The following is a 43,601-nucleotide window of genomic DNA, read 5'->3' as shown; positions in this document are numbered from 1 at the left end:
TCCGTTCCTGGATCAGGCCCTGATGCGCCCGGGCCAGCACCTTGACCCCGGCCGCGAGCGGCGAGTCGGGCTCGGTGACGCGGAGCTGGTGGCGCCGGGTCCGGACCATGTCGGCCAGCGTGTGCGCGTCGGTCTTGTCGTCCTTGGCGCCCGAGATCGAGATCACCTCACGATGCCTGGCGGCCTGTTTCGGGTTCACCGCGAACACCTGATAACCGGCCGCGATCAACGCCTGAACCCACGGTCCCCGGTCGGTCTCGATCCCGATCACGACCTGGCCCGGGCCGTCGTCGTCACCCAGGAACTCCGCGACCAGCTCGTGGAGTTTCACCATCCCCGCGATGCCCTCACCGACCCGCTTACGGGCCAGCACCCGGCCCTGGTCGTCCTCGACCTCGAGGTCATGGTGGTCCTCGGCCCAGTCATCACCAACGAACAACACGATGCAGTTCTCCCGTCGTCTTGCACTCGATGAGCATCAGCAGCCCCGCAGGAGACAACGGCGCCCTAATGGATCAGTGCTCACACCACCAACCAGCAGCAGTGGGCACGACATCCCATCAGCCGTTCACGCCTCCCAACCCACCAGCAAGGGCACGCTCTGTCGCCAGGGCTCAAACGGCCCAGGAAGTACCAGTGCTCACCTGCCAGCAGCTACAGGCACCGAGTCTGCCAAAGACCCGATAACACCCATCAGGTAGATGTCGCTCGCGACGCCACCCTCCACGCCCACCGCGGCGGTGGAGGCGCGGAGCGTACGCAGTACTTTCTGTCCTTCCGTACCCTGCTCGCCCGCACTCAGCGATTGCCAGTTGCCCAAGCTGCGGCCGGCCAGGGCCCGAGCCTGCCACCCAGGAGCGCGCTCGGGCCCAGCTTTCTTGTACTGCGTTGTCGCACAGCGGCTGACCGTCGGCGGGCGACAATCCCTAGCTTCCATTCGCCCCCTCCGCCGGAACCGGTCCTGCAGTCTCAGGGCGAATGAAAACAGAAGGTGGCTGGGACAGGCGGTCCGCCAACCATCGCCACCCCGGCGCCCCCGGCTGTACCGAACGACAGGTAGATGTCGCTCGCGACGTCAGCCACCACGCTCACTGCGGCGGTTGAGGCGCAGGGAGCACGCAGTACCTCCCGCCGTTCCGTACGCCGGGGCCGCCACCTGGGCCTGCCCTGCACATGGCAGCGCAGGTGCGGCGTAGGAGACCCGCGTGGGTGGCGGAGTCCTCAGCGCTTGGTGGCTAGGAGTACTGCGGCGTCGGGGGCGACCATTACCTCTACGGTGGTGAAGCGTCTGTCCTGGAGCCATTCCTGGCGCAACGTGTCGACGCGGCCCTCGTACATCGGGGGCCAGACCATGGACGGGGTGAAGTCGTCCAGCACTACGAAGCCGCCGGGCTCGACTGCTTCGGCGATGACGTCGCGGGCGGAGAGTTTCGCCTCGCGGGCGTCGACGAACAGCAGGGAGAACGGGCCGCGCTCGATCAGGGCTGTCCAGTCCGCCGCGAGTACCTCGATCCGGCCGTCGTCCGCGAACAGGTCGGCGACCACCTTGGCCAGTTGGGGGTCGCTCTCGGCCGTGACGATCTTCGTGCCGTCGGTGGCGCCGTGGCGCAGCCAGGCCGAGCCGACGCCGCAACCAGTGCCGACCTCGCCGAGAGTTCCGGTGCGGGAGGCCGCCAGGGTGGCGAGCAGCCGGCCGGTCTCGTTCCGGGTCGCGCTGACGAATCCGCGCCGGCCGGACAGGCTGAGTGCCGCGGAAACCAGCGGCGGTAGTTCAGGGGGAGCGCTCACCGGTTGAGAGTTGCACAGCATCGGGCCAGCGGTGTCACTGGCATCTCACATGCCGGGACATGCTGACCGCATGGTGGCGAATTAGTCGGACGCCAGAGTATCTTCGTCCCCATCATGCAGTTCGCGGTACGCCTTATTTGCTGCCGCGCCGGGATTCGCTAAGGCCGACCCCCCGGCGCGGGTTCCGGCGTACCTCCCGCCCGGTAGCGCCACCGTCGGCCGTTTCTCGACAGCGAGTTCAACGGGAGAGCAGCATGTACGAAATGTATCCGGCCACCTGGAAGGTCGTCGACGGACGCGAGCGCAAGGCCGCCCGCCGTCGCCGCCCCGCCCCGCGTCAGGCCGACAACCAGCCAGTCCAAGAGGCCATGAATCGCCGCGACAACGGGGGAGAACCCAAGAAGTGAGCACGCGACAGCACTCCACGAAGACGACCTTCACGCTCGCGGTGGTCGGTGGCGACGGGATCGGACCCGAGGTCACGGTGGAGGCCCTGAAGGTTCTCGACGCCGTCAGCGCGAACTACGGCGTCACCTTCGAGCGCACGGAGTACGACCTGGGCGCCAAGCGCTGGCACGCCACCGGCGAGACGCTGCCGGACGCCGAGCTCGAGGAGATCCGCAAGCACGACGCGATCCTGCTCGGCGCGGTCGGTGACCCGACCGTCCCGTCCGGCGTGCTCGAGCGCGGTCTGCTGCTGAAGCTCCGCTTCGCGCTGGACCACTACGTGAACCTCCGCCCGTCGAAGGTCTACCCGTCGGTCGGCTCGCCGCTGGCGAACCCGGGCGAGGTCGACTTCGTCGTCGTCCGCGAGGGCACCGAGGGCCCGTACGTCGGCAACGGCGGCGCGCTCCGGGTCGGCACCCCCGCCGAGATCGCCACCGAGGTCTCCGTCAACACCGCGTACGGCGTGGAGCGGGTCGTGCGCGACGCGTTCGCCCGCGCGCAGGCGCGGCCCCGTAAGAAGCTGACGCTCGTCCACAAGAACAACGTGCTCGTGTACGCCGGTCACCTGTGGAAGCGGACCGTGGACGCGATCGCGCCGGAGTTCCCGGACATCACCGTGGACTACCTGCACGTGGACGCGGCGACGATCTTCATGGTCACCGACCCGGCCCGGTTCGACGTGATCGTCACGGACAACCTGTTCGGCGACATCATCACCGACCTGGCCGCCGCGATCAGCGGTGGCATCGGGCTGGCCGCGAGCGGCAACATCAACCCGGACCGGACCGCGCCGAGCATGTTCGAGCCGGTGCACGGCTCCGCCCCGGACATCGCCGGCCAGCAGAAGGCGGACCCGACGGCGGCGATCCTGTCCACCGCGCTGCTCTGCGACCACCTCGGGCTGACGGAGGCCGCGGCCGCGATCGAGGCCGCGGTGACGGCCGACATCGAGGAGCGCACCGGTCACGCGCGGACCACCGCGGAGATCGGTGATGCGATCGCCAAGCGCGCCGCCGGCTGAAAGTGGAGGCTCGCATGACCACTTCGGCACGAGGTACGGTGCGGCTATGAGCGCCGATCTGCAGTTCACCGTTGAGCCAAACACCCAACCGGCCAGCGACGACCAGCGCGCCCAGATCCTGGCGAACCCGGGATTCGGGCAGTACTTCTCCGACCACATGGCGATCGCCACCTGGAACAAGGAGAACGGCTGGCACGACGCGAGGATCACCGCCTTCGGACCGCTGGAGTTGTCTCCCGCGACCTCGGTGTTCCACTACGCCCAGACGATCTTCGAGGGGATGAAGGCCTACCGCCACCCCGACGACTCGATCCACATGTTCCGCCCGGAGGCGAACGCGGCCCGGTTCGTCCGGTCCGCCCGACGGCTCGCGCTGCCGGAACTTCCCGAGGACGCGTTCCTGGACTCGCTGCGCAAGCTGGTCGAGATCGACAAGGCCTGGGTCCCCGGGGGTGGCGAGACCTCCCTCTACCTGCGGCCCTTCATGTTCGGCTCCGACCCCTTCCTCGGCGTCCGCCCGTCGGCGCAGGTGACGTACTGCGCGATCACGTCGCCGGCCGGCTCGTACTTCGCCAAGGGCGTCAAGCCGGTACGGATCTGGCTGAGCGAGGAGTACACCCGCGCAGCGCCAGGTGGCACCGGAGCGGCGAAGACAGGCGGCAACTACGCCTCGTCACTGGTCGCCCAGGCCGAGGCCACCGAGCAGGGCTGTGACCAGGTCGCCTTCCTCGACGCGGTCGAGAAGAAGTGGATCGAAGAGCTCGGCGGGATGAACCTGTACTTCGTGCTCGACGACAACTCGGTCGTCACGCCCGAGCTGTCCGGCACGATCCTCGAGGGCATCACCCGCGATTCGATCCTGAAGCTCGTCACCGATCTCGGCTACACCGTGACCGAGCGGAAGATCTCGATCGACGAGTGGCGCGACGGTGCCGCCTCCGGCAAGATCCGCGAGGTGTTCGCCTGCGGCACGGCCGCGGTGATCACCCCGGTCGCCTCGCTGAAGTGGAACGGTGGCGAGGTGCAGGTGGCCGACGGCAACGGTGGCCCCGTCACCAGCGCCGTCCGCACGGCTCTGCTCGACGTCCAGTACGGGCGCGCCGCCGATCCGCACAACTGGATGACCAAGATCTGCTGAACCCTCGGACAACAACCGGTCGCGCTCGGAGAAACCTTGTGTTCTCCGGGCGCGACCGCGTTGCGGGGCCGGATTCAGGGCTGGATTTCACAGGATGTTCTCAGGTGCGCTCGGCGTGTGCGGGCAGCTGGGTTGGATAGGGTCGAGGCACCGTTTCCGACTCGAGGGCGAGGGCATGAGCAGCTTCCCGGAGGATGTCGAGGCTTACTACGCGGAGCTCGCGGAGAGGCGCGACTGGCCGGCCGAGGCCCGGCGTGCGATCCGGTCGACGGTGGAGCTGATCAGGGAGCTCGACCGGGGGACCGCGCCCCGGACGTTCGGCGCGCTCGCCGACGACGCCGGCACCGACTGGCTGTACGAGGCGGTCTGGCACGAGCGGGAGTGGGTGGTGGTCCGCCAGCTCGGCGCGGCCGAGGACGGCACGATCACCCGGTACTGGTGGCAGCGCCTCGAGGACGACGAGGGCATGCTCACCGACCAGGCGCTGGACCGGGACGAGTGGGGTCTGCGCCCGCTGAGCCGGGAGGACTTCTACACCGCCTGGGACGACCCGGGCTGGTCGCTGACCGCCTGAATCAGGGGCAAATCCTGGACTCTGACGGGCGCGGCAGTACTGGTCGGCGTACCGGATGTTCGCGTTTCGAGACATTTCGCCACCCCGTGGACTTCCTGTGGCAGACTGCGAAATGTCATGAAGAACTACCGGGTCATCATTAGCTAGGCGCGCTCAGCAAGCACCACCTGAGCGCGCAGACCTCTCGCACCTTGCGGGAGGTTTTTTGTTTGCCCGACCTGGACCAGACCACTGCCAGACCAGCGCCAGACCAGCCCCCACCGGAAGGCGATCCTGTGAGTACATCCGACGAGTTCCACGTCTACGACACGACTCTGCGCGACGGCGCGCAGCAGGAGGGTCTGGCGCTGTCCGTGGCCGACAAGATCGCCATCGCGCAGCACCTGGACGACTTGGGCGTCGGCTTCATCGAGGGCGGCTGGCCGGGGGCGGTGCCGAAGGACACCGAGTTCTTCGCGCGGGCGCGGACCGAACTGCACCTGCGGCACGCGACCTTCACGGCCTTCGGTGCGACCCGCAAGCCCGAGACGACGGCCGCCGACGACCAGCAGGTGGCCGCGCTGCGCGACTCCGGCGCCGCGGTCGTCACGTTGGTTGCCAAGAGCCACGACGCGCACGTCGAACGGGCCTTGCGCACCACGCTCGACGAGAACCTGTTGATGGTCGCCGACACCGTCCAGCACCTGCGCGAGCACGGCCAGCGGGTCTTCCTCGACACCGAGCACTTCTTCGACGGCTACCGGGCCAACCGCGCTTATGCCCTGGAGGTAGTTCGTGTCGCCGCGGAGGCAGGCGCCGATGTCGTGGCGCTCTGCGACACCAACGGCGGCACCCTGCCGAGGGAACTGCAGGAGATCGTCCGCGACGTCCTCGAGACGACCGGCGCCCGGCTCGGCATCCACGCCCACAACGACGGCGGCTGCGCGGTGGCCAACTCGATCGCCGCGGTCGAGGCCGGTTGCACGCACGTCCAGGGCACCATCAACGGGTACGGCGAACGCACCGGCAACGCGGATCTCCTCGCGGTGGTCGCCAACCTCGAGCTCAAACGCGGGATGGACCTCCTCCCGCCCGGCAAGCTCGCCGAGTCGTTCCGGATCGCCCACGCGATCGCCGAAGTGACGAACGTGCCGCCGTCGACCCGGCAGCCGTACGTCGGTGTGTCCGCTTTCGCCCACAAGGCGGGACTGCACGCCAGCGCGATCAAGGTGGATCCCGACCTCTACCAGCACACGGATCCGGCCCTGGTGGGCAACGACATGCGCATGCTCGTCTCGGAGATGGCCGGCCGGGCGAGCGTCGAGCTGAAGGGCCGCGAGCTCGGCTTCGACCTCGGCAACGACCGCGACCTGGTCAGCCGGGTCACCGACCGGGTCAAGGAGATGGAGTCGCGCGGCTACACCTTCGAGGCCGCGGACGCGTCGTTCGAGCTGCTGCTGACCGAGGAGGTCACCGGCAGCCGGGCGAGCTTCTTCGACGTCGAGTCCTGGCGCGTGATCACCGAGTCCCGGGCCGACGGCGAGGCGGTGTCGGAGTCCACGGTGAAGCTGGTCGCGGGCGGCGAGCGCGAGATCGTCACCGGCGAGGGCAACGGCCCGGTGAACGCACTCGACCACGCACTGCGGACCGCGATCGAGCGGGCCTACCCGGTGGTGAACAAGTTCGAACTGGTCGACTACAAGGTCCGGATCCTCGACCAGGGCCATGGCACGGATGCGGTAATCAGAGTCCTGATCGAGACCGCCGACGGCGAAGGATCCTGGTTCACCGTCGGGGTCGGCCACAACATCGTCGAAGCCTCGTGGGAGGCACTGGTCGACGGGTTCACCTACGGTCTGCTCCGCCACAAGGAGGTCGCCCGATGACCGCGCTGGCAACCCTCGCACCCCGGACCGCGGACGCCGCGCCCGCGTACGTCGTACCGGAGCGGGTGCTCACCGTCTTCACCGCGCAGGTGGTCGAGACCCGCGGACTACTGGCCCGGATCGCGGTCCAGCTGAATCCATACGACGTGCGCGAGCTGAAGCTGTGCCTCGAGACGTGCACGCTCCGGGTCGTCGTCGAGGGCGCGGGCTTCGACGCCGGCCGCGTCGCCGCCCGCCTCGACAAGATCGTCGGCGTCCTCGAGGTCAGCTACAGCTGAGCCCGCTCGAGGTCCAGCGCCAGAGCAGCAGTCCAGCTGAAGTCGCGAGCGCCGCGAGCCTCACCCGTGTAGGGATCCACGTACTCGGCGAAGTCGGTCGCGGCGGCCAACTCCAGTACGTCGGTGCGCAGCGCGTCGGCGAGTTCCGCCTGGCCGAGGCCGACCAGGCCGCGGTGGATCAGCCAGGCGGTGTTGAACCAGCTCGGCCCACGCCAGTACCGCCCGGGCTCGAACGCGGGACCCGTCAGGTCGTAGCTCGGCACCATCCGCACCTCACCGAGCCGGAACCGCGGGCCGCGTGCGGTGGTCAGCAGTTCCGTTGCCACCGGCAATTTGTCGATCAGCAACGGGATCAGGCCTGCGACGGTGTCGGCGGCAACCAGTTCGCCGTCGGCCAGGTCTCGCGACCGGAAGATGCCGTCGGCAAACAGTTCCTTGACCAGGGCCGCGGTCAGCTCGGCGGCCGCCTGGAGATGCGGAGCCGGGTCAAGCGAGAGGGCCTTGGCGACCGACGCCAGCGCGTGCTCGGAGGCAATCAGTAGTGCGTTGAAGCACGGGTCTTCCAGCGCGAAGGCGAACGGCGTGGCCGCGTCGTCGTACCGGTGGTCCCGGTAGGTTGCCGCGAGTTGCACGTAACGCCCGTAGTCCAGATCGGTCGGGCGGTCGGCATCCTCGGCGTGGTCGGTGTCGCGTCGGGTGAACGACCCGGCCGGAGCCGGCTCGACCCTTGCCAGGGCCTTGTCCCAGGCCGGGCTGTTGTCCATCCCGGACTCCCAGGGATGCACGATCGCGACCAGCCCGCGGCCGCCGAGGTCCCGGTGCTCGCGGAGATAGGCATGCCAGGCAACGAGCTTCGGGTATGCCCCGGCCAGGAAGTTCCGGCGTACGGACTCCTGCTCGTCGGCCTGGTGGGCGAGCCAGACGGCGAGCGCGTGCACTGGTGGCTGCACGATCCCGGACGTCTCGACGCCGCTGGGCGTGCTCGCCTGCCAGAAGTCGGGGCCCGGGAAGTAGGCGTCGCGGGGGACCGAGGGGGAGAAGTTGATGTGCGGGATCCGGCCGTCGGCCCACTGCGACTCGAACAGCGACTCCAGCTCGACCTGCGCCCGCTGCGGTGACAGGTGACGCAGGCCGATCGCGATGAACGCGGAGTCCCAGCTCCACTGGTGCGGGTACAGCGAGTGCGACGGCACAGTCGAGCGCCCGGTCCAGTTGCCGAACAGAACCCGGGCCGCGGCCGAGGGATCGGCCTCCTCGATCGTCATGTGGGCAACTGTGCTCTAGTGTCCCAGCAGTTGGAAGAACCTCGTCACGTCGGCGGCGAACAGGTCGGGGACCTCGACGGCGGCGAAATGGCCGCCGTGCTCGAACTCGGTCCACTGCGCCACCTGGAACGAGTGCTCGACGTGCGGCCGGATCGCCAAGGTGATGTCGTGCGGCAGCACCGCCACTGCGAGCGGCGCCGCGCAGACCGGAGGTGTGGTCCCGGCCGACTCCTTGGTCAGCCGGGCGGACGACCCCGCAGTACCGGTCAGCCAGTAGAGCGTGACGTTGGTCAGCAGGTGGTCGATCGGGATCTCCGAGGCCGGGTCGGTCCACTCGGTGAACTTCTCCGCGATCCACGCGAGCTGGCCGATGGGGGAGTCGGTCAGCGCGTACGAGATGGTCTGCGGCCGGGTCGCCTGCAACGCCTGGTACGCCGGGCGGTTCGCCATCATCGCCTTGATCCGGTCGACCCGCCGGGTGTCCTCCTCGTCGAGGTCGAACTCGACCCCCTTCGGCGGAGGCAGCGGCAGGTAGGTGACGTGGACGCCGACCACCTGGTCCGGGGCGACGTTCGCCAGTGCCCGGGCGATCCCAGATCCAAAGTCGCCACCCTGAGCGCCGTACCGGTCGTAGCCGAGGCGGTTCATCAGCTCGGCCCAGGCCCGGGCGACGCGGTGGATGTCCCAGCCCTGGTCGTGCGTCGGCCCGGAGAACCCGAAGCCGGGGATCGACGGGATGACCAGGTGAAAGTTCTCAGCGAGCGGCCGGATCACGCCGAGGAACTCGAGGAACGAGCCCGGCCAGCCGTGCGTGAGGATCAGCGGCAGCGCCTCGGGGTTGGCCGAGCGGACGTGCACGAAGTGGATCCGCTGCCCGTCGATCTCGGTCGTGTACTGCGGGAGTTCGTTCAGCCGGGCTTCCTGCTTGCGCCAGTCGTACGCCGTGCGCCAGTGCTCGGTGAGTTCCTTCATCCGCGCGAGCGGGATGCCGTAGTCCCAGCCGGCGTCGGGGAGCTCGTCGGGCCACCGGGTCCTGGCCAGGCGGTCGGCCAGGTCGTCGAGGTCGGCCTGCGGGATGGCGATGGTGAACGGCTCGATCATGGTTGTCTCCTTTGTTGGTGCGACCAACGATAGCTCATGATCGTTGGTCGCACCAACAGAACTTCAGGAGATCAGTCCCAGGTGAACTTCAGGAGCTCAGTCCCAGCTGAGGCTGCCGCCCGACTGGTACTCGATCACGCGGGTCTCGAAGAAGTTCTTCTCCTTCTTCAGGTCCATCACCTCGGACATCCAGCCGAAGGGGTTGCGGGTCTCGCCGAAGATCGGGGCGAGGCCGATCTGCTCCGCCCGGCGGTCGGTGATGAAGTGCATGTACTGCTCGCACAGGTCGGCGGTCAGGCCGAGCATGCCGTTCGGCATCGTCGCGCGGCCGTAGGCGACCTCCAGCTCGCACGCCTCGGTGAGCATCTGCCGCACCTCGGCCTGGAACTGCGCGGTCCACAGGTGCGGGTTCTCCTGCTTGATCTGGTTGACGCAGTCGATGCCGAAGTTCAGGTGGATCGACTCGTCGCGCAGGATGTACTGGTACTGCTCGGCGATCCCGACCATCTTGTTGCGCCGGCCGAGCGACAGGATCTGCGCGAAGCCGGTGTAGAACCACATCCCCTCGAAGACCACGTAGAACGCGATCAGGTCGCGCAGGAAGTCCGTGTCCGCCTCCGGGGTGCCGGTCCTGAAGTCGGGATCCTCCAGGTGCTGGGTGTACTTCAGCGCCCAGGCGTCCTTGTCCGCGATCGACGGCACCTCGCGGTACATGTTGAACAGCTCGCCCTCGTCCAGGCCGAGCGAAGTACAGATGTACTGGAAGGTGTGCGTGTGCACGGCCTCCTCGAACGCCTGGCGGAGCAGGTACTGCCGGCACTCGGGGTTGGTGAGTTGCCGGTAGACCGCGAGCACGATGTTGTTCGCGACCAGGGACTCGGCGGTGGCGAAGAAGCCGAGGTTGCGCTTCAGCATCAGCCGCTCGTCCTCGGTCAGCCCGTCGCGGGACTTCCAGAGGGAGATGTCGGCCTGCATTGGCACCTCGGTCGGCATCCAGTGGTTGTTGCAGCCGGCCAGGTACTTGTCCCAGGCCCACTGGTACTTCAGCGGGAGCAACTGGTTCACGTCCGCGCGGGCGTTGATCATCGCCTTGTCGGCGACCTCGACCCGCGATGCTCCGATGGCGATCTCGCCCAGTCCGGTGGTGGTCACTGGCAGGCCTCGCAGTCAGGATCGTCGATCGAGCAGACAGCACCGGTGGGTTCTGGGAGGGCTGCCGAAAGGGTTGCTGGCGCAGTGGGTTCAGGCAGGGCTACTGGAACGGCGTTGAGACGGCCGTCGGTTCCCTGCAGCGTGGACTTCTCTACGTGAGTCGCTGACTGGGAACGCAGGTAATAGGTCGTCTTCAGGCCATGCCGCCAGGCCGACCGGTAGAGCTCGTCGAGCGCCTTGCCGGAGGGTGCGGACATGTACAGGTTGAGCGACTGGGCCTTGTCGAGCCACTTCTGCCGGCGCGACGCAGCCTTCACCAACCACAGCGGGTCCAGCTCGAACGCGGTCGCGTAGAGCTCCTGCAGGTCGGCCGGCACCCGGTCGATCTGGGACAGGATCCCGTCGTGGTACTTGAGGTCCGACACCATCACCTGGTCCCACAGGCCGCGTGCCTTGAGGTCGGCGACGAGGTACGGGTTGGCGACGGTGAACTCGCCGGACATGTTCGACTTCACGAACAGGTTCCGGTAGATCGGCTCGATCGACTGGCTGACCCCGCAGATGTTGGAGATCGTCGCGGTCGGCGCGATCGCCAGCACGTTGGAGTTCCGCATCCCGTCGCGCTGCACCTTTGCCCGCAGGGCATCCCAGTCGAGTGTGCGACTGGTGTCGACGGTGAGGTCGCCGTTGCGCGCCTCGCGGAGCAGCTCGAGCGAGTCGATCGGGAGAATTCCCTGGCTCCACAGCGATCCGTCGTACGTCTGGTAGCTGCCACGCTCGGCGGCCAGGTCGCTCGACGCCTCGATCGCGTGGTAGCTGATCTGTTCCATCGAGCTGTCGGCGAAGGCGACGGCCGCGTCGGAGGAGTAGGGGATGCGCAGTGAGAAGAGCGCGTCGGCGAATCCCATCAGGCCGAGGCCGACCGGGCGGTGCCGCTGGTTCGCGCGCTCGGACTCGGGTGTGGTGTAGAAGTTCACGTCGATCACGTTGTCGAGCATCCGGACGGCCGTCTTCACGGTGTCGCGGAGGAGGTCGGCATCCAGGCCGGTGGCGGTGAGGTGCGCGACCAGGTTGACCGAGCCCAGGTTGCAGACGGCGGTCTCGTCGACCGTGGTGTTCAGGGTGATCTCGGTGCACAGGTTCGACGAGTGCACCACGCCGTCGTGCTGCTGCGGCGAACGCAGGTTGCAGGCGTCCTTGAAGGTGATCCACGGGTGCCCGGTCTCGAACAGAACGGTCAGCATCCGGCGCCACAGGTCGACCGCCTTGACCCGCTTGAACACCCGGATCTCGCCACGGTCGGCGGCCTTCTCATAACCGACATACGCCTCGGCGAACGCAGCGCCGTACAGATCATGGAGGTCCGGCACCTCGTTGGGCGAGAACAGCGTCCAGTCGCCGCCGGCTTCGACCCGCTGCAGGAACAGGTCCGGCACCCAGTTGGCCGTGTTCATGTCGTGGGTTCGGCGGCGCTCGTCACCGGTGTTCTTCCGCAAGTCGAGGAACTCCTCGACGTCGATGTGCCACGTCTCCAGGTACGCACAGACCGCGCCCTTACGTTTTCCGCCCTGATTGACTGCTACCGCGGTGTCGTTGGCGATCTTCAGGAACGGCACCACGCCCTGGGACTCGCCGTTGGTGCCGCGGATCTTCGCGCCGATACCGCGGACCGGTGTCCAGTCGTTCCCGAGTCCACCGGAGTACTTCGCGAGCAGCGCGTTGTTGCGGATGCCGCTGAAGATGCCGGCCAGGTCGTCCTCGACAGTCGTGAGGAAGCACGACGACAGCTGCGGCCGGGTGGTGCCGGAGTTGAACAGCGTCGGCGTGGACGACATGAACCGGAACGAGCTGAGCAGCTCGTACAACTCGATCGCGCGGTCCTCGCGGTTCTCCTCCTTCAGCGCGATCCCCATCGCGACGCGGAGGAAGAAGGCCTGGGGGAGCTCGAAGCGGACCTTGTCGATGTGCAGCAGGTAGCGGTCGTACAGCGTCTGCAGCCCGAGGAACGCGAAGTCCAGATCGCGCTCCGGCTGGATCGCCGCGGCGACCTTGGCGAGGTCGAAGGTGGCGAGCTCAGGGTCGAGCAGCCCGGCCTCGATCCCGGTTGCGATGTACTTCGGGAAGTAGTCGACGTACGCCGAGGCCATGTCCGCCTGGCTCGCCTGGCGCGGCTCACCGTGCACCCGGCCGAGCGCTTCGCGGCGGATCTGGTCTAGCAACAACCTGCTGGCAGCGAAGCTGTACTCCGGTTCGGTCTCGACATACGCGCGGGCGGCCATCACCAGGGCGAGCTCGACCTCGTGCTGGGCGATGCCGTCGTAGCAGGAGCCGAGAGTCTCGTTCAGGATCAGCTCGGCGTCGACCGAGTCGAGTCCCGCGGCTGCCTCGGCGACGATGAGGCGCAGGCGTTCCACGTCGAGTGGAGCGGTGCTGCCGTCGGCGGCGCGAACGGTGATGGCCGGCGGCTGCGTGCTGAGCTCGGCCGCGTTCTCCGGGGTGCGGGCCCTGCTGCGCTCCTCGCGGTAGAGGACGTAGGCCCGGGCGACCTGGTGCTCGCCGGCGCGCATCAGCGCCAGCTCGACCTGGTCCTGGATGTCCTCGACCTGCACACTGCGCCGTGCATCACCGCGACTGGTGAGTGCGGCGACCACTCGTGCGGTGAGGTCGGCGACGAGGTCCCTGACCCGGTGGCTGCTCCCTGCCTCGGTGCCCTCGACGGCCAGGAAGGCCTTGCTGAGAGCCACCGAGATCTTGGTCGGGTCGAAGGTGGTGGTGCTGCCGTCGCGTCGGACGACGGTGAGTTGAATCGGCGCTGACTGCCCGGGGGTCTGCCCGGTTGTCGGCTGAGCTGACGAAACGATGGTCACAAGCACTCTCTCCACGCGAGTCTCTGACGACCGAGACCCCCGGACGAGCGCACGACGACACGCCCAGCCACGTCCGCCGCACCGCACCCGGTCATCCACCCGGCGCGTGCGCGCAGACGTTCTGCTGTTCGTCTCGTCCTGCGGCCCGCCCTCGAGGCCTCGGACAGCGGGTGCCGGCGGCATCCGCACCGGTGGCAGGTATTCGGGCTCACGGAGACACATTCCCCGCTGACCGCTGCGGGGCAGCTTCGGATTTCCACCGGATTCCCCTACCACCAGTAGAAGGGAGATTAGTTCCTCGACCCCCAGATCTTGTGGCACGACGCGCCGCGTGTCGCACATCTTGTGGTTCCCGTCACTGCGCTGCGGATCAGGCGGCCAAAGCGTGGAGGTCTTGAAGGGTCATGATCTCCGAGCCGTGGTGGATGAGTTCGCGGTTGAGGCGGAGGATCACGTGGCCGAAGGGCTCACCGGCGTCAAGTTCGGTGGCTTGGCTCAGGCCGACGGTCATCACCTGTTGCTCGTCGAGGTCGGCGATGGACTGCTGCCACGCGTCGACCCAGTGGGCGAGCCAGGCGACGGCGTCGCGGGCGTTGCCGTGCAGGGTGATGTCGGCGCGGCCCTGGCGGCTCTCACCGAAGGTCCACTCCCAGCGCTCGAAGAACGTCTCGGTCAGGTGGGCGATCAGCCAGGCGATCGTGCGCGGTCCCCGGTGGTCCGGCTCGTCCGGCCACTGCGCGACCCATTCGCCGGTGCCGAGCGACCTGAAGCGCCCGGCGTACTGGCGGCGGACGACGGTCAGGGCCTCGCTGCTCGGCCGCCAGAAGTACTCCTCGTCGGTCAGGGCCGCGAGCCGCCCGGACAGCACCATCCAGCTGAAGCCGAGCTGACCCCGCACCATCGCCATCGCCGATGGTCGCTGCAGGATGTCCCAGTCGAACGGCTCCGGCATCACAGTTCCTCACACTCCCCGTTTGCTTGCTCTTCGAACGTATGTTCGAATTGTTCAACGCGAGGGAAGGGAAAGTCAACTACGACGGTGTGTTGGTGATGGCATCGACGGAACGGGTCTGCTAGGCGGCTCGATCCGGGTATCCGCCGCCGGGCTGGCGAAACGGCGTTCGAGGAGGGTGAAGGCATCGATCAGTTCAGGAGCTTCGTAGACCCGGTTGCGGCGGCCGTCCGTGACCTCGCGGAGCACGCCGGCTTCGGTGAGCCGGGTGAGCCCCTGGTTGGCGGCCTGCTGTGACCTGCCGATGAGCCCGGCCGCGGCGGCCAGGGTGAGCACGGGTGCCGCCGGCAGGGTCTCTATCAGGAGGTCGACGGCCGATCCCGCACGCACCGGGGCGGCCCGTTCGCGCCAGGCTGCCTTGAGTTCGGCCGCGGTGCGTTCGAAGCGAGCCGCCTCGGCCGTGGCATGGCTGCACGCCGTCGCGAACATCAGCAGCCACTCGTTCGCCGCGCCGCGAGCGCGAGGACTCGTCGCCTTGCCCACGTGCCTGAACGCGGTGAGCGCTTCGACGTACTGCGTGGCGTGGGTGGCGAGTGACAGCGACACCGGCGGGACCGTGCGTTCGACTAGTCCCTCGGCCCGCAGGATCAGGTGGATCAGCGCGCGCCCGGTCCGGCCGTTGCCGTCGGCAAAGGGGTGGATGGTCTCGAACTGCGCGTGCGCGATGCCGGTTTTCGCCAGCACAGGAAGGGAGGAGTCCCGCACGAAGGCCATCAGGTCTTCGAGTAACTCAGCCACGAGTTGCGCGGGCGGCGGCACGTAGTACGCCTCGGCGGGGGAGCGGCCGCCGATCCAGTTCTGCAGGAAGCGCACCTCGCCACCGAACTCCGGATTCGGCGAGTGCGCCATCAGTCGCCGATGCGCCTCGAGCAGGTGCTCGACCTCGAGTTTCTCGCCGATCTGCACGGACTCGGTCACCCAGGTCATCGCGTCGACCGCGCCGAGCACCTCCTCGGCGGTGACGTCGTGGTGCCGCGCGCTGTCCCGCAGCGCCTCCGCCTTCAGCAGTCGCCGCGCGCCGACCACGAGCCCCTCGATCTGCGACGACCCGACCGCCTCGGCCCGCAGCAACAACCGCGCCAAAGCCTCGCTGTTCGTCAGTACCGCGGCCGTCGCGTCGAGCCGGGCGAGATCCCCGGCCGCGTCCTCGAGCGCCGACAGCACCTCGTCGCTGAGGTCGAACTCCCGCCCGACCAACCCGTCCGGGAAGTACAACTCGTACGACCCGCCAAGACGCTCGGCCCGGGTGAACCCGTCAGGGTGTCCCGGCCACCGATGCAACTCCACTCGAGCCATACCTAGGAGTGTCTCTTATTCAAGGTTGGGAGACAAGCTTGAATAAGAGGCAGTCTTAGTCCAGGAGAGGTGAACCGATCCGAGTGGAGACTCGAACCCGGTCACGAAACCTGGGGCAACGAGACTGGAGGCATCGTGCGGCTGGACGCGGAAGCGCTGGACATGGTGGCGGCGAACGAGGCGGACTGGGATGCGCGGGCGGCGTTGCACGCGGCCAGCCGGTTCTACAGCCAGCCTGCGGAGTACTGGTTCGGCGACTACGAGTGGGAGGATCTCGGTCCGCTCGACGGGCGCGACGTACTGCATCTCCAGTGTCATCTCGGTACCGAGACCATCGCCTTCGCCCGCCGCGGCGCCCGGACCGTCGGGCTCGACCTCTCCTCGCGATCTCTGGAGGAGGCACGGAATCGCCGGCAACCAGAAGGTCGACATCGAGTACGTCCATGCGAACGTGTACGACGCGGTGGAAGCCCTGGAGGGCAGGCAGTTCGACGTCGTCTACACCGGCAAGGGCGCGCTCTGCTACCTCCCCGACTTCGCCCAGTGGGCCGACGTCGTCCACCAACTCCTGAAGCCGGGCGGCTCCCTCTACATCGTCGAGTTCCACCCGCTGCTGAACGCGATGGGCTCGGTCGCACTGCCTGGTGACACCGACGATCTGATCATCCGCAACGACTACCTGGAAGGCCGTGGCGCGATCGCCCACGACACCACCGTCACCTACACCGGCGACCAGATCCCCGGCCGCCAACGCAGCTTCGAGTGGATGCACAGCCTCGGCGAAGTAGTCACCACCCTCGCCGCCACCGGCTTCCAGATCACCCGCCTCCGCGAGTCCGAAGTACTCCAATGGCCCCGCTTCAACGGCATGCACCAAACCCCCAAGGGCTGGTGGCGCCTCCCGGATGAAGCGCCCCGGATTCCGCTGCTTTATGCCCTGCTGGCTACTAAAAGCGATTAGGCCAGCATGAGTTGGTCGCAGAGGTCGACCAACTGGAGGCGGAGCGGCCGGGCCCGCTGGGCGAAGGAACGCTGGGCTGCTGCATAGGCGGCCTTGCCGGCTGGGGTTTCGATCTCGAGCGGGGAGTAGCCCAGGGCTGCGAAGTCGTAGGGGGAGGCTTGCATGTCCAGGGTGCGGATGTCGCGGGCTAGTTCGAAGCAGTCGAGGAGAAGGGCGCTGGGGATGAAGGGCATCAGTTTGGAGGCCCATTTGTAAAGGTCCATGTTGGCGTGGAGGCAGCCGCCCTGTTCAAGCGCCGGTTGTGCCTCGCGGGTCGGCTGGAGCACGTTCAGCGGGCGTGCGGGCGTGGTGAAGAAGCGGAAGGCGTCGAAGTGGGAGCAGGCGATCTTGTGGGACTCGACGACCTGGTCAGTGCCGTCGGGGCCCAGCCGGAGCGGCCAGTCGTGGCGGATGTCCTCGGTCTTGTAGACCATGGCCCACTCGTGCAGGCCGAAGCACCCGAACTGGGGCTGGCGGTCGGCCGTTGCCGCTAGCAACTGCCGGATCCAGCTAATCGAGTCGGTACGGCGCGAGACCTCGGCAGGATCCAGTTGCGCCGCGCCCTCGCAGTACAGGTAGCCGCGTCTGCCCTCGTACTGCGAGGCGCCGCGCAGGCGGACTCCCGGGCCGGGGTGCCAGACGCGGAGCTGGTTCGGGCGGGTCGGGTAGTAGGCGAAGAGGAAGTCCTCGACCGGGTGCTTCTCCCGGCGCCGGCGACGCTCCAGGTGGTCTGCGAGCAGAGCGTCGACTCGGGCGACGTGGGCGGCCTGGAGTGGCTCCCACTCGGCAGGCTCGAGAGTGACGACGGAGGGCTGGGGCGAAGCGGGCATACGGCCAGCGCTCACACGTCCAGGGCTCACGGGTCCACGGCTCACGGGTCCAGAACTCACAGGTCCAGGGCTCACAGGTCCAGGGCGAAGGCGTACAGGTCGACTCCGAGGCGGGGGGACCAGTCGCGTTCGGGGAGGCGGGTGAAGCCGAGGCGTTCGTAGATCCGGTGTGCCCCGGTCATGTACGTGGCGCTGGACAGGACGACCCGGTGGTAGCCGAGCTCGCGGGACCGCTCGACGCAGTGCAGGCTGAGCGCAGTACCGAGGCCGAGGCCGCGGGCTTTGGGGGAGACGCCGAGCATCCGGAACTCGCCCTCGCCGGTCTCGGCGATCTCGCCGTAGACCGAGCCCGGCGTACAGAAAGTAACGGTGCCGAGCAGCTCCGTGTCGTCCACCGCGACCCACAGCTCGGCCTTGGCGGCGCGGTCGGCAGCGTTGCGCAGGGTCAGCCCATAGTCGGAGCCCTCGGGGATGAAGCCATCGCTCGCATACGCGCCTGCGGTCAGCTCGCCGACCTCGTCGTACTCGTCGGGCCGGGCCAGGCGGATCGTCGTCGTCACCATGTAACTGTCTCACCCCGGTCCGGCGGTAGGCTCGGGGCCGTTCATCCTCTGACCTGAGCAAAGGCCTGAAGTGCGTATCGCCAGATTCTCCGTCGACGACGAGCCGAAGTACGGCGTCGTCGAGACCGACGACCCCGAGGGGCTCGTCGGAACCGTCGCCGTGCTCGACTCGGACCCGCTCTACCGGCCGGTCCAGTTCACCGGCGAGCAGCTGCAACTGGCCGACGTCCGGTTGCTGGCCCCGGTGATCCCGCGCAGCAAGGTGGTCTGCGTCGGGCGCAACTACCAGGCGCACGCGGAGGAGCTCGGCAACGAGGTGCCGAAGGAGCCGATGATCTTCCTGAAGCCGAACACCTCGGTGATCGGCCCGCGGGACGGCATCGTCTACCCGGAGCAGACGAACAACCTGCACTTCGAGGGCGAGCTGGCGATCGTGATCGGCCGGATCTGCCGCGATCTGCCCAAGGAACGCGTGAACGAGGTGATCTTCGGGTACACCGTCGCCAACGACGTCACCGCGCGGGACCTGCAGAAGACCGACGGCCAGTGGGCCCGGGCCAAGGGGTACGACACGTTCTGCCCGCTCGGCCCGTGGATCACCACCGAGCTCGACGTCTCCGACGTCCGGGTGACCACCACGCTGAACGGCGAGCCGAAGCAGGACGGCCGGACCTCGCAGTTCATCTTCGACATCCCGGAGGTGCTGGCCTACATCACCTCCTTCACCACGTTGCTGCCCGGCGACGTGGTGCTCACCGGCACCCCCGCCGGTGTCGGCCCGATGCTGCCCGGCGACGAGGTCGCGATCAGCATCGAGGGAATCGGAACTCTGACGAACAAGGTGATCGTGCGTGACTGACAGGCCTGCCCCGACCGACGACGACGTCCTCGGTGGCTTGGAACCCGACCAGGTGCGAGTGCGCTTCCCACCGTCGCCGACCGGGTTGATGACGGTCGGCAACATCCGCAGCGCCTTGTTCAACTGGGCTTTCGCCCGGCACTACGGCGGCAAGCTGGTACTCCGGATCGAGGACACCGACATCGCCCGGAACACCCCCGAGGCGCTGCAGTACACGCTCGACTCGCTGCGCTGGCTCGGCCTGAACTGGGACGAGGGCCCGGAGGTCGGCGGCGAGTACGGGCCGTACCTGCAGTCCGAGCGGATGGACATCTACGCCGACGTGGTGGCGAAGCTCCTCGCCGCAGGCAAGGCGTACCACTGCTACTGCTCGCAGGAAGAGCTCGAGCAGCGTCGCGAAGCGGCCCGTACCGCGGGCCAGCACAGCGGGTACGACGGCCACTGCCGCACGCTGACTCCTGAGCAGGTGCAGGCCTATATCGACGAGGGCCGGCGCCCGGTGGTCCGGCTGCGGATGCCCGACCGGCCGATCGTGTTCGACGACCTGGTCCGCGGCGAGATCACCTTCCTGCCGGAGAACCTGGGCGACTACGTGCTCGTCCGGGCCAACGGCTACCCGCTGTACCCGCTGGTGAACCCCGTCGACGACGCGCTGATGCAGATCACCCACGTACTGCGGGGCGAGGACCTGCTGCCCTCGACGCCACGGCAGATCGCGCTCTACGAGGCGCTCGCGGAGATCGGTATCGGCTCCGGCAGGACGCCGCGGTTCGGGCACCTGCCGTTCGTGATGGGCGAGGGCAACAAGAAGCTGTCCAAGCGCGACCCGGGCTCCGGCCTCGGCGAGTACATGGAGCGCGGCTTCCTGCCCGAGGGCCTGCTGAACTACCTGGCGCTGCTCGGCTGGTCGATCGCCGACGACCGCGACGTCTTCACCATGGACGAGATGGTCAAGGCGTTCGACATCCGCAAGGTGAACGCGAACGCGGCCCGCTTCGACCCGAAGAAGTGCGAGGCGATCAACGCGTCGCACATGCGGATGCTGGATCCGTCCGAGTTCGCCAACCGGGTGGTCCCCTTCCTGGCGCAGGCCGGCGTCCTGCCGGCCGAGCCGTCGGAGAAGCAGCTCGCAGTACTGCAGGCGGCAGTGCCGTTGGTGCAGGAGCGGATGAACACGCTGTCGGAGTCGCCGGACATGCTCGGCTTCCTGTTCGTCTCCGACGAGGCGTTCACGATCGACCCGGACGCGGCCGCGAAGGTGCTGACCGGTGACGCCGGCGTGGTGCTGGAGGCGACCTCGAAGGCGCTGTCGGAGCTCGGCGAGTGGAAGACCGAGGCGATCGAGCAGGCGCTGCGCGCGTCCTTGATCGAAGGACTGGGGCTGAAGCCGAAGAACGCGTTCGGCCCGGTCCGGGTGGCGATCTCCGGCCGCCGGATCTCGCCGCCGCTGTTCGAGTCGCTGGAACTGCTCGGCCGGAAGCGCTCGCTCCGCCGGCTGGAGCAGGCCCGCGCCGCGCTGCCGGCGGACTGACCCGATGTCGTACGACGCGACGCCGCGGCCCGGGTCAACCGTCGACGTCGGTGACTCGGGTCCGCAGCCGTACCACCGGTTGCTGCGGAACCCGGTGACGACGTGGTGGACCGTCATCCTCGGCGCGTTCGCCATCCTGGCCGGCTGGATGGTCGCGAGCCTTGTGATCCTCTCGCTCCAGATGGTGATCCGAAAGGATCCGGAGGGCACGGTCTCCTGGTTCGGCCTGCTCGCGACCAACCTGTCGCTGATCGTGCTGATCCCGCTGAGCATGCTGGTCGCTCAGAAGCTGAACCGGCAGACTCCCGGGCTGCTCTCGTCGGTGGTCGGCCGGCTGCGCTGGCGTGCGCTCGCCTGGTTCGGCGTCGCCGCGGTGGCGCTCGAACTGGTGATGCTGGGCGTCATCCAGGTCGGCGGCGTCGACCTGCTGGACGACGGCGGCAGCGGTGTCGCCAAGGACGCGGCGGCCGTGATCGCCGTGACCCTGCTGACGTCCACCTTCCAGGCCGCGGGGGAGGAGTACTTCTTCCGCGGTTATCTGCTGCAGGCCGTCGGCGCGCTGGTGCGGAACCCGCTGGTGGCGGTGCTCGTCACCACCGTGATCTTCACCATGGCCCACGGGGTCTGGCCGTGGGAGAGCCCGGCGCTGTTCCTCGACCGGTTCGCCTTCGGTCTGGTGGCGGGCCTGCTGGTGATCCGCACAGGCGGTCTGGAGGCGTCGATCGCGGCGCACGCGGCCAACAACGTGGTCACCTTCATCTTCGCGGCTCTGACCAACAGTGTGGGCGATAGCCTGGGTGCCACGGCCGCGCCCTGGTCGCTTGTGGCGGTCGACGTGGTGAAGTTCGCGGCCTTCGGTGTGATCGCGTTGCTGATGGCCCGCAAGATGCGTCTGGCGACGACCTGCGACCTGCCGCTGGTGGCGTTGCCGGTGCCGGGCACCGGACCGGGCAGCGGCCCAGGGAAGAGGCTGGTGTGACGGGAGTGACAACGCCCGGGCGGGACCCCGTTTTGGAATCTGACGGCAGGCTCGGGTAGGCTCAGCGGGCCAGGTTGTGAGGGCGGAAACGCAAGCACAATCGAAGAGAAATGCCTTTGGGGTATGGGGTAATTGGCAGCCCGTCTGATTCTGGTTCAGTTAGTCTAGGTTCGAGTCCTAGTACCCCAGCGAGCGATTGGACCGCACCGATGAAAGTCGGTACAGTTCATCCTCGTTGCCCGGCCCGCAAGGACCGAGCAACAACCCTCTGGCCCCGTTGTGTAGCGGCCTAGCACGCCGCCCTCTCAAGGCGGTAGCGCGGGTTCGAATCCCGTCGGGGCTACCAGAGAACACGAAGGCCCGGACCTCACGGTCCGGGCCTTCGGCTGTTTCCGCTCAACCAGCTCTCAGTCCGCCACCACCGCCTTCAGGACATCGACCTTGGCGGCGGACCTAGCCGGCCCGACGGCCGCCAGGACCCCTGCGACCGCGGCCAGCACCACGTAGAGCGCCACCTGCAGGCCGGGGATCGAGATGGCCTCGATGCCCTCGTCCGCGAGTGCCTGCGACAGTGCGAGCCCCAAGCCGATGCCGAGGGCGGCGCCGGCCAGCGCACCGATCAGGGAGATGACCACGGCCTCCCAGCGCACCATCGCCCGGACCTGGGCCCGCGTCATGCCGACCGCCCGGAGCAGACCCAGCTCACGGGTCCGCTCGAAGACCGACAGCACCAGGGTGTTGACGATGCCCAGCAGAGCGATGATGACCGCCAGCAGCAACATCACCGTGACGAAGGTGAGCAGCTTGTCGATGAAGCCGCTGGCCTCCTTCTCGAACCCCTTGCGATCGAGCACCTTTGCGTCGGGGTGGTCGGCCAGGGCCGCGGTGATGGCCTTCTGGACGGTCGACCGGTCAGCGCCGGGCAGGAGCGTGACCAGGCCGGAGTTGATCAGTTGCGGGCCGGCTGCGGCGGTCTGGGCGGCGATGCTGATGACGAAGTCATCGCTGATCCAGCCCTTGCTGTCGTAGATGCCGACGATCTTCATGGTGTGCTTGCCGGTCTCGGCGAACTCGGTCCCGATGCTGTCGCCGACCTTCCACCCGTGCGTCGTCGCGGCGGACTGCGCCACCACGATCCCGGTGGTGCCGAGGTCGGACACGGAGCCGGCCGACAACCGCAGGTTCAGCCCTGCCGTCGCGGTGGCCGGGTCGACGGCGGAGTAGCTCGAGTCCGCGCCGTTGAACCGGGCTTGACCCCAGCCGCTGGCGGAGACCTTGTCGACCCCGGGCACGCCCTGGACTGCCTTGATCGCCTCCGGGCTGAAGCCCGGGCCCTGGGAACTCGAAGGGGTGACGAACAGGGCGGCGTTGGTCGAATCCCCGATGATGTCCCCGAACGAGGCCTTCAGCGACGAGGCGAACACGCCCATGCTGACGACGAGGGTCAGGCCGACCATCAGCGCGGCGGCGGTGGACGACGTACGGCGAGGATTGCGCATCGCGTTCTGCCGGGCCAGTTCGCCTGGCAGGCCACGCAACCGCAGCGGTACGCCGATCAGTGAAGCCAGCGGACGGGCGGCAGCCGGCAGCAGCATGAGGACACCGACGATGATGGCCAGCAGGCTGGGGCCGAACAGCATCATGCTCAGGTCGGCGTACAAGGTCATGAACAGTCCGGTCAGACCGATGACGGTGACGACGGCCCCGCTGATCACCCGCTTCTTCGACGGGTTGCCGGAGCCTGGGACTGCCTCACGCAGAGCCTCTACCGGCAGCACCTTCGTCGCCCGGTGGGCCGGGACGAGTGCCGCCGCGACGGTGACCACGGTGCCGACCAGCAGGGATACCACGATGGTGCGGGGCTCCACCTGCATCGACGTACTGGGCAGGCTGAAGCCGACCGCGGCCATCAGCAGGTTGAGGCCCTTGGCGACGAGGAGGCCGAGACCGATACCGACGGCCGACGCGACGATGCCGAGCAGCAGCGCCTCGAGCACCAGGCTCCGGTTCACCTGGCGCCGGGTGGCGCCGATGGCCCGCAGCAGGGCGATCTCCCGGGACCGCTGGGTGATCGTCATGGTGAAGGTGTTCCAGATGATGAACGAGCCGACGAACAAGGCGATACCGGCGAAGATCATGAACATCACGGTGACGACCTTCAGGTCCTCGTTCACCGCGTCCGCGGACTCCTTCACCACGGTCGCACCGGTGACTGCCTCGGCGCCGTCGGGCAGCACCGTGTTGATCTTCTGCGCCAGGTCGGCTGGTGCCACTCCGGGGTCGGCGCTGACGCTGATCGAGTCGAACAGGCCGGGAGCTCCCAGCACCTGCTGCGCGGTGGCGGAGTCGAAGTACGCCCCCGTGGTACCACCGAGGTTCTTCTCGCCGCCGAAACCGACGGTGCCGACCACGGTGAACTCCTGGGTCGGACCGCGGAACAGCACCTTGATCGTGGAACCGAGCGCGATGTGGTGTTCCTCGGCGCTGGTGGCATCGATCGCCACCTGGTGCGCGCCCGAGGGCGCGGCGCCGGTGAGGAGCTTGACGTCACCTCGCAGCGCGGGATCGGCCGGCAGGCTGTAGCCCATGGTGGGCGCTCCGCCGCTGGTCAGCACGGCCCGGCCGCTGTTGTCGGTCAGCAGCGCGTAGCCGCTCACGGAGCCCTCGGCGGTGCGGACCCCGTCGGCCTGGCGTACCTGGGTGAGGACAGAGGCGGGGATCGGGGCCCGGCTGGTGCTGATGCCTTCGGACTGGCTGTAGGCGGCCTCGGCGCGGACGACCGCGTCGGTGCCGGCGGAGACCTTGCCGAACAGCTGGTCGAAGGCCAGGCGCATGGTGTCGGTCAGGACGAGGGTGCCGGCCAGGAACGCGACCCCGAGTGCGATCGAGGCCACGGTCAAGGCGAGTCGCACCTTGTGCGCGAGCATGCCGCGCAGCGTTGCGGTGAACATGGTTCAGGCTCCTAGATGCTTCATGAAGTCGAGAACGGCGTCGGCCGTCGGCTCGAACATCTCGTCGACGACGTGCCCGTCGGCCAGGAACAGGACTCGGTCGGCGTAGCTGGCGGCGGTCGGGTCGTGAGTGACCATGACGACCGTCTGGCCGAGCTCCTTGACGGCCTTGCGCAGGAAGCCGAGTAGTTCGGTTCCCGAGGCGGAGTCGAGCGCACCGGTGGGCTCGTCCGCGAAGACGATCTGCGGACGCGAGGCGAGCGCACGGGCCGCGGCGACCCGTTGCTGCTGCCCGCCGGACAGTTCGGTCGGGCGATGGCTCAGCCGGTCGGCGAGCCCCAGCTTGTCGACGATCGACTTGACCCAGATGTCGTCCGGCTTGCGGCCGGCGATGCGGATCGGCAGGACGATGTTCTCCGCGGCGCTCATCGTGGGCAGCAGGTTGAACGACTGGAAGATGAAGCCGATCTGGTCCCGGCGCAACAGCGTGAGCGCTTTGTCGTTGAGCGAGGTGAGCTGGGTGTCCCCGAGGAACACCTCGCCGGACGTCGGCCGGTCGAGGCCGGCGAGCATGTGCAGCAAGGTCGACTTGCCCGAGCCGGACGGCCCCATGATCGCGGTGAACCTGCCGGCGTCGAGGCTGACGCTGACGTCCTTGAGTGCGGCGATGGTCGCGTCGCCGGTGCCGTAGAACTTGCTGACGCCCTCGGCCCGGGCCGCGGCCGTCGCCGGCGCAATGGTGGTGGTGGCAGACATGTGATTCTCCCTGTGCCTGGTTCGCCCCCCGGTCGAGTGGCGTGATCCCAGCAAAGGCGTTCCGGCGGCGTGATCCCATCGGGCTGGGCGCACGCCGTCGGGGCGCTGCCCGTGGGTAATCAGCGGACGATCGTGCGGCTGACCCCACCCCGGGGGTTCGGGCACTCCCATCCCGACGCCGGTGGGCGCAGACTGCAGAGGTGAAGTTGTGGGGGCGACGGCGGACCCGCCGTGAACAACTCGCTGCTCTGCTGGTGTTGGGCGGGCTCGTGGTGTTCGTGGTGCTGGTGTACGTCGTCATCGTTCTCGGCGGTGGTGTCCTCATCGGCCACACGTCGTCGCCGCACGCGGGACTCTCGGTGCTGGCGACTGCGGTGGTTGCCCTGTCCCTCGGGCGGGTGCAGTCACGTCTCGAGGTCGTCATGTCGCGATTGGTGCACGGTGGCTCGCAGTCGCCGTACGAGGTCCTGAGCCGGTTCTCGCCGGCGGTGACCGGCGGCCCGGCGACGGATGACCTGCCGGCCCGGATGGCCGAGGTACTGGCCGCCGGGACGGGTGCCAAGGCAGCGCAGGTGTGGCTGATGGTCGACGGCCGGTTGAGGCTTGCCGCAACCTGGCCCTCCGACGGAGCGACGGTCCGCGAGTTGCCCGGTCGGCGGCAGTTGTCGGTGCGCCAGGCCGGAGAGTTGCTGGGTGTTCTGGTCGTCCAGGAACACGAGAACGTACCGCTGACGCCGGTCGAGGAACGACTCTTCGCAGGGTTGGCCGACCAGGCCGGGCTGGTACTGCGTGGCGCGCGGTTGCGGGCCGAGCTGGTGCATCGGCTCGCGGAGCTGTCCAGGCTCGCAGCGGAACTGCGAAGGTCGAGGCAACGACTCGTCGACGCGCAGGACGCCGAGCGGAAACGGCTCGAGCGCGACATCCATGACGGTGCTCAGCAGCATCTGGTCGCGCTCGCGGTGAACCTGAGGCTGGCCCACACATTGGCCGGCCGGTCGCCCGAGCGGGCCGATCGGTTGCTCGCGGAGCAATGCCAGGCGGCCACCGCGGCCATCGAGGCGATCACCAGCCTGTCGCGGGGCATCTACCCGAGCCTGCTCGTCGACGAAGGGCTTGCGGCTGCGCTCCGGACGGCGGTCGCCTGGAGCCCGCTGCCGGCCGAACTGGTCGCGGCTGACATCGGCCGGTACCCGGCGGGCGTCGAGGCCGCGGCGTACTTCTGTGCGCTGGAGGCGCTGCAGAACTCGGCCAAGCACTCCTCGGCGACGGCGATCCGCCTGGACCTGCGGGGCGGCCCCACAATCCTCGAGGTGACCGTCCAGGACGACGGTGCCGGGTTCGATCTCGGGGCAGCGCATGCCGGCGCAGGTCTGGCCAACATGCGGGACCGGGTCGAGTCGGCCGGCGGAACGCTGACCATCGAGACGACACCCTTGCGCGGCACCCTGGTAGCGGCACGACTGCCGGGTGCGCGCCGGCCGGGGGACTGACATGTACGCGCGAGTGGCCTGGGTGCTGGCCGCGCTCACCATGCTCATCGCCGGCGCCGATGTCTGGGTCACCTCGGCCTACCGGCCGCTGCTGTCCGAGGAAGCCATCGCCGTGCACGGTTTCCCGTTCGTCACCGCTGCGGTCGTGGGGTGCTCGGCGATGGGCGCGCTGATCGTGACACGGTGGGCGCGGCACCCGATCGGCTGGCTGCTCTGCCTGATCGGCTTCCTCGCGTCGATCTCGTTGCTGGCCGAGGCTTACAGCGTGTGGGTGGCCACGGCCGACGGGCCGGGGTCCCGGAGCCTCGGCGGGATCGCAGGCTGGATCTCCGCCCTGGTGGGTGGACAGCTCTCACTGGCTGCGCTGGCCATCCTCTTCCTGGTTGCGCCGGACGGCCGGCTCCTGTCCCGCCGTTGGCGCGCCGCGGTCGTCGTGACGTTGGTGGGGTACGGCGGCTACGCCGGCAGCCTGCTCACCCTGTCGCCGACCGCATTCGACATCGACAGGCAGGAAACCGGGCCGATCGGCAGTCTCTTGTCCGTCCTGGGGCTGCCTTTCATCGCCGGTGGCCTGGTCGCCGCGATGGTGTCCATGGTCATCCGGCTGCGTCGTAGCCGGGGTGTGCAGCGGCAACAGTTGCGGCTGATCGCGCTGGCGGTGGTGTTCGTTGCCCTGAGCTTCGTCTTCCTGATCGTCGTCCAGCTGTTCAACGGCGGACGGCAGACCTGGATGTCGAGCCTTCCGTTGTTCGTCTCCTACCTCTGCCTACCGCTGCTGTTCGCCGTCGCGGTACTGCGCTACCGCCTGTTCGACGTGGATCTGATCATCAACCGTGCCGTCGTCCTTGCCCTGGGCACCATCTTTGCCGGGATCGGCTACACCGGTCTGGTCATTGCGGTCGCAGCCCTGCTCAACACCCACACCGATGGATTCTGGCTGTCGCTGCTCGCCACCGCGCTGGTCGCGCTCGCGTTCCAGCCGCTCCGCCAACGGGTCGTCTGGTTGGCCAACCGGCTGGCCTACGGGGCCAGGGCGTTGCCCTACGAGGCACTGTCCGAGTTCAGCCGTCGCCTCGCGGAGCCGCCGTCACCGAACGCGCTGCTGCCTGCTGTCGCGGAAGCGGCCGGGCGCGCGGTGTCCGCGCGGTCCTCCATCGCGGTTCTGCAGGTCCCCGGCCTGGTGGGAATCTCCGACGTCTGGCCTGGCCCGGCCGACGGAGCACCGGACTACGAGGTGCCGGTCCGGCAGGGTGGCGACACCCTCGGCAGCATCGGCGTCACGATGCCGAAGGGGCGCGGGCTCCGGCCCGCGGACGAGCAACTGCTGCGTGATCTGGCCGACCAGACCGCGCTGGCATTCCGCAACGCCGCGATGGAGACCGAGCTGGCGGGGCACGTGGCTGCCCTCGATCGGACCACCGAGGCGCTGGCCGAGTCCCGGCGAAGGATCATCGCGGCCGACGACGCCGCTCGCCGCCGGCTGGAGTCCGCGATCTCCCGGGACGTGCTGTCCCATCTCCAGCCGATGCCCGAGCGGTTGAGCCGCCTCAGCGTGGCGAAGTCGGGGAACGCGGCGACGGACGAGCTCGAGCAGCTCGTCGACGAGACGAACGCGGCACTCGAGTCGTTGCGCGTACTGACCCAAGGTCTGTTCCCGACTCAGCTGGCCCGGGCCGGGCTGGCCCGCGCGCTCAGCTCCCATCTGGCGCGGAACGGTCAGGCTGTCGCTGTGCACTTCGAGCCGTCGGCTGACCGGCGGTTCCCGGCCAGAGTCGAGGCAGCGGCGTACTTCGCCTGTGTCGAGGCGGTGCGCGCCGGCTCCATGGCGGCCCGGATCGACCTCCGGGTCGTGGCAGCGGAGCTGGTCGTGCAGATCCGCGGCCACGCCCGCGACCAGATCGACGTACAGGCGATCGTCGACCGGGTCGAGGCTGCGGGCGGGCGGCTGTCGCTCGATGAGGCGGGCCTGCTGTCGGTCAGCATTCCGGTCGATGCCGGCGAGCCCACGCGTCTGTGAGGATGTCCGGACCGAACGAGGCCTTGGCCAGGTACGACGCAGCTCCACAGCCGGACAGGTCGAACTCCTCCCGGTCATAGGTCGAGAGCAGTACGACGACCGGCGGATCGGCGTCCCGGGTGATCCGCCGGGTGGCCTCGATGCCGTCGATGCCGGGCAGGTTGACGTCCATGAGCACAAGGCTCGGCCGCAGCCTCGGGACGGCGAGCAGCGCCTCCTCGCCGGACGAGATGGACGCGACGACGACGAAACCGTCGGTTTCCGACACGACGGCAGCGATCGCCCGGCGGAACGGCTCCTGGTCGTCCACGATCAGTACGCGTACCTCGCCCACGTGCTCACCTCCTGAAGGCCATCGTGGCGGGACAAGGCATCGCCGCGACATGGTGCTGTCCGCCCGAACTGGTGCGGCTGACCCCCGCCGACGTCAGCGGCCGGCCGGCCCGCCGGTCGCCTCGAGGAAGGCGAGGACGGCCATGACGCGACGGTTCACGTCGGACTCGTCGGCGAGGCCGAGTTTCTGGAAGAGCGAGCTGATGTGTTTCTCGACCGCCCGGGTGCTCATGAACAGGGCTTTGGCCGTCGCCTCGTTGCTCCGGCCGGCGGCGAGTTCCTGGAGCACCTCGCGCTCCCGTTCGGTCAGGCCGGGCAAAGGGGACCGTGATTCCTGCGCCTTTCGCGCCAGCAGACCCTCGACGACCCTGGAATCGAGGACGGAGCCGCCGCGCGCAACGTCGTACAGGGCTCGCAGCAGCTCGTCGCGCTGCGACACCCGTTCCTTCAGCAGGTACCCGAGGCCGGCTGCGCCCTCGGACAGCAGGTCGAACGCGTAGTCCTCCTCGACGTACTGCGACAGCACGACGACCCCGATCGACGGGTGGTCGGCCCGGATCCGCTTGGCGGCGTCGATGCCCTCGGTCGTGAAGGTCGGGGGCATCCGGATGTCGGTCAGGACGGCATCCGGCCGGTGCCGGGCCACGGACTCCAGCAATGCCGCCGGATCGGTGACCACGTCGACGAGTTCGATGTCCTCGGCCTCGGTGAGAAGCGCGGAGATGCCTTGACGCACCAAGAAGTTGTCATCCGCAAAGACAACTCGCAGCACCACAGCATTCACTGCGGGCCGAGCGAGGCGCTGCTGGTTTCCGAGCGGTTGAGTTCGCGCCGCGCGGCCAGGCCGCCGAGGACGAAGACCGCACCCCACATCAGGGCGACGACGCCGAGGAACACCGCGATGCCGACGACCGCCGCGCCGGGGTTGGCGACGAACAGGATGCCCAGCAGGACAGAGAACGCCGCGCTGAGCAGAATCAGCCAGCGGGGTGTTGTGGTCAGCTTCCGGGTGAAGGCACCGACCAGCTCGAACACGCCGCGCACGATCAGCCAGATGCCGAGGATCCAGGTCAGCGCTTTCGCGGCGACCCCCGGGCTGAAGATCGCGAAGAACGCGGCGACGAGGGCGATGACCCCCATCAGCACCAGCCAGATCCGGCTCCCGCGCGCCTCCGGCCGGAACGCCGCCGCCAGCAGCCCGATGCCGTCGAACAGCGCCCAGAAGCCCCACAGCAGTGCCAGCGCGGTGGCCGTCTCGAGCGGCCAGACGATCGCCAGGATGCCGAACACCATGCCGATCACCCCGCGGACGACCAGCATCTTCCAGCCGACCGCAAACCAGTCCCGTTCCATACCGTCATGGTCATCCCGGCACGGCCGGTACACAACAGCCCGGCCTACCGTGGTCGTATGGCACTCGCTGTGTGTCTGCTCTTCGACCGGCGATCCGACCGGATCCTGCGGGGTCTGTGGGACCGGCTGGAGGATCTCGGCGTACCAACGCTGAAGTCCCACACCCACGGCCGGCACGTGCCGCACCTGTCGCTGGCCGTACTGCGGGAATGGCAGCACGACGAGGTGCGGAAAGCCGTCGAATCCCTGCCCGACGACGGTCCCGTCAATCTTCACTTCGACGGGCTCGGAAGCTTCCGACGCGGCCGCGCCTGGCTGGTCCCCGCTGTCAGCGCAGACGTATTACAGCGTCAAGAGCGAGCAGTCTCCGCGCTCAACGAGACCGGAGCGGACCTGCACCGGCACTACCAACCCGGCCTCTGGGTCCCGCATTGCACCCTCGCTCCACGTGTCCCGCTGGTAGTCCTGCCGATCCTCGCTGCCGCCGTGTACGACGTACTGCCGCTGGAGACGACCGCCGACCATGCGGCCCTGATCGACAGCAGTACGGGTCAGCTGTGGCCGCTGACCCATTTGCCCTGACTACTCGGAAGCGCGGCGGAGGGCCTCGGAGAGGCGCTCGGCGGCGGCCATCACGGCCGGGGCGTGCATCCGGCCGGGCTGGCGGGAGAGACGCTCGATCGGACCGGAGACGGAGACGGCGGCGATCACCTTGCCGGAGGGAGAGCGGACCGGCGCGGAGACCGAGGCGACGCCCTGCTCCCGTTCGCCGACCGAGTGGGCCCAGCCGCGGCGCCGTACGCCGGCCAGGGCTGCCGCGTTGAAGGTCGCGTTGTGGAGGCCGCGGTGCATCCGCTCCGGGTCCTCCCAGGCCAGCAGTATCTGCGCTGCCGAGCCGGCGGCCATGGTGAGCTGGCTGCCGACGGGTACGGTGTCGCGCAGACCGGACGGACGCTCGGCGGCAGCCACGCAGACGCGGTACTCGCCCTGGCGCCGGAACAGCTGGGCCGATTCGCCGGTGATGTCGCGCAACCGGGCCAGCACCGGACCGGCAGTCGCGAGCAGCCGGTCCTCACCGGCCGCGGAGGCCAACTCGCTAAGGCGGGGGCCGAGCACGAACCGGCCCTGCATGTCGCGTCCCACCAGCCGGTGGTGCTCGAGCGCGACGGCGAGCCGGTGAGCCGTCGGCCGGGCCAGTCCCGTCGCCGCCACGAGTCCGGCCAGGGTCGCCGGCCCGGACTCGAGTGCGGACAGAACGAGAGCTGCTTTGTCGAGAACGCCGACTCCGCTAGAGTTGTCCATGGGACGATATTGCCGTCTCGAATCGTGGAACGCAAGTCGCTGATCGGGCCGATTCCGGCGCAATGTTGGCGAGAGTGAAGCACACCACAAACCCTGACCGGGGCCGGTGGGGCGAGGACTGAGTCTCAAGGAGGAGAAGTCTGATGGGTAGGACGTTGTCGGAAAAGGTCTGGGATGCGCACGTCGTGCGCCATGCCGACGGAGAGCCCGACCTCCTCTACATCGATCTTCACCTGGTGCACGAAGTGACCAGCCCGCAGGCCTTCGACGGCCTCCGGCTGGCCGGACGGCAGGTGCGCCGCCCGGACCTGACCATCGCCACCGAGGACCACAACGTCCCGACCCTGGACGTGGACAAGCCGATCGCCGACCTGGTGTCACGGACCCAGGTGGACACGCTGCGCAAGAACGCCGAGGAGTTCGGCATCCGGATCCACACCCTCGGCGACCCGGACCAGGGCGTCGTGCACGTGATCGGCCCGCAGCTCGGCCTGACCCAGCCCGGCATGACCGTGGTCTGCGGTGACAGCCACACCTCCACCCACGGCGCGTTCGGCGCGATCGCCTTCGGCATCGGTACCAGCGAGGTCGAGCACGTGCTCGCCACCCAGACGCTGATGCAGGCCCGGCCGAAGACGATGGCCGTCACCGTCGACGGAGTACTGCCGGATGGTGTCTCGGCCAAGGACCTGGTGCTCTCGCTGATCGCGCAGGTCGGCACCGGTGGCGGCCAGGGCTACATCGTGGAGTACCGCGGTGAGGCGATCCGCGCGCTGTCGATGGAAGCCCGGATGACGATCTGCAACATGTCGATCGAGTGGGGCGCGAAGGCAGGCATGATCGCGCCGGACGAGACGACCTTCGCGTACCTGAAGGACAAGCCGCACGCGCCGCAGGGCGTCGACTGGGAAGCCGCGGTCGAGTACTGGAAGAGCCTGGCGACCGACGAGGACGCCACCTTCGACCGTGAGGTCGTACTGCGGGCCGAGGACGTCGCGCCGTTCGTCACCTGGGGAACCAACCCGGGCCAGGGTGTGCCGCTGTCCGCGAACGTGCCCTCGCCTGACGACTTCGACAACGAGAACGACAAGATCGCCGCGGCGCGCGCCCTGGAGTACATGGGCCTCACCGCCGGTACGCCGCTGCGCGAGGTCCGCGTCGACACCGTGTTCCTCGGCTCCTGCACCAACGGCCGGATCGAGGACCTGCGCGCGGCCGCCGGAGTACTGGCCGGCCGGAAGGTTGCCGACGGCACCAGGATGCTCGTGGTGCCGGGCTCGGGCCGGGTCCTGCTGCAGGCCGAGGCCGAGGGCCTGGACGTGATCTTCAAGGACGCGGGCGCCGAGTGGCGTGGCGCCGGGTGCTCGATGTGCCTGGGGATGAACCCGGACCAGCTGGCCCCGGGGGAGCGCAGCGCCTCGACCTCCAACCGGAACTTCGAAGGCCGCCAGGGCAAGGGTGGCCGCACGCACCTGGTGTCGCCTCTGGTCGCCGCCGCGACCGCGGTCACCGGCACTCTGGCCGCCCCGGCGGATCTGCCGCCGCTGGACGTCGCCGTACCCGAGAACGTCTGAGGACAAAGGAATCATGGAAGCCTTCACCCAGCACATCGGCACCGCGGCCCCGCTGCGGCGCGGCAACGTCGACACCGACCAGATCATCCCGGCGGTCTACCTGAAGCGGGTCACCCGCACCGGCTTCGAGGACGGCCTGTTCGCCGCCTGGCGCAACGATCCCGCCTTCGTCCTGAACCAGCCGCAGTACGAGGGCGTCTCGGTGCTCGTGGCCGGGCCGGACTTCGGCACCGGGTCGTCGCGTGAGCACGCGGTCTGGGCCCTGCTGGACTACGGGTTCCGGGTGGTCGTGTCGTCGCGGTTCGGCGACATCTTCCGGGGCAACTCCGGCAAGGCCGGGCTGCTGGCGGCGCTCGTGGAGCAGGACGTGGTCGAGCAGTTGTGGACCGCGGTCGAGAACGACCCGGGCACCAAGGTCACGGTGGACCTCGAGCACAAGACGATCTCGGCGGGTGACGTCTCGGCGCCCTTCGAGATCGACGACTACACCCGCTACCGGCTGCTGAACGGCCTCGACGACGTCGGCATCACCTTGTCGCACGCGGACGACATCACCGCCTACGAAGCCACCCGTCCGTCCTTCAAGCCCGCCACCCTCCCCGCCAAGGCCTAACGCCTCAGCCACACCTTCACTTGTGTCCGAAGAACCGAGGGGTCATAGCCCTCGGTTCTTCGGACGTTCTGTTGTAGTGCTTGGTGGCGGCAGCGACCGGGGGTGGCGCAGTACCCGGTGGACGGCTGGGAGAAACCTCGGCGTAACGAATCGCACATCATTGGCGATAACTCCAGTGTTATCCTTCTGAAGTTGTCAGAACAAGGCTTGCGAGACCTGGGAGGTGAGGCGCGCGATGACCGGCGAACCCTCCAGACATACCGATCTCGCTCGACCTTGAGGCGCTGAATCCTCTTTCGGGTCAGGTCTTCCCGCGCGGATCGCGTAGGACGACCTGCGGCGCGGTGCGCGACGTACGAGTCGCGGAGGTCGGGCAGATGACGCCCACTTCTTCCGCACCTCGCACTTGGAGGACTCGTCATGTCCGACCTTCGCCTGCGCACTCTTCGTGCGTTCAGCCGCACCCCTTCGCTTCGCGCCGCCGCGCGCCGGTACGCCGGTGGGCCGGCCGTTCCCGTGCCGGCCGAGCAGATGCCATCGCTGCCCGCGGGTCCGAAACCCAAGGGCCACAGCGTGGTGGACAGCGCGATCTACTGCGACGGCAGCCGGGTCGCGTCGCCGGAGTCGCTGGCCGACACCTACCAGGTGCTGCACGAGTCACCGCTGAGCCTTGCCTGGATCGGCCTGTACAGGCCGGACCGGCGTGAGCTCAACTCGCTGGCGCAGGAGTTCGACCTGCACGAGCTGGCCATCGAGGACGCGATCCAGGCCCACCAGCGGCCGAAGCTCGAGCGGTACGGCGACACCCTGTTCGTGGTCCTGAAGGCCGCGCGGTACCGGGACGCGACCGAGGAGGTCGAGTTCGGCGAGGTGCACCTGTTCGTCGGCCCGGACTTCGTGGTGACGGTCCGGCATGCCGAGGCGCCGAACCTGGCCGCGGTACGACGCCGGGTGGAACGTGATCCCGAGCTGCTCCGCCGGGGTACCGAGGCGGTGCTCTACGCGATCATGGACAAGGTCGTCGACGGGTACGCGCCGGTGGTCGCCGGGCTCGAGAACGACATCGACGAGATCGAGACCGAGGTGTTCCGCGGCGACCCGAAGGTGTCGCGGCGCATCTACGAACTGTCCCGCGAGGTGATCGAGTTCCAGCGCGCGACCCGGCCGCTGATCGGCATGCTCGACTCGCTGCGGGCCGGCTTCGACAAGTACGGCGTGGACGAGGAACTGCAGCGCTCCCTGCGCGACGTGGCCGACCACGTCACCCAGGTGGTCGAGCGGGTGGACGCGTTCCGCGAACTGCTGCGCGACATCCTGACGGTGAACGCGACGCTGGTCGCCCAGCAGCAGAACGAGGAGATGAAGAGCCTCACGGTCGCCAGCAACGACCAGAACGAAGAGGTGAAGCGGATCTCCGCCTGGGCCGCCATTCTGTTCGCGCCGACGTTGATCGGCACCGTCTACGGGATGAACTTCGACTCGATGCCGGAACTGCACTGGCAGTTCGGCTATCCCTTCGCGATCGGCCTGATGGCGATGGTGTGTGGTGGTCTGCACCTGATCTTCAAACGCCGCGGCTGGCTCTGATCCTGTTTGCCCGAGGGCACAGGTGCCCCGAGTCGGAAGTCGACTCGGGGCACTAGTCTTCGAGACACAGGACACTAGGAGGCGGACACGATGTGGTTGTTCCTGCGACGAAAACTGATCATGTGGGCGGTGCTGGTGATCGCCGTGCCGTTGGTGGAGTGGCTGCTCGGCAAGGTGAGTGAGGCGATCCGGGCGAAGAAGGGCGAGAGCACTCTGACCCGGAGCCTCGACACCGCCCGGTCGGGAATTCGCACGCTGCGCGGTGGCAACCGCCGCTGACCGGTTCGCCGACTGACACGGCAACGGCGCTGCTCGGTCCCATCGATCGGCCGAATACCAAGGCTTCGGGGGCTTCTTCGATGGCCGCAACGGGGTCATGATGGTGGTTCGGTGACCCCCGAGCGGGGTGTGAACGGGGTCACCGTTGGTCGCCGGTTCGTTGCTCAGCAGGGAATCGGGAACCCGTTCGGGGCCGAATCGAGGTGTTTTATGGCCCAAATCGCCTAAAACAAGGCCGAATTGCCGCGTTGGTGTTTGTGTACTCCCCGATGAGTCCATAACGTTCACGGAAGATCGAGCGCTGTGCTCGACGCCTACGTTCACGGAGGGAAGCAGTGAACAAGAGCCAGTTGGTCGAAGCGCTCGCAGTGCACTTCGACGGAAATCGCCGTTCGGCCCAGCACGCCCTGGAGGCGGTGATCGACACCGTCGAGCGCGAGCTGACCAAGAAGGGCGGCAAGGTCGCCATCACCGGGTTCGGTGCCTTCGAGGCCATCGAGCGCGGTGCCCGCATGGTCCGCAACCCGCGGACCGGCGAGACCAAGCGTGCCAAGAAGACCGTGGTTCCGAAGTTCCGCGCGGGTGCGGAGCTGAAGGCCGTTGTCTCCGGGGCCAAGAAGCTGCCGAAGCTGGTGGTGCCGAGGGCGGCCACCGCCACCAAGGCAGCCGCTCCGGCCAAGAAGGCCGCGCCGGTCAAGGCCGCCGCGACCAAGACCGCCGCCAAGAAGGCGCCGGCCAAGGCCGCTGCCACCAAGACGGTCGCGAAGAAGGCCCCCGCCAAGAAGGCTCCGGCCAAGGCGGTCGCCAAGAAGACCGTGGCCAAGAAGGCTCCGGCCAAGACCGTCGCCAAGAAGGCGCCGGCCAAGAAGGCCCCCGCCAAGAAGGCTCCGGTGAAGCGCGCAGCAGCTCGCTGACCTGAAGCACTGCAGCACCAGCAACACCAGCGAAGGCCGGTCACCCCACACCAGGGGCGACCGGCCTTCGCCGTGTCAGGAAGTCATGTCAGGGAGTAGGTGTCTACGGCAACATCAGGTCTATGCCGCATCGCCCGGCATCAGGGCAAGGTGATGAAGTGGATCTCGGTGATCGCGAGCGAGGCGCCGGAGCCGGTGGTGGTGATGCGGACCCGCTGGCCGAGCCGGAGCAGCCGGACCGGGGTGTGGGCGACGGCCTCCGCTGTGAAAGGAAGCTCGACGCCGCGGTCGGTCAGCACGACGCCAGAGGCTGTCTCGCTGTCGTACCGGCTCACTGTCGCTTGCATGACGTCACGTTAACCGATGATCAGCAGGCCAGTCCCTCGGAGCCGGTCGCGGCCCCCAGGACAAGCGACATCACGTCGGCCGTGCTCGGACCGACTCCCAGCTGTACCGCGTGGGCGAGATCCGCCGCCGTGTCGACGTCCCGGCGTACCGACTCGATCCCCGCAAGCTCAACCGGTACTGCGCCCGACGCCTGGTGGGCCAAGGCGGAACCCACCCCGAAGCGCGGGTCCAACGCGATCCCCGGCGCCGCGGCGAGCATCGTAGTACCGGTGCCTGGCAGGTCGATCACGAAGCATCGGTCCGCAGTACAGGCAGCAAGGGCGAGTGTCAGCTCGGCGGGCCGGAGTGCGGGTATGTCCGCCGACAGCGCGACAACGCCGGAGCCGGGGAACTCGGCCGCGGCGACGGCAGCGCCGTGCTCCAATGCTTCGTTGAGCCCTGCGGCCGGGAGGTCCGGTACGACGCGTGCGCCGACCGCTGTGACGTCCGCCGAGACCACTGGATCATCGGTCACCACCAGGACGGCCCGGACGAGGGGAGACTCCAGTGCTGCCGCAGTAGTGTCGACTGCAAAGGCACGGGCGAGCTCCGGACGGTGCTGCGGGTAGGCGGCAGCAAGCCGGCTCTTCGCGATCGCCGTACGCTTCACCGGGATCACCAGGGTCCAGGGAGCGACCTGTAGGTCTGCCATCAGGCAGGATTCTCCCATGACCGATGGCAACGACCAGCACCAGGAGGCAGCAGTGAACGGCCCGCGCACAGCCGAGGGGCCCCGGCCGCGTCGGGGTTTCTGGTTCGGCCTGGTGGTCGCCATCGTCAAACCGTTCATGCTGGTCTTCACCAAGCAGGACTTCCGGGGCCGTGAGAACGTGCCGCCGACCGGCGGCATGGTGTTCGTCACGAACCACATCTCGCACTTCGACCCGTTCGTGCTCGGCTTCTACATCTGGGAGTGCCGCCGGATCCCGCGGCTGCTCGGCAAGGCGTCGTTGTTCAAGCTGCCGATCGCCGGCCGGATCATCACCAGCGCGGGCCAGATCCCCGTGTACCGCGACTCGGCCGAGGCCGCTGACGCCTTCCGGGCCGCCGTCGCCGCCGTGGAGAAGGGCGAGTGCGTCGGCGTCTACCCCGAGGGCACCATCACCCGCGACCCCGACGGCTGGCCGATGACTGGCAAGACCGGCGCCGCCCGGATCGCCCTGATGACCGGTTGCCCGTTGATCCCGATCGCGAACTGGGGTGCGCAGGAGGTCTTCGCGTCGTACGGCAGTCTGAGGATCCGGTTGCTGCCCCGCAAGAGGATGCGGGTGATCGCCGGCGAGCCGGTCGACCTGAGCGCCTTCGAGGGCAAGCCGATCACCAACCAGCTGTTGCACGAGGCAACCGAGGTGATCATGCACCGGGTCGCCGGCGAGCTCGGCCTACTGCGTGCGGAGGCTCCGCCGAAGGAGTTGTTCGACCTGCGCAAGCACCAGGCGATGGAGCAGGCCGAGGCGGAGGAGAAGGCCGAGGCGGAGGAGAAGGCCGAGGCGGAGGACAAGGATCGTGTGGCCGGCACCGGCTCTGCCGGCGATCGTGAGCGGGCGGCCGGAACCGACGGCGCCGGGAACCGTGAGGATGAGGAGACTCGATGACAAAAGTTGCGGTGTTCGGCGCGGGGTCCTGGGGGACTGCCTTCGCCACGGTGCTCGCCCAGGCCGGTAACCAGGTGTCCGTCTGGGGCCGCCGTGAATCGCTCTGCGAAGTGATCAACACGCGGCACGAGAACCCGGACTACCTGCCCGGCCTGCGGCTGCCGGACGCGATCACCGCAACCCACGACCCGGCCGCCGCGGCCGACGGCGCCGAGGCGATCGTGCTGGCGGTGACCAGCCAGTCGCTGCGCGAGAACCTCTCCGACTGGGCCGCGCTGATGCCACCCGCCGCACCACTGGTGAGCCTGATGAAGGGCGTCGAGCTCGGTACGACGAAACGCATGAGCGAGGTGATCGCCGAGCTCACCGGCGCCGGCCCCGAGCGGATCGCCGCCGTCTCCGGTCCCAACCTGGCCCGCGAGATCGCCGAGGGCCAGCCGGCCGCCGCGGTGATCGCGTGCGTAGACGAGGGCACCGCCCACCGGCTGCAGAAGCTGTGCCATTCGCCGACGTTCCGTCCCTACACGAACACCGACGTGATCGGCGTCGAGCTCGGTGGTGCCACCAAGAACGTGATCGCACTCGCTGTCGGAATGGCTGTCGGCCTGGGCTTCGGCGACAACGCCCGGGCCTCGTTGATCACGCGCGGTCTCGCGGAGACGGCGCGGCTCGGCGCAGTACTGGGCGCGGACGAGCACACCTTCTCCGGCCTCGCCGGTTTGGGTGACCTAGTCGCGACTTGCTCGTCTCCGCTGTCCCGGAACCGCACCTTCGGCGAGAAGCTCGGTCAGGGCATGAGCGTCGCCGAGATCGCCGGTGCGACGCGTCAGGTCGCCGAAGGTGTCAAGTCCTGCTCGTCCATCAGCGAACTGGCCCACCACCACGACGTGGAGATGCCCATCGCCGAACACGTCACCAAGGTCGTGGCCGGCGAGATGACCCCCAAGGACATGCTCGTCAGCCTCATCTCCAGATCGGCCAAGTCCGAACGCTGGGGCTGACCCACGCGGGACCTCCCCGTGAACTCAGAGGCCCAGGGTGTGGTGGAGGACCATGGTGGCGGCACCCCGGACCGCGGCCTGCTGACCTGTGCGGGAGGCGACCACCTGGAGCTCGGTTGTGGCCAGGGGCAAGGATCTGGCATAGATCGCTTCGCGGATGCCGGCCAGGAGGCTGTCGCCGGCCTGGGAGAGGGAACCTCCGATGACGATGACGGAGGGGTTCAGCAGACTCACGCAGGCCGCGAGGACCGAGCCGATCTCGCGGCCGGCCTGGCGGACCGCCTGGGTCGCGGTGGTGTTGCCGGCGCGGACCAGGTCGACCACGTCCTGGCTGGTCCGCGCCTTCAGTCCGTCGGCTCGTAGGTTGGCTGCGATTGCCGCGGCCGACGCGACCGCCTCCAGGCAGCCCGTGTTTCCGCAGCGGCACAGTTCGGTGTGACCAGGCGCCTGGATGTGCCCGATGTCGCCCGCCGCGCCTTGTGCGCCACGATGCAGCCGGCCGCCGCTGATCACCCCGGCACCGATGCCCGTGGCAACTTTGACGAAGAGCAGATGCTCGACCTCGGAGTACTGCGTGGCGTGCTCGCCGAGCGCCATCATGTTCACGTCGTTGTCGACCAGCACCGGCCCGGGGAACTCCGCCGACAGATGACCGACGACGTCGTACGAGTCCCAGCCCGGCATGATCGGTGGGTGGTTGGGGCGTCCGGTCAGATGCTCGACCGGGCCAGGGAGTCCGACTCCCGTGCCGGCCAGTTTCGCCGTTGTGCTGCCGCTCGCGGCGAGCAGTGAGCGGCCGTGCTCGGCGATCGCCCCGAGCACGATCTCCGGCCCGTCGGCGATGTTCTGCCGGACCGTGATGCTGTCGAGGATCTGCCCGGTCAGGTCGGCGAGCGCGACCGACAGGTGGGTCGCGCCGACGTCCGCGGCGAGTACCAACCTCGCGGCCGGGTTGAACCTGAACCGCGCCGGTGGCCGTCCGCCGGTCGACGCCGCCTCGCCGTACGGCTGGACGAACTCCATGGCGACAAGAGTTTCCAGCCGCCCGGTGACCGTCGATCTGGCCAGCCCGGTGAGGTCCATCAACTCGGTCCGCGTCCGCGGACGGCCGTCGAGGAGCAGACGCAGTACAGGGCCCGCGTCCGCGGCCGTAGTACTGAGATTTTCTGCCACGAAACTTCCGCCGATCGGTGCTGGACTTTTGTTTGACAGGAATCGGAAGTGTGGCATAGCGTCCCGGGCATGTCCACCACAGCGCGCAAGCTCAGAGTCGGGATCGTCGGTGGCGGCTTCATGGGCCGCGTGCACGGCCGGTCTGCCCTGGTCGCCGGCGCGCAGGTCGTCGGCGCCGTCGGCTCGAGTCCGGACCGTGCGGAAGCCGCCGCGGACGCGACCGGCGCCGAGCGCGGTTTCGCCACCCTGGAGGAGCTGCTCGCCGCGGACGTCGACCTGGTCCACGTCTGTACTCCGAACAACACGCATCTGCCGGTGACCTTGCAGGCGCTCGAAGCGGGCAAGCACGTCATCTGCGAGAAGCCGCTGGCGACCTCCGCCAAGGACGCGATCGGGTTGCACGCGGCCGCTCAGGAAGCGGGGCGGGTGGCGACGGTGCCGTTCGTCTACCGGTACCACCCGATGGTCCGCGAGTTGCGGACCAGAATCGCGGAGGGCGAGGCCGGCCGGATCACGAGCCTGCACGGCAGTTACCTGCAGGATTGGCTCGCGGGTGAGAACGACCAGAACTGGCGCGTCGACGACGTGGCCGGGGGACCGTCCCGGACCTTCGCGGACATCGGCTCGCACTGGTGCGACCTGACCGAGTTCGTCACCGGTGACCGGATCGCCGACGTCAGCGCGCAGACCCGCATCGTGCGTTCGATCCGCGGCGGCGTCGAGGTACGGACCGAGGATCTGGCCACCGCCCAGTTCCGTACTGCGGCCGGCGTCGTCGGCACGGTGGTCGTGAGCCAGGTCGCCGCCGGGCGTAAGAACCGCCTGTATCTGGAGGTCTCCGGGACAGAGTCGAGCTTCGGCTTCGACCAGGAGGACCCGGACCGCCTCTGGGTCGGCCGGCGCGCGGCGAGCCTGCTGCTGACGCGCGACCCCGAGACGTTGAGCCCACCTGCCGCCCGGGTGAACCGGCTGCCCGCCGGGCACGCCCAGGGATACCAGGACGCGTTCGACTCGTTCGTCGCCGATACCTATGCGGCCGCGCTGGACGGCGACCACCCGGACGGACTGCCGGACTTCGCCGCAGGTGCCCGCTCTGCCCAGCTCGTAGACGCCGTCCTGCGGTCCGCCGCAGCGGATGGTGCCTGGACCACTGTCGAGAACTGAACCCTAGGAGTCTGCGCATGCCACGCCCGATCACCCTGTTCACCGGCCAGTGGGCCGACCTGCCGTTCGAAGAGGTCTGCAGCCTGGCGTCCTCCTGGGGCTACGACGGTGTCGAGATCGCCTGCTCGGGCGACCACTTCGACGTCCAGCAGGCCATCGACGACGACACCTACATCGCCGGCCGCAAGGAGATCCTCGAGCGGCACGGCCTGCAGGTCTTCGCGATCTCGAACCACCTGGTCGGCCAGGCGGTCTGCGACAACCCGATCGACTTCCGGCACCAGGCGATCGTGCCGTCCCGGGTCTGGGGCGACGGCGACGCCGAGGGGGTCCGGAAGCGCGCGGCCGAGGACCTGAAGAACACCGCCCGCGCCGCGGCCAAGCTCGGGGTCGACACGGTGATCGGCTTCACCGGCTCCTCGATCTGGCAGTACGTCGCGATGTTCCCGCCGGTGCCGGCCGAGCGGATCGAGGCGGGGTACCAGGACTTCGCCGACCGGTGGAACCCGATCCTCGACGTGTTCGACGAGGTCGGCGTGCGGTTCGCGCACGAGGTGCACCCGTCGGAGATCGCGTACGACTACTGGACCACGACGCTCACCCTCGAGGCGATCGGTCACCGCGAGGCGTTCGGGCTGAACTGGGACCCGAGCCACATGGTCTGGCAGGACATCGACCCGGTCGCGTTCCTGTGGGACTTCAAGGACCGGATCTACCACGTCGACTGCAAGGACACCCGGATGCGGGTCGGCGGCGGCCGCAACGGCCGGCTCGGCTCCCACCTGCCGTGGGGCGACCCGCGCCGAGGCTGGGACTTCTACTCGACCGGCCACGGTGACGTGAACTGGGAGGACTGCTTCCGCGTCCTGAACGCGATCGGCTACACGGGCCCGATCTCAGTCGAGTGGGAAGACGCCGGCATGGAACGCAAGGTCGGCGCCGCCGAAGCAGTAGACGTCATCCGCAAACTAGCCTTCGACAAACCAGAAGCCTCCTTCGACGCCGCCTTCGCCACCGACAAGTAGCCCCCACACCACGAACTCGTCCGCCACGGCCTCCAGCCGGAACGGACGAGTTCGTCATTTCCAGCGATCCCGGGCTGGTCTGGAAGCTGGTGAGGTAAGCGTGCCGGCGCGCGGGTTGGAGCAGGTGGCTGCAGTGGACGGGTGCTCGCCGAGAACCTGTGAGCTGTGGTGCGGGGGAGCGTGCCGATGGGTGCGCGGTGACGGAGCCAGCCGACAGGTTGCCTACAGCCCCAGACCATCCCGCCGAGCGCTTAGGGGAGTTCTAGATGGAGTTCTACTAGCCAGGGGGAGTTGTCGGGGCCGGTGGCTTCTAGGTAGTGCTCTCGCCAGGTGGGCGAGGTTAGAGGGTGCTGGTGGTTGTTGGCGGTGGCCCAGGTTGCCAAGGCTTGGTAGGCGGTGGAGATGGTCGCCATGGGGCCCTGGTGGATGGTTGAGGCTACTTGGGTGGATGGGAGCGTGTGAGGTTCCAGGCCGGGGACGGAGCCGTTCGGGACGGCGTAGCCAGCGGTGATGTGGACCTC

The 43,601-nt window shown here is 68.5% G+C and carries 42 protein-coding genes, 2 tRNA genes and 1 riboswitch (1 of these 45 only partly in view); of the genes, 24 read left to right on the top strand and 20 right to left on the bottom strand.

Going from position 1 to position 43,601, the window contains the following annotated elements:
* Both EV644_RS27340 and EV644_RS27335 read right to left on the bottom strand, forming a co-directional pair.
* The coding region (locus EV644_RS27340) for an IS110 family transposase (RefSeq protein ID WP_132191360.1) at window positions 1–442 on the bottom strand (442 nt) is incomplete at its 3' end.
* A gap of 779 nt (window positions 443–1,221) precedes the next feature.
* Window positions 1,222–1,788, bottom strand: coding sequence for an O-methyltransferase (locus EV644_RS27335; RefSeq protein ID WP_241998777.1), 567 nt, complete (start codon window positions 1,786–1,788; stop codon window positions 1,222–1,224).
* Between the two features lie 254 nt (window positions 1,789–2,042).
* Between EV644_RS27335 and EV644_RS45550 the strand changes: the two genes are divergently transcribed.
* The 6 genes from EV644_RS45550 to EV644_RS27310 all read left to right on the top strand — a co-directional run bounded on the left by EV644_RS45550 (window position 2,043) and on the right by EV644_RS27310 (window position 7,111).
* Entirely contained in the window at window positions 2,043–2,195 is a 153-nt protein-coding gene (locus EV644_RS45550; protein ID WP_199240019.1) for a hypothetical protein, read from the top strand.
* Window positions 2,192–3,256, top strand: a complete 1,065-nt coding sequence (locus tag EV644_RS27330; protein WP_132191362.1) for a 3-isopropylmalate dehydrogenase — start codon at window positions 2,192–2,194, stop codon at window positions 3,254–3,256. Before EV644_RS45550 ends, EV644_RS27330 begins: the two co-directional genes overlap by 4 nt.
* A 46-nt stretch (window positions 3,257–3,302) precedes the next feature.
* Window positions 3,303–4,394 (top strand): branched-chain amino acid aminotransferase, encoded by a 1,092-nt coding sequence (locus EV644_RS27325; protein ID WP_132191363.1) that lies wholly within the window; start codon window positions 3,303–3,305, stop codon window positions 4,392–4,394.
* A gap of 175 nt (window positions 4,395–4,569) precedes the next feature.
* A complete protein-coding gene (locus EV644_RS27320) occupies window positions 4,570–4,968 on the top strand; it encodes a hypothetical protein (protein ID WP_132191364.1) in 399 nt (132 codons plus the stop codon).
* Window positions 4,969–5,243: 275 nt separating this feature from the next.
* On the top strand, window positions 5,244–6,833 hold the full coding sequence (gene cimA, locus EV644_RS27315) for a citramalate synthase (RefSeq protein WP_132191365.1): 1,590 nt from the start codon (window positions 5,244–5,246) through the stop codon (window positions 6,831–6,833).
* Window positions 6,830–7,111, top strand: coding sequence for a hypothetical protein (locus EV644_RS27310; RefSeq protein WP_132191366.1), 282 nt, complete (start codon window positions 6,830–6,832; stop codon window positions 7,109–7,111). The genes cimA and EV644_RS27310 overlap by 4 nt, the downstream gene beginning before the upstream one ends.
* Here EV644_RS27310 and EV644_RS48170 read toward each other — a convergent pair.
* The 6 genes from EV644_RS48170 to EV644_RS27280 form a co-directional block, all read right to left on the bottom strand.
* The gene (locus EV644_RS48170) at window positions 7,102–8,376 is read right to left on the bottom strand and encodes an MGH1-like glycoside hydrolase domain-containing protein (protein WP_158292933.1); all 1,275 of its coding nucleotides are present in this window, start codon (window positions 8,374–8,376) and stop codon (window positions 7,102–7,104) included. The genes EV644_RS27310 and EV644_RS48170 overlap by 10 nt on opposite strands.
* Before the next feature lie 15 nt (window positions 8,377–8,391).
* Window positions 8,392–9,477, bottom strand: coding sequence for an epoxide hydrolase family protein (locus EV644_RS27300; protein ID WP_132191367.1), 1,086 nt, complete (start codon window positions 9,475–9,477; stop codon window positions 8,392–8,394).
* Between the two features lie 96 nt (window positions 9,478–9,573).
* Window positions 9,574–10,629: a ribonucleotide-diphosphate reductase subunit beta gene (locus tag EV644_RS27295; RefSeq protein ID WP_199240018.1), complete on the bottom strand. Its 1,056-nt coding sequence runs from the start codon at window positions 10,627–10,629 to the stop codon at window positions 9,574–9,576.
* Window positions 10,626–13,496 carry a ribonucleoside-diphosphate reductase subunit alpha gene (locus EV644_RS27290; RefSeq protein ID WP_132191369.1) on the bottom strand — a complete coding sequence of 957 codons (2,871 nt, stop codon included), beginning with the start codon at window positions 13,494–13,496 and terminating at the stop codon, window positions 10,626–10,628. The genes EV644_RS27295 and EV644_RS27290 overlap by 4 nt, the downstream gene beginning before the upstream one ends.
* 176 nt (window positions 13,497–13,672) lie before the next feature.
* A riboswitch (cobalamin riboswitch) is annotated at window positions 13,673–13,788 on the bottom strand.
* Between the two features lie 78 nt (window positions 13,789–13,866).
* Window positions 13,867–14,448 carry a DinB family protein gene (locus EV644_RS27285; RefSeq protein ID WP_132191370.1) on the bottom strand — a complete coding sequence of 194 codons (582 nt, stop codon included), beginning with the start codon at window positions 14,446–14,448 and terminating at the stop codon, window positions 13,867–13,869.
* 75 nt (window positions 14,449–14,523) lie between these two features.
* Window positions 14,524–15,804, bottom strand: coding sequence for a Fic family protein (locus EV644_RS27280; RefSeq protein WP_241998782.1), 1,281 nt, complete (start codon window positions 15,802–15,804; stop codon window positions 14,524–14,526).
* Between the two features lie 451 nt (window positions 15,805–16,255).
* Here EV644_RS27280 and EV644_RS46585 point away from each other — a divergent pair, with 451 nt between their 5' ends.
* Complete coding sequence (locus EV644_RS46585) at window positions 16,256–16,765, top strand: class I SAM-dependent methyltransferase (protein ID WP_241998784.1); 510 nt, start codon at window positions 16,256–16,258, stop codon at window positions 16,763–16,765.
* Here EV644_RS46585 and EV644_RS27270 read toward each other — a convergent pair.
* Together EV644_RS27270 and EV644_RS27265 are read right to left on the bottom strand one after the other, a co-directional pair.
* A complete protein-coding gene (locus EV644_RS27270) occupies window positions 16,762–17,634 on the bottom strand; it encodes a 3-methyladenine DNA glycosylase (protein WP_132191371.1) in 873 nt (290 codons plus the stop codon). The two genes, EV644_RS46585 and EV644_RS27270, sit on opposite strands and share 4 nt — an antisense overlap.
* Window positions 17,635–17,705: 71 nt before the next feature.
* Complete coding sequence (locus tag EV644_RS27265) at window positions 17,706–18,197, bottom strand: GNAT family N-acetyltransferase (RefSeq protein WP_132191372.1); 492 nt, start codon at window positions 18,195–18,197, stop codon at window positions 17,706–17,708.
* A 70-nt stretch (window positions 18,198–18,267) separates the two neighbouring features.
* On the opposite strand from EV644_RS27265, the gene EV644_RS27260 reads away from it, so the two are divergent.
* The 5 genes from EV644_RS27260 to EV644_RS27240 all read left to right on the top strand — a co-directional run bounded on the left by EV644_RS27260 (window position 18,268) and on the right by EV644_RS27240 (window position 21,912).
* Window positions 18,268–19,056 carry a fumarylacetoacetate hydrolase family protein gene (locus tag EV644_RS27260; RefSeq protein ID WP_132191373.1) on the top strand — a complete coding sequence of 263 codons (789 nt, stop codon included), beginning with the start codon at window positions 18,268–18,270 and terminating at the stop codon, window positions 19,054–19,056.
* Window positions 19,049–20,587, top strand: coding sequence for a glutamate--tRNA ligase (gene gltX, locus EV644_RS27255; protein WP_132191374.1), 1,539 nt, complete (start codon window positions 19,049–19,051; stop codon window positions 20,585–20,587). Before EV644_RS27260 ends, gltX begins: the two co-directional genes overlap by 8 nt.
* A 4-nt stretch (window positions 20,588–20,591) precedes the next feature.
* Complete coding sequence (locus EV644_RS27250; RefSeq protein ID WP_132191375.1) at window positions 20,592–21,566, top strand: CPBP family intramembrane glutamic endopeptidase; 975 nt, start codon at window positions 20,592–20,594, stop codon at window positions 21,564–21,566.
* 117 nt (window positions 21,567–21,683) lie between these two features.
* Window positions 21,684–21,755: transfer RNA gene (locus EV644_RS27245), tRNA-Gln, on the top strand.
* An 81-nt stretch (window positions 21,756–21,836) separates the two neighbouring features.
* Window positions 21,837–21,912, top strand: a tRNA-Glu gene (locus EV644_RS27240).
* A gap of 61 nt (window positions 21,913–21,973) precedes the next feature.
* Here the strand turns inward: EV644_RS27240 and EV644_RS27235 are convergent.
* Together EV644_RS27235 and EV644_RS27230 are read right to left on the bottom strand one after the other, a co-directional pair.
* Window positions 21,974–24,517, bottom strand: a complete 2,544-nt coding sequence (locus EV644_RS27235) for an ABC transporter permease (RefSeq protein WP_132191376.1) — start codon at window positions 24,515–24,517, stop codon at window positions 21,974–21,976.
* Between the two features lie 3 nt (window positions 24,518–24,520).
* Window positions 24,521–25,273 (bottom strand): ABC transporter ATP-binding protein, encoded by a 753-nt coding sequence (locus EV644_RS27230; protein WP_132191377.1) that lies wholly within the window; start codon window positions 25,271–25,273, stop codon window positions 24,521–24,523.
* Between the two features lie 200 nt (window positions 25,274–25,473).
* Between EV644_RS27230 and EV644_RS27225 the strand changes: the two genes are divergently transcribed.
* Both EV644_RS27225 and EV644_RS27220 read left to right on the top strand, forming a co-directional pair.
* Window positions 25,474–26,763, top strand: coding sequence for a GAF domain-containing sensor histidine kinase (locus EV644_RS27225; protein ID WP_132191378.1), 1,290 nt, complete (start codon window positions 25,474–25,476; stop codon window positions 26,761–26,763).
* Between the two features lies 1 nt (window position 26,764).
* A complete protein-coding gene (locus tag EV644_RS27220) occupies window positions 26,765–28,780 on the top strand; it encodes a hypothetical protein (protein WP_132191379.1) in 2,016 nt (671 codons plus the stop codon).
* Here EV644_RS27220 and EV644_RS27215 read toward each other — a convergent pair.
* The 3 genes from EV644_RS27215 to EV644_RS27205 all read right to left on the bottom strand — a co-directional run bounded on the left by EV644_RS27215 (window position 28,740) and on the right by EV644_RS27205 (window position 30,466).
* Entirely contained in the window at window positions 28,740–29,114 is a 375-nt protein-coding gene (locus tag EV644_RS27215; protein ID WP_199240017.1) for a response regulator, read from the bottom strand. The two genes, EV644_RS27220 and EV644_RS27215, sit on opposite strands and share 41 nt — an antisense overlap.
* 93 nt (window positions 29,115–29,207) lie before the next feature.
* A complete protein-coding gene (locus tag EV644_RS27210; protein WP_255511350.1) occupies window positions 29,208–29,885 on the bottom strand; it encodes a response regulator transcription factor in 678 nt (225 codons plus the stop codon).
* 8 nt (window positions 29,886–29,893) lie between these two features.
* Window positions 29,894–30,466 carry an HdeD family acid-resistance protein gene (locus EV644_RS27205; protein WP_132191382.1) on the bottom strand — a complete coding sequence of 191 codons (573 nt, stop codon included), beginning with the start codon at window positions 30,464–30,466 and terminating at the stop codon, window positions 29,894–29,896.
* A 57-nt stretch (window positions 30,467–30,523) separates the two neighbouring features.
* Between EV644_RS27205 and EV644_RS27200 the strand changes: the two genes are divergently transcribed.
* A complete protein-coding gene (locus tag EV644_RS27200) occupies window positions 30,524–31,048 on the top strand; it encodes a 2'-5' RNA ligase family protein (RefSeq protein ID WP_132191383.1) in 525 nt (174 codons plus the stop codon).
* On the opposite strand, the gene EV644_RS27195 is transcribed toward EV644_RS27200, so the two are convergent.
* Window positions 31,049–31,768 carry an IclR family transcriptional regulator gene (locus EV644_RS27195; protein WP_012922430.1) on the bottom strand — a complete coding sequence of 240 codons (720 nt, stop codon included), beginning with the start codon at window positions 31,766–31,768 and terminating at the stop codon, window positions 31,049–31,051. It lies immediately after the preceding gene.
* Window positions 31,769–31,911: 143 nt separating this feature from the next.
* Between EV644_RS27195 and leuC the strand changes: the two genes are divergently transcribed.
* From leuC to EV644_RS27170, 5 genes are all read left to right on the top strand, one after another.
* Window positions 31,912–33,342, top strand: a complete 1,431-nt coding sequence (gene leuC, locus EV644_RS27190; RefSeq protein WP_132191384.1) for a 3-isopropylmalate dehydratase large subunit — start codon at window positions 31,912–31,914, stop codon at window positions 33,340–33,342.
* A 13-nt stretch (window positions 33,343–33,355) separates the two neighbouring features.
* The gene (leuD, locus tag EV644_RS27185; RefSeq protein WP_132191385.1) at window positions 33,356–33,955 is read left to right on the top strand and encodes a 3-isopropylmalate dehydratase small subunit; all 600 of its coding nucleotides are present in this window, start codon (window positions 33,356–33,358) and stop codon (window positions 33,953–33,955) included.
* A 420-nt stretch (window positions 33,956–34,375) separates the two neighbouring features.
* Window positions 34,376–35,542 (top strand): magnesium/cobalt transporter CorA, encoded by a 1,167-nt coding sequence (gene corA, locus EV644_RS27180; protein WP_132191386.1) that lies wholly within the window; start codon window positions 34,376–34,378, stop codon window positions 35,540–35,542.
* Between the two features lie 90 nt (window positions 35,543–35,632).
* Window positions 35,633–35,821 (top strand): hypothetical protein, encoded by a 189-nt coding sequence (locus tag EV644_RS27175; protein ID WP_132191387.1) that lies wholly within the window; start codon window positions 35,633–35,635, stop codon window positions 35,819–35,821.
* 335 nt (window positions 35,822–36,156) lie between these two features.
* Window positions 36,157–36,735, top strand: coding sequence for an HU family DNA-binding protein (locus tag EV644_RS27170; RefSeq protein ID WP_132191388.1), 579 nt, complete (start codon window positions 36,157–36,159; stop codon window positions 36,733–36,735).
* 140 nt (window positions 36,736–36,875) lie between these two features.
* Here the strand turns inward: EV644_RS27170 and EV644_RS27165 are convergent, their stop codons facing one another.
* Together EV644_RS27165 and cofC are read right to left on the bottom strand one after the other, a co-directional pair.
* Window positions 36,876–37,082: a hypothetical protein gene (locus EV644_RS27165; protein WP_132191389.1), complete on the bottom strand. Its 207-nt coding sequence runs from the start codon at window positions 37,080–37,082 to the stop codon at window positions 36,876–36,878.
* A gap of 20 nt (window positions 37,083–37,102) precedes the next feature.
* Window positions 37,103–37,774 (bottom strand): 2-phospho-L-lactate guanylyltransferase, encoded by a 672-nt coding sequence (gene cofC, locus EV644_RS27160; protein WP_132191390.1) that lies wholly within the window; start codon window positions 37,772–37,774, stop codon window positions 37,103–37,105.
* A 16-nt stretch (window positions 37,775–37,790) separates the two neighbouring features.
* On the opposite strand from cofC, the gene EV644_RS27155 reads away from it, so the two are divergent.
* Window positions 37,791–38,717, top strand: a complete 927-nt coding sequence (locus EV644_RS27155; RefSeq protein WP_132191391.1) for a lysophospholipid acyltransferase family protein — start codon at window positions 37,791–37,793, stop codon at window positions 38,715–38,717.
* Window positions 38,714–39,718, top strand: a complete 1,005-nt coding sequence (locus EV644_RS27150) for an NAD(P)H-dependent glycerol-3-phosphate dehydrogenase (protein ID WP_132191392.1) — start codon at window positions 38,714–38,716, stop codon at window positions 39,716–39,718. Before EV644_RS27155 ends, EV644_RS27150 begins: the two co-directional genes overlap by 4 nt.
* 24 nt (window positions 39,719–39,742) lie before the next feature.
* Here EV644_RS27150 and EV644_RS27145 read toward each other — a convergent pair whose 3' ends face one another.
* Window positions 39,743–40,891 carry an ROK family transcriptional regulator gene (locus tag EV644_RS27145; RefSeq protein WP_241998787.1) on the bottom strand — a complete coding sequence of 383 codons (1,149 nt, stop codon included), beginning with the start codon at window positions 40,889–40,891 and terminating at the stop codon, window positions 39,743–39,745.
* Between the two features lie 69 nt (window positions 40,892–40,960).
* On the opposite strand from EV644_RS27145, the gene EV644_RS27140 reads away from it, so the two are divergent.
* Window positions 40,961–42,055: a Gfo/Idh/MocA family protein gene (locus EV644_RS27140; protein WP_132191394.1), complete on the top strand. Its 1,095-nt coding sequence runs from the start codon at window positions 40,961–40,963 to the stop codon at window positions 42,053–42,055.
* A gap of 17 nt (window positions 42,056–42,072) precedes the next feature.
* On the top strand, window positions 42,073–43,080 hold the full coding sequence (locus EV644_RS27135) for a sugar phosphate isomerase/epimerase family protein (RefSeq protein WP_132191395.1): 1,008 nt from the start codon (window positions 42,073–42,075) through the stop codon (window positions 43,078–43,080).
* A gap of 251 nt (window positions 43,081–43,331) precedes the next feature.
* Here EV644_RS27135 and EV644_RS27130 read toward each other — a convergent pair whose 3' ends face one another.
* On the bottom strand, window positions 43,332–43,601 hold the end of the coding sequence (locus EV644_RS27130; protein ID WP_132191396.1) for a GyrI-like domain-containing protein. Its footprint extends 339 nt past the window's final position; only the last 270 of its 609 coding nucleotides appear in the window; the start codon falls outside the window, past its right edge; the stop codon is at window positions 43,332–43,334.

This window comes from Kribbella orskensis (genome assembly GCF_004342085.1).
Taxonomy (GTDB): Bacteria; Actinomycetota; Actinomycetes; order Propionibacteriales; family Kribbellaceae; genus Kribbella; species Kribbella orskensis.
This window is presented reverse-complemented; position numbering and strand designations above follow the sequence as displayed.

Coding starts and splice junctions, on each gene's coding strand:
- EV644_RS45550 (WP_199240019.1), top strand. CDS start 2,043: ATGTACGAAATGTATCCGGCCACCTGGAAGGTCGTCGACGGACGCGAG.
- EV644_RS27325 (WP_132191363.1), top strand. CDS start 3,303: ATGAGCGCCGATCTGCAGTTCACCGTTGAGCCAAACACCCAACCGGCC.
- EV644_RS27320 (WP_132191364.1), top strand. CDS start 4,570: ATGAGCAGCTTCCCGGAGGATGTCGAGGCTTACTACGCGGAGCTCGCG.
- EV644_RS27310 (WP_132191366.1), top strand. CDS start 6,830: ATGACCGCGCTGGCAACCCTCGCACCCCGGACCGCGGACGCCGCGCCC.
- EV644_RS48170 (WP_158292933.1), bottom strand. CDS start 8,376: ATGACGATCGAGGAGGCCGATCCCTCGGCCGCGGCCCGGGTTCTGTTC.
- EV644_RS27300 (WP_132191367.1), bottom strand. CDS start 9,477: ATGATCGAGCCGTTCACCATCGCCATCCCGCAGGCCGACCTCGACGAC.
- EV644_RS27285 (WP_132191370.1), bottom strand. CDS start 14,448: ATGCCGGAGCCGTTCGACTGGGACATCCTGCAGCGACCATCGGCGATG.
- EV644_RS27280 (WP_241998782.1), bottom strand. CDS start 15,804: ATGGCTCGAGTGGAGTTGCATCGGTGGCCGGGACACCCTGACGGGTTC.
- EV644_RS27270 (WP_132191371.1), bottom strand. CDS start 17,634: ATGCCCGCTTCGCCCCAGCCCTCCGTCGTCACTCTCGAGCCTGCCGAG.
- EV644_RS27265 (WP_132191372.1), bottom strand. CDS start 18,197: ATGGTGACGACGACGATCCGCCTGGCCCGGCCCGACGAGTACGACGAG.
- EV644_RS27250 (WP_132191375.1), top strand. CDS start 20,592: ATGTCGTACGACGCGACGCCGCGGCCCGGGTCAACCGTCGACGTCGGT.
- EV644_RS27235 (WP_132191376.1), bottom strand. CDS start 24,517: ATGTTCACCGCAACGCTGCGCGGCATGCTCGCGCACAAGGTGCGACTC.
- EV644_RS27230 (WP_132191377.1), bottom strand. CDS start 25,273: ATGTCTGCCACCACCACCATTGCGCCGGCGACGGCCGCGGCCCGGGCC.
- EV644_RS27220 (WP_132191379.1), top strand. CDS start 26,765: ATGTACGCGCGAGTGGCCTGGGTGCTGGCCGCGCTCACCATGCTCATC.
- EV644_RS27205 (WP_132191382.1), bottom strand. CDS start 30,466: ATGGAACGGGACTGGTTTGCGGTCGGCTGGAAGATGCTGGTCGTCCGC.
- EV644_RS27200 (WP_132191383.1), top strand. CDS start 30,524: ATGGCACTCGCTGTGTGTCTGCTCTTCGACCGGCGATCCGACCGGATC.
- EV644_RS27195 (WP_012922430.1), bottom strand. CDS start 31,768: ATGGACAACTCTAGCGGAGTCGGCGTTCTCGACAAAGCAGCTCTCGTT.
- leuC (WP_132191384.1), top strand. CDS start 31,912: ATGGGTAGGACGTTGTCGGAAAAGGTCTGGGATGCGCACGTCGTGCGC.
- leuD (WP_132191385.1), top strand. CDS start 33,356: ATGGAAGCCTTCACCCAGCACATCGGCACCGCGGCCCCGCTGCGGCGC.
- corA (WP_132191386.1), top strand. CDS start 34,376: ATGTCCGACCTTCGCCTGCGCACTCTTCGTGCGTTCAGCCGCACCCCT.
- EV644_RS27175 (WP_132191387.1), top strand. CDS start 35,633: ATGTGGTTGTTCCTGCGACGAAAACTGATCATGTGGGCGGTGCTGGTG.
- EV644_RS27165 (WP_132191389.1), bottom strand. CDS start 37,082: ATGCAAGCGACAGTGAGCCGGTACGACAGCGAGACAGCCTCTGGCGTC.
- cofC (WP_132191390.1), bottom strand. CDS start 37,774: ATGGCAGACCTACAGGTCGCTCCCTGGACCCTGGTGATCCCGGTGAAG.
- EV644_RS27155 (WP_132191391.1), top strand. CDS start 37,791: ATGACCGATGGCAACGACCAGCACCAGGAGGCAGCAGTGAACGGCCCG.
- EV644_RS27150 (WP_132191392.1), top strand. CDS start 38,714: ATGACAAAAGTTGCGGTGTTCGGCGCGGGGTCCTGGGGGACTGCCTTC.
- EV644_RS27140 (WP_132191394.1), top strand. CDS start 40,961: ATGTCCACCACAGCGCGCAAGCTCAGAGTCGGGATCGTCGGTGGCGGC.
- EV644_RS27135 (WP_132191395.1), top strand. CDS start 42,073: ATGCCACGCCCGATCACCCTGTTCACCGGCCAGTGGGCCGACCTGCCG.